We start from the raw sequence: 57,671 nt of genomic DNA, 5'->3' as shown, positions 1-57,671 counted from the left end.
TATCGGTATTATCGGCGATCTAGGAGTGATTTGGATCCTTGCTGTTCTTTATTTCATCAGCTCCATTTTAACCTATTTCATTACATTACCAGAAGAATCACATGAGGGAAGGGCAAACGCTTAAAAGTGAGAAAATTGTATCAGATGAAATCAAGGAAAACGGTCTATACTACCGTTTTCTTTTTTATTCAAAATGAGTTAAAATGAACATAAATAAGCAGGAGGCAGGGATGAATATGTTACCCGCTGAACGAAAGCAAGAAATATTAAAATTCGTACGCCAAAAAAAAGCAGCAACCATTAAAGACTTATCTACTTATTTTCATGTACATGAGGCAACAATACGGAGAGACTTAACAGAACTCGAAAATAGTAAACAACTAAAACGTACCCATGGTGGAGTCATTATTAATGAAGAAGAAATCCATTCGGAACCAGATTTTGATTTACGTGAAGAATCTTTTAGCGAAGAGAAAAAACGAATCGGTCAAAAAGCAGCACAATTTATCGAAGAAGGGGACACGGTCATTTTAGACTCGGGTACAACCACAACCCAAATTGCAGAAGCAATAAAAGATCGTAAAAACATAACAATTGTTACAAATGATATTCATATCGCTGCATTACTTAGACATTCAAAGATCAAAGTGATCGTCACAGGTGGAATATTATTTACTGAGAATTTCATCCTAAATGGAGAAATAACCAACTATGCATTACATCATTTAAACGTAAAAAAAGCATTTATCGCTACACCAGCACTACACCATGAAAAAGGACTCACACATTTTGATGAATCATTAATAGCAGCTAAAATGAATATGATTGACGCGGCAAAAGAAATATATGTCGTTACAGATCATAGTAAATTCAGCCGCATCTCTTTGCATACATTTGCGACGATGGATAAAATTGACTATATTATTACTGATTCGAAAATAAATGAGCATATGAAAGAAAAATTTGCATCGTTATGTGACGTAGTAGTGGTATAAGTGTGAATTGGTTTTCATATGGGTAGATTTTGGTTAACATTTACCATATGTCCGGATTCAAAAAAGTGGATAAAAGGATCGATTCGGCTAAGATCGCTGTCATCCTGGGACTGCGATTACTCGTCCCATCGAAAAGCCTAGGTACTCCGCTAAATGCTCGTCCTCTCGAAAAAAATTTGTGCCTACGATGACTCAGCACATTAAACATTGCCAACCATGTCGACACTTGCACGTCCTGCATCTGCGGTTACTCGATGCAATAATTGTGTGGTCGCAGTTCAAGGTGGCGTAGCTCCCGGGAACGGACTTTCACAGGATGTGATGGCTTTCGTGTTGCCTACAGGACGTGGGCGAATTTAACGAAAAGTTCCCCTATAGCATTTTTAATACGTATTTGGTCGCTTGCAAGCCATTATAGAGTAAGCTTTTTCAACCTATGCGAATTTTTTTGAAAAAGAAAAACCCTTGAAACGGAGAAAAATCAAGGGCTTCAGAGCCGTGTATCATATCATATCAAGTTTTGTAAGGGCAGTATAACTCCCCCGTTCCATTTTTTGGTGATTGCTTCAATATATCATATCTTCTCTCCAAGTATGATCCATTCTTACCGAAAGGTTTTGTGCAACAATCATGTATGATTCGTTCTCTAATGAAGCGCTTTAGAGGATAAAAAGAATGTTGAATCTATCCGCAAGAGGTAAAAAGCACATCGTATGAGAATATAACGTTTAGTTGATTTACAAGGTCAATTCACTGATATTTATCTTCAGTTTGGAGGGAAAACACGCTAAATTTCGTACCATTTCAATTAGGGATACTAATCATAAATCGATAAAGTATCCCTTTTTTATATAGGATAAATGAAAAGAAACAAAAGAATGGAGTGATTTTATCCTCATGAAGATACTCTGATCATATAAAATACATCTAAGAGAAAAGATCTCTATGTTATTCAATCATTTCCTCGTTATTTTTAATCATTCTCTGGACCACTTCCACTGGGTTAAAATCGTTGCCACGTAATAACTCCAAATAGAATTTATGAGTTTCTAATGTCCGTTCTATATTACTTTTACGTTTGAAATGAATCATGTTAGGCTTAATGATTTCATAAATAGTTCTTCCGATTTCTATAGCAAATGGATTATTCGTCGCTTCCAGTACAGCATAATGGAATTCTAAATCGATAGCGGCGAGTTCCTCTGGGCTCAATTCAGGATCCATTTTCTCTACTTGAGATTGATAAACTTCTTCGATTTTATTGAGATTCTTTTCCTCATTGGTGATAATCATATTCAGTAAGAGGATTTCGAAATGTTGCCGAAATTCGATAAGCCGTTTCATGTTGTTACTATGCATAATTAAACTAAATATCAACGGATTTAATGTAAATCGGGAAAGATTATTTGTAATGAACATTCCCTTACCACGTTTAATTTGTATGACACCAATTGCCTCTAAGATTTTTATCGCCTCCCTAACCGGGGTCCTGCTAACACCTAATTGTTCCATCAATTCTTTTTCAGTGGGTAATTTGTCACCTGGTTTTAATGAACCATTGAGAAGATTGTCTTTTATAATTAACACAATTTCTGAGGATATGGTGCGACTTAGGTTGATTTTTTCGACCGAAAGATTCATCTTCCGTCCCTCCCGTATAGCTAATTTTAAAACTAGGTTTTATTACATTCTTCCAATTATTCGAACAAAACAATTATTCAGTAAATTTATATTTACAAAAACACTTTACTTTGATAGAATGTGTACAACGTAGTACATCGTACGTAGTGAGTAGTTGCTTTAAATATACTACATATTTTGTTTTTTGTATAGAAGGAGATGATTTGCTGTTCTATGAACACCCGCTTTGAAAGCGTTAACAAGGATTACATCTACACTTGTTTTAGCCCTCATTAAGGTTTTGGGAAAAGGTGATCGTAAATTAGATATATTTCGGCATTATATCGTTAGTATTGCCTTTTTACAATTAAGATAAGTGTCCTTATGTGAGAGATTAAGGATAAAAGCACGCATATACAATATGTCCTCGGTCTGACCATCTTTAACATTCATCAATAGTTTCATTTCAAAGTGGACCGTATGTAGGACTCTGCTATACAAAAAGCTGAATAATCCAGAATGGAACAGGCAAGACCTTGTCAACGATCTGACAAATGGAAAAATGCATAGGAGTGTCAAAAAAATGAATAAGAATGAAAAGCTGGTATTGGATTGGATCGATCATAACAAATCAGAATTATTTAATGCTACGAAGCTTATTTGGGACTACGCGGAGCCTCCATTACAAGAAGAACAGTCATCTAAATTGTTAGTGGATATCCTAAAAAAAGAAGGGTTTAAGATTGAAATGGGATTGGCTGGTATGCCTACCGCTTTTGTTGCTACATGGGGAAGTGAAAAACCTGTAATTGGAATTTTAGGAGAGTATGACGCATTGCCAGGCCTTTCTCAAAAAACAGTTGGTAAAAAAGAACCGGTAGAAGAAAATGGATATGGCCATGGATGTGGACATAATCTTCTAGGGGTAGCAGGTGTAGGTGCTGTAGTAGCTGCAAAAAAAGCGATGGAAACTAGTAATCTAAAAGGTACCATCAAATTCTACGGATGTCCTGCTGAAGAAACAATGATCGGAAAGGTCTTTATGGTTCGTGATCAGGTTTTTAAAGATACGGATGTATGCTTAACATGGCACCCCGGTGCACATAATTCATTGTGGGGTAGCAGTACATTAGCTATGAATTCTGTAAAGTTCACTTTTTACGGCAAGTCATCACATGCCGCTACCAATCCGGAATCAGGACGAAGTGCACTTAAAGCAGTTCAACTTATGGAAACGGGTGTTCAGTATTTAAGAGAACATATTATTGATGCAGCGAAAATTCATTCCACCATTACACATGGCGGGGATGAGCCAAATGTTGTCCCTGAAAAAGCTCAAATTTGGTACTATATAAGGGCTCCATACAGAAAAGACGTGGAAGAAATATATGAGCGTGTCTTAAATGTTGCTAAAGGTGCTAATTTAATGACAGATACGGAGCATGAAGTTGATTTAATAACTGGATGTTATCATATGTTGCCTAATAAAGTGCTAGGTCAAGTGTTATTCAATAGTTTGAAGAAGGTTGGTCCACCAGCATTTGATACGAAAGATAAGAAATTTGCCGAGGAATTAGTTGATTCTTTCAAACCTGGGACAAGAGAAATGGTTGTCCGATTAACAGGGGCACCTGGAGAATTAGTCGATACAAATTTACATGATTCAATTTTAGAACCGTTCGATGAAGGTAGAATATTACAAGGGTCTACTGACGTGGCAGACGTCTCTTGGAACATCCCCACCGCCCAATTTAACACAGCATGCGTACCAACTGGAACACCAGTGCATACATGGCAATTTACTGCATCTGTAGGTTCTGGGATTGGACAGAAGGGAATGTTGGTCGCTGCCAAGACGTTAGGGCTTAGTATTATTGAACTGATGCAAAATCATTATCTTGTAGACTTGGCTAAGGAAGAATTAGATAAAGAAATATTAAATGCCGGACCTTATGAATCACCATTACATAATGTGACAAGCTCGCCTATTTCATAGAAAACTTTTTAATTAAATCAACTTCATTTAGCTATAAACAGCATCTCTATTAAAGAATGGGTAAAGAAAGGAGAGAATTTAGAAGATATAAAACTATATTGTGTGCAGGAAGATAAATCGTGTGATTGATGAAGCGAAAAGATGGATGAATATGATTTCATTATTTTATTTGCAACCATGAATAATATGTATAACTTTGTGTTTCTGAATATTTTAACAGTTTATATTGAGAATGTTTTAAAAACCAAACTTGTTTCCGAAAGGGGTATAAACGTTGAAGAAAAATGAAAAAAAACAGGAATGGCGTTTTGCGGTTGCTAATAAGGAAGCGTTAATTGGTTGTGTGTTAGTTGTCATAAATTTTGCTTGGTGGTATGGATTTGCATATGGGCTGGGTTCTAAACCGCCTGAGGAATATACGTACGTACTAGGTTTTCCTGCGTGGATTTTTTTCAGTTTGATTTTAGGCACGTTAGTTATGTTTTTTCTCGTTTTTCTCGTTGTTAAATTTTTACTGACAGATATTCCTCTTGAAGATGAAGAGGAAAGTAATGAGGAAGATGAGGTGATGAACTTATGAAATGGGGAGTAATAACACCCTTAATAATATTGTTGGTAGTTGTATTTGTGGTTGGTATGTGGTCGAGCCGGAAATTGAATAAATCAGAAGGATTTTTAAGTGATTACTTTCTCGGTAGCAGGGAATTTGGTGGATTACTTCTAGCAATGACCATGGTAGCAACGTATGCAAGTGCGTCGAGTTTCCTAGGTGGTCCAGGGGCAGCATACTCCATCGGATTTGGTTGGGTGTTACTAGCAATGACGCAGGTGGCTACTGGATATTTTGTCTTGCTAATTTTAGGTAAGAAATTTGCAATCATTGCAAGACGCTATAATGCTATTACCTTTATTGATTTTTTAAAAGAGAGATATCAAAGCACTGCGGTCGTTCTTATATCTGCAGTAAGTATTATTGTTTTTCTCTTCTCCGCTATGGCAGCCCAGTGGGTAGGTGGGGCTTATCTTATTCAATCTTTAACAGGGGTAAGTTATATAGGAGCTCTGTTTATCTTCACGATAGCTGTTTTAATCTATGTCATTGTCGGTGGTTTCCGTGCAGTTGTTGTTACCGATGCCGTCCAAGGAATTATTATGCTAGTTGGTACATTGTTACTGCTCGTTGGTGTCATTATCGCAGGTGGTGGGTTATCGAATCTTTTTGCTGATTTGACAGCAATTAATCCAAATTTGATCTCACCTTTTGGTGCGGATGGTAATCTAACGGCAGCCTATGTATCCTCTTACTGGATTCTTGTAGGGGTCGGCGTTGTGGCACTTCCACAAATTGCAGTAAGGGCAATGTCGTATAAAGATTCCAATTCGATGCATAGAGCGATCATCATCGGAACAGTTGTTGTAGGAACGATTATGCTTAGTATGCATTTGATTGGCGTGTTCGCAAGGCCGATTATGCCTGGAATTGAAGTGGCGGATCAAGTTATCCCCCTAATTGCTTTGGAGGTATTGCCACCTTGGCTTGCTGGAATCTTACTCTCTGCACCTTTGGCAGCAATCATGTCAACCGTAGATTCACTATTATTGATGGTCAGTTCATCTGTTGTAAAGGATGTCTATATTAATTATGTAAAACCGGATGCGTCAATCAAACAGGTAAAGAGTGTAAGTATGGGAGTAACTGCGATAGTAGGGATTGTGGCGTTTCTATTAGCAATTAGCCCACCTGATTTATTAATCTTCTTGAATTTGTTTGCAATTGGTGGTTTGGAATCTGCATTCATGTGGCCAATGATACTGGGTCTTTATTGGAAGTATGCTAATAAATCTGGTGCACTTGCGTCGATGGTTACCGGTTTAGGTTCTTATATTGCAATTCACTTTTATAATCAGGCATATGGAGATCTCTTGGGAGTGCACACCGTTACTGTACCAGTTTTTCTTTCCTTAATTGTATTTGTAGTTTTCAGTTTGCTATTTAAGGAAAAAGCATATGAATTTCCGACACAAAATATAAAAAAAGGGGCATAAGAAGATAAGAGTGAAATCGTTGGTGTTTGAATCTATTTCACGATTCATTTAGTAGAGCACCAACCTGAATGACTTTGGATTGCAAAAATACATCGATTTCCACTACAGGTGGTCGCTTTCACCACAGGCATAAGAGCGACATTATTTATGAAATTGATTCGTTTAAAAAAGCATTACACTAATATGCTTAACATCAGAATTGATTATTGTTAATGTGCATCAATCAAGAAGAATATGGTAAGTAATACAATTTTGAAGGAGTGACGCACTTTGAATTTAGTAATGAGCTGGAATGATTGGGCCGATCTTGATGGTACAGCACTAGCTTCTTTGGTGAAAAAGGGAGAAATTACTTCAAGAGAAATTGCAGAACAAGCTGTAAGGGGGATTGTTGCATTAAACCCTGAGCTCAGTGCTGTGGTTGAAGTCTTTGATGATGTAGTCGATGATCCGCTGAAAGATGGTATGAATCCTGATGGAGTATTTGCAGGGGTTCCTTTTCTAATGAAGGATTTAGGACCTACATTGAAAGGAAGGCTCCAAGAGATGGGGTCATTGCTAATGAAGGGTAACCAAGCAGAAACGGATAGCTTCTTAACGAAACAAATGCGCCAAGCTGGATTGAATATTATCGGAAGAACGACAACCCCAGAATTTGGTCTGTGCAGTTCTGCTGAGAATCCAGATGTTTACATTACACGCAATCCGTGGAATCTAAATTATACGACTTGTGGCTCTTCTGCTGGCACAGCAGCTTCTGTAGCAGCAGGTATCGTTCCAATAGCTCATGCGACAGATGGTGGGGGTTCCATTCGAATTCCAGCAGGAGTTAACGGGAACATTGGTCTCAAGCCTTCCCGTGGTGTTTTTTCACTTGCACCAAAAGGGTCGGATTTGATGACTGTAGTTTCCTTTCAAGGATGCCATTCACGGACCATTCGCGATACGGCTGCTTTTATAGATAATTGTCGAGGAGGTGCTCCAGGTGAGTTTATGCCATATTGGTCATCTCCTGAACCTTATACCAAACTGATAAAAAAGGATCCAAGAAAACTTAGAATCGCTGTTTCACACGAGTGGGGGGATTACTGTGCTACACCGCATACAGTTACTGAATTAGAGCGAGCGGCTGAATTTCTTGAGGAGCTTGGTCATCATGTTGAATGGGTACTTCCAGATGTTGATTTTTATGCTACTTACGAAGCACAAACGGCAGCTTACATGATGAATTTTGCACAAACAATTTCAGAACAGTTAGAGAAAAAGGGTTTGGAAGAACCGCCTGCTGATTTGGTTGAACCAATATGTATTAAAGTGTGGGAAGAAGGGCGTACCGCTTCTTATGCAGATCGTGCTAAAATGCAGACGTTATTTAATGAAACTTCCCGCAGAATGGGCGCTTTTTTTGAAAACTGGGATATCATTCTCACCCCAACCATGGCGAAGCCGACACCATTGTTAGGAACAAAAGAATACTTGACGACCAGTGATAATCCTTCTGTTTATGATTGGTTTGAAAATCTCTGGAGCATATTTGCTTATACGCCGATTGCCAATATCTGTGGCATTCCGGGAGTTTCACTACCGATGTCAGAAATGGAGAACGGGATGCCACTTGGAATGCATGCACTCGCACGCCAAGGAAATGACGGGCTATTGTTGCAATTGGGTGCACAAATGGAGCGCGCACTGGATGGAAATTGGAATCACGGACGAAAACCTGATGTTCATGTCACAAAGATTAATTCAGCACATGGACAGTGGATTTAATAGGTTAAGAGAAACCTTATACTGTGTAAGGACACAACTACTGGAAATTAGATTTAAACAGCTTGCGGATTTCCGCTGCAAGAAGGTAAGTCTACTCTTATTTATGATACTGGAGGCTCAACGACTTTTCTTGATTCTGGCTAAGTTTATGAGACTAGTTTGATATTTTATTCTATTAACTAAGATTTTTACCCTTTCTCGCCTCCAAAATGATTGTGTGAGATACCAATTGTAAAAAGGATGATATCAATGAAATTGTATAAAATTGCCGTTTTGCCTGGGGATGGGATTGGTCCTGAAGTAACGAAAGAAGCAGTGAAAGTACTGAATAAACTATCCGAAATAGACTCCAGATTCTACTTTGAAACAAAAGAATTCAACTGGAATAGCGAGTATTATCTTCAGCATAGAAGGATGATGCCTGAAAATGGGCTCGAACAGCTCAAGAAATTCGATGCCATATTATTTGGAGCAATCGGTGACCCCCGGGTACCAGATCCAGTTTCGATTTGGGAATTGATTTTGCCGATTCGTAAACAATTTCAGCAATATGTTAATCTTCGACCGATTAAGCTCTTAAGAGGATTGGAGAACCCTTTGAAACAAGAAGTTCCTGTTGATTTTGTCATTATCCGTGAGAACAGCGAAGGTGAATACATAAATTCGGGTGGTCTTATGTTCGAAGGAGAAAAAAGAGAAATGGCAGTGCATAATACGGTCATGACTAGACAGGGTATCAGGAATATCGCCGAATTTGCCTATGAATATGCACGTGAAAATGGTTTATCCAAACTGACGAATGCCACAAAATCAAATGTCATGAGTTATACGATGACATTTTGGGACCAGGTTGTGGAAGAGGTTGCAGCGCAAAATAAGAATATCGCCTATGAAAAGTATTACATTGATGCTTTAGCTGCCTATTTTGTTCAAAGGCCGGAATCTTTTCATATCGTATTAGCTTCCAATTTATTCGGGGATATATTATCAGATTTAGGCTCAGCAATCGTTGGAGGCCTTGGAATTGCCCCGTCGGGAAATATTAATCCTAAAGGGACATTCCCTTCCATGTTTGAGCCGGTGCATGGTTCTGCTCCCAATATCGCTGGAAAAGGCATAGCCAATCCAATGGCACAAATCTGGTCTGCAGCACTTATGCTCGATCATTTGGGTAGAAAAGATCTCCATGATGCTATTTTAAGATCGATAGAAGAAGTGTTAATGGAGAAAAAAGTATTAACACCAGATATTGGGGGCAATGCTTCAACTGTGGAAGTTGGAAATGCCATTATCAGTAAATTGAAAATGGAGTGATTAGATGACCATGCAAGATAAGACAATTATTGTCATAGGTGCTGGTGGAGGCATGGGGAGTGCTGTTGTGTCTTTATTGTTGGAAGAAGGAGCCAATGTTGTCGGTTGTGATGTAAATACAAAGCCGCTGACAAATTTTAAAACGAATGACAGATTTTTTGAATATGAAGGAAATATTTTGGAAGAAGAGCTAGTTCGGAAAGTTTTTAAAGAAACATTTAATCGATATGGATCTATCGAAGGACTTGCGAATGTACTGGGAATCGCCCAAGGTGCTACATCGATTGAAGATTGTACGTTAGAAGATTACCGAAAAATAATGGATATAAATATGACAACTGTTTTTTTAACATGCCGGGAAGCCGCAAGTTATATGAAGAAACAAAAACAAGGAAAAATTGTAAATGTTGGTTCTGTATCGACGACAAGACCGAGATCAGGGATTCAAAGTTACGTTGCTTCTAAAGGAGCGGTAGAGTCTTTTTCGAAAGCATTGGCACTGGAACTTGCACCATATTCCATTAATGTCAATGTGCTGCATCCTGGACCGACAGATACGAGTATGCTTGGACAGTTTTCAAAACGTGGGGCAAATATCGACACGACCAAAAAAGAAGTATTTGAAAAAAGTGTACCGCTTGGAAGGCTGCTAAAGCCAGTAGATATTGCTCAATCAGTTAAGTTTCTGCTATCGGAAGACACGGATATGGTGACGGGAGCCGTTCTGCATGTCGATGGCGGGAGAAATATATAGTCTGTCAGAAAGGAGAGATAGTGGTTGGAAACATTCTATATGTATATTAATGGAAAATGGGTACAAAGCACAAATACTAATGTCATAGATGTAATAAACCCATCAAATGGAGAGAAGATTGCTATCATTCCACGAGGAACACAGGAAGATGTAGATAGCGCTGTAAAAGCTGCTAAGTCTGCCTTTCATAAAGAGGATTGGCGAAAGGTGAAAGCATTTGAGCGGGGGGAAATATTATTTGCCATAGCTGATAAAATAAAGGCACATAGGGATGAATTAGCTGAACTTGAATCACTTGATGTGGGAAAGCCGCTCTCTCAGGCATACGCAGATGTAGACGCTGCAGTTCGTTATTTTCGTTTTTATGGAGGGGCTGCAGATAAGCTTATGGGGGACACGATTCCAATTGAAGATGGGGTGCTCGATTACGTAGTGCATGAGCCAGTTGGGGTAACTGCTCATATTATCCCGTGGAACTACCCCCTTCAAATCATTTCCCGTAGTGTAGCCGCAGCGCTTGCAACTGGTAATACTGTTGTCGTGAAGAGTGCAGAAGATACGCCGATGACAGCGATGCGGCTTACGGAATTTTTTGATGAACTTCGTCTGCCTGCAGGAGTGTTTAATCATGTTACAGGTTACGGTCACGAAGCGGGTGCAGCTTTAGCAAGCCATCCCTTGATTAACCATGTTACATTTACAGGATCGGTTAACACGGGGATTTCGGTCGGAGAGGCTGCGATGGCCAATGTCGTGCCATCAACGTTGGAACTTGGAGGAAAGTCACCAAATATTGTATTTGCAGATTGTGATGTAGAGAGTGCTTTGGAAGGGGTTATCCAGTCCATCATTCAAAATGCTGGGCAAACCTGTTCAGCAGGCTCAAGGCTATTGGTTGAGGAATCATTTAAACAAGTATTTGTAGAAAGAATAGTAAAACGGTTTAACAGTCTGACAATTGGACCGGGGATCCAAGATAAGGACATCGGACCGATTTTGAATGAAAAACAATTCCGACATATCATGAGAATGATTGAATTGGCGAAGGAAGAGGGAGATATTCTAACTGGTGGGAATCCGGTGACTGTAAAAGATTATGAAAGAGGATTTTATATGCATCCGACTGTTATAGATGGAATTGACAGGGACAGTAGATTGGCACAAGAGGAAATTTTTGGTCCCGTGTTAACCGTCTTCACATTTAAAGATATAGAAGAAGCACTGGAACTTGCAAATAGTACTGACTATGGATTAGTCACTGGTATTTGGACAAAGAATATAAATACAGCCCACTATTTGGCGAGCAGAATCGATTCAGGTCAAATATTTATCAATAATTATGGAGCTGGTGGCGGGGTGCAAATGCCTTTTGGAGGTTATAAAAAAAGCGGATTTGGCAGGGAAAAAGGTTGGGCAGCGCTATATAATTATACAGTGATGAAAAACGTAGCGGTGAAATATAGTTAATTTCATTCTAGCAAATTGTTTAGAAAGCGAATTTTGATTGCAACTTGCCAAAACTGGTTTGCTATTTTAGAATATAAAAGTTCTAATTCTTGGATGCCGTTAGTTAAACAACGATACACCTGATTGTGAAATCTTTTTGAAGATGAAAAAACCGGGCAAACATGTTTGAGTATGAGCATGGATCTGCATAATAATGTTGGCACTCTGCATGCACCCAAAGATAGTCTACATATTAATGATAAAAAAAGCAGATGGGGCGTTTTGATGTGCCCTACTTGCTTTTTACATTAATCGCTAATATTCTTTTCTTTTCACCAACTTTCACCGGTTTCTGCTGCCATGTAATCAGTTAATTTGTCTAATTTGCTATGACCGGGGAAATATTGAATACTCTTAATCATAAACGTCAGCAATCAGTTTTAATACATTGTTAGTAAAATGACTTTGTCCTTTTTTATTAAGTATAAGTCGCCTACCTTACGTGAATACACTCCTCGTTTAGTCAATAAAAACACTGTTTCCTTTAGAAATATAATACCGCTCTACATTATCTTCATGATGATAATGTAAGCAGTGAAGATGAACGATGACATTTGCAAAAAAAGATTTTTGACTCGTCTGTTTCTGTTTTATTATGCATGATTTATAACAAGATGGGATGATATATAAATTTTAAACTCTTAAAAAACCTTTTGGTTACTACGGCAATTAGAATATTAATGTATTTAATATCTTAGTCATTTACCCCGTGATAATACTCTTAAAATTTACCCTGGCATTCCGCTCAAATGTTCATGAATTAATAACCAGTCATTTCCCTCTTTGACAAAGACATTAGTAGCTCTCCCTCTTCCACTTGTATATTCGCCATTTACATATCCTTCATAAAAATACGTATACGTGCAAGTTGCGGAATGTTCCTTTTTAACGAGCCATTCAACACCGTGAGCTTCGTAATTCTCGTTTTTCACTAAATCCCAAGCATTTTCAAAATATGCCTGAATCTCCTCGATAGTTTGACACGTCTTATCACCAAAGAAGTATTTTGCATTCGGGTGAAGTACCTTTTTCACTTCTTCAAAACGATGGGTGTTTGTAGCTTTAATATAACTTTTAAGAATATCCATTTAGTCTTACTCCTTTATTTTTCAAAGAATTGCCTTGTTCTTACTGATCTTCTCACAAAAATGATAAAAAAGTGATTTATCTCCCAAAGACTTAAACCACTTACAAGATCGATCGTCTTTCCAAATTATCCGAAAAAACTTAAGATAGAATCTCGTCTTTCTTTTTCTCTTTCACAAAGAAAAATAAAAAACGAAGTTCAAATACTAAAAATGCAACAATAGCACTTCCCAAAATTGGGTATGGGGAACCGATCAATAGGAAAAGAATGAGCGATAAAGCAAAGAAAACGGTCGTAAAATTAACAATTGGTTTTACATGTTTTTTCATCATAATCATCCACCAATCTGTATTTATTACTATTTTAATCATACCATATTTATCCACAATTCATTAGGGAAAACCGCACTTTACAAATATTTTTCCGCTTTTTTTGTATTGGCAAAATGAACTTTTGCGATACTTGATAAGATGTCTCTTCCTTTTGTTTCGATAATCAGAGCAATTAATTGATCGACCTTTTGTGATGCACCTTTTAATAAAGTAAACCCTATCTCATTTGACAGCCGATCCATTTCTTTTAAAAAACTTGCTCGTGCAATAACGGAACCAGCTGCAACAGCGATGGAATAATTCTCTGCTTTCGTCATGAAATAAGATTTTTCTGGTAATGTTTTCCCTTCACTTCTAAGATGGTTTATATAAACTGGAGGATTACAAAATTGATCGACTAAAATTCCCTCGTAAGGAGCAGCGCCCATTTTTTTTAGTAAACTTTCAATTACACCGTGATGAATCATTGTTTTCATCTTTCCTTGAGACCAACCGCTTCTTTGAAGTTGATTATATTTTTCATTATGCAAATTCATTAAAGAATATGGGATTTTCATCTCCACTAGTTCTTTTGCTAAATGTTGAACTGTTTTATCTGAAATAGCTTTTGAATCTTGAATACCCATTCGCTGTAATTCGGTGATTTGCGTTTCCGTCACATATACTGCACAAGCTGTAACAGGTCCGAAATAGTCCCCTGTGCCAGATTCGTCTGACCCGATATGGCTACTTGTAAATAAACTGCTTGAAGGTTTATAGACACGATCATGTTGCGAGCTTGATTCTGTCCTTTTTTTTACTGGAATTTGATTTTTACGCTGATGACTCCATTTCTCCGCTTCTATTGCATTATTATCACCTTGAAACAATACTTTACCTGAACGATATGCTGTTATAACTACATTATTTATCCGGGCTCGAAAAATAGCTCCTGGTGGTGCTTTTTCCAAACTTTTATAATAATATGCTTTCATTTCTTTCATCACTTGTTCTGTAAATTCTTCAGTAATTTGTCCCATTTTTTCACTCCATTCTGTAAACCTTATAAAATAACATATACCGTTTCCTAAAAGTCATCTTTCATGTTAAAATTAATTGTACCACTTTATTGGCATGTGTGAGTGTTTTTAAATAGAACTCACGAAAGCCTTCGATCAGTTATAACATGAACGATCGAAAGCGGCGCAGCTAGTTTAGATGAAAGTCTAAGCAAAGTTTGCTTAATTGGGAGGAACGGTAGTGTGGCTGAAAATAAAGAACGTACAAAGATATCAGTTAAAATAAATAAAAGGACTTACACAATTGTTGGTACAGAATCAAAAGATCATGTTGAGCTTGTGGCGAAATTAGTCAATAATAAGATGGATGAAATTTACCAAGCAAATAAACATTTAGATACGACAAAACTTGCTGTACTCACTGCTATTAACACAATGAATGACTATTTAAAATTAAAAGAAGAATATGAAGAATTATTAACTTTACTAGAAGAGGAAAATTAAATGATTTCAATAATTATTTTACTTGTACTTATATTTGGATTTTTTATGGGATTAAAACGTGGATTTATTTTACAAATGATGCATTTGTTAGGATTTGTCATTTCTTTTATCGTGGCAACACTGTATTTTCGTAAACTCGCAAGTCATCTCTCTTTATGGATTCCATATCCCGAATTAGGCGATGATAAAATTTGGGCAGTATTTTTAAATTCAATGCCTCTTGAAAATGCGTTTTACAATGCAATTGCTTTTGCCATTATCTTTTTTGTAACGAAAATTGTGTTACAAATTATTGCGTCTATGCTTGACTTTCTAGCTAATTTACCTGTGCTTCGCCACCTAAATAAACTATTAGGAGCAATATTAGGATTTGTTGAAGTATACTTTATTATCTTTATTGTTCTATTTATTTTGGCGTTATTACCAGTTGAGACGGTGCAACTTAAAATACAAGGCTCCTTTGTTGCTAAAATCATCATTGAACATACACCGTTTCTATCAAAAGCTGTAGAGTCATTATGGTTTACAGAAGTGTTAAGCAAGGTCATATAGTTTTATAGGGTGGGAGACTGATTACATGCTAGGGAAGGTCATGAATCAGTCTTTTTACGTGATGATAAATGTATGGGGGAAGTTATGATGAAAAGAAACAAAAAAGATATTATTCAGTTACTTGAAACAATTGCTATTTATTTAGAACTTAAAGGAGAAAATCCGTTTCGTATTGCGGCGTATCGCAAGGCCGCTCAAGGGTTAGAACGTGATGTTCGTTCTTTAAATGAAATGGATGATTTCACAAAAGTTCCTGGAATCGGAAAAGGAACAAATGACCTTATTGTAGAATTTCTTGAAACAGGAACTTCTGAAACATTACAAACCTTAGAAAAAGAGGTTCCTGCTGGTTTAATTCCATTACTGCAATTACCAGGTTTAGGTGGCAAGCGTTTAGCAGTTTTGTATAAGGAATTAAATGTTGTGGATGCAACTACATTAAAAGCTGCATGTATGGACGGGAAAATTTCAAAAGTAAAAGGATTTGGTCAAAAGACGGTTGCCAATATATTGGAAGCTTTAGAAAATATGCATAAACGACCAGAAAGATTGCCAGTTGCTTCTATGTTACAAATAGCTAGTGATGTGGAAGCTCATTTGGAAACAATCCCGGAAATAAATAAGTTTAGTATTGCAGGAAGTTTACGACGTTTGCAAGAGACAATTAAAGATATCGATTTTATTATTGCGACAGAGAAAAAAGAAAAGGTACGTGATGCATTACTTCAAATGAATGGTGTTAAAGATATTATCGCAAGTGGGGATACGAAAGTGGCTGTTACCCTACATGGTCAATACGATGTCAATGTTGACTTTAGACTTGTCCATGATAAAGAATTTAGTACGACATTACATCATTTCACAGGCTCAAAAGATCATAATGTAAGAATGCGTCAGCTGGCGAAAAGTCGTGGGGAGAAGATCAATGAGTATGGGGTTGAAGTAGAAGAAACGAATGAGCTTCTGCACTTTGAATCAGAGGAAGCTTTTTTCCATCACTTTGGATTGCATTATATTCCACCAGAAATGCGTGAAAATACTGGAGAAGTTGAAAAGTTTACAAAAGAAATCAATGTTCTTGATCAGAGAGAGATCCGCGGCGATTTGCATATGCATACAACATGGAGTGATGGTGCTGAATCAGTAGAAGAAATGGTGAATTACGCTCGGAAACTTGGCTATTCGTATATAGCGATCACCGATCATTCAAAGTTTTTACGTGTAGCAAATGGGTTAAACGAAACGAGACTAAGAAAGCAACGGGAAGAAATAGCAGCATTAAATGAAAAGTATGATGACATCCATATTTTTGCCGGGGTAGAAATGGATATTTTGCCTAATGGCAATCTCGATTTTTCGGATGATTTTTTACAGGAGATGGATCTTGTTATTGCAGCCATTCACTCTAGTTTTGACCAAACGGAAGAACAAATCATGAAACGATTATATACAGCGCTTGAAAATCCATATGTTGATATCATTGCTCATCCAACAGGTCGACTTATTGGTAGGCGTAAAGGATATAGGGTCAATGTAGAGAAATTAATTGAAAAGGCAAGAGAAACGAATACGGTATTAGAGTTAAACGCGAATCCGATGCGTTTTGACCTTGCGACAGAATGGTTAATGAAAGCACAAGATGCACGCGTTACCATTGCGATTAACACGGATGCACACCGAACCGGAACGTTTCATCATATGGAATACGGAGTAAGAATGGGGAAAAAAGCGTGGTTGAAAAAAGAATCGGTACTAAATACGTGGGATCTAAAGAAATTGCAGGAATACTTAAATCGTAATAAGTAGGAGAATGATTTCATGAATGAACGAACATTAAAAGTATTAGAATTTGATAAAGTGATCCATCTGTTAGAGGAAGAAGCGGCAACATCTGTTGGGCGGGAAGCCGCTAGCAAAACAATGCCATTAACAGATATAAATAAAGTACAAGTGCTTCAAGATGAAACAGACGAAGCATTGCAAATCCTTCGACTAAATAAAACAGTGCCATTTTCTCATCTAGTCGATATTACGGAAAGTGTCAAAAGAAGTGCCATTGGTAGTACGTTAAGTACAGAGGAATGTTTGCAGGTTGCTCAGACACTTTATAGTGGGCGTCAACTTAAGAAGTTCATTGAGGAGATAGAAGAAGATATACCCCTTTTAAAAGAAATTGTGATCGATATTTCGCCGTTACACCATGTCGAAAAAGAAATTAAAATAAAAATTGACGATCAAGGAGACGTTGTCGATGATGCCTCGGCAAAGCTAAAGTCAATTAGACAATCGATCCGGTCATATGAATCGAGAATTAGAGAACGTCTACAACATCTAACTAGGACGAAAAGTAAAATGTTATCCGATACGATTGTCACCATTCGTAATAATCGCTATGTTCTACCTGTGAAACATGAATACCGTAGTGCTATTGGTGGAATTGTCCATGATCAATCTTCTTCGGGACAAACATTATTTATGGAACCAAAAGCGATTATTGAATTAAATAACCAGTTACAACAGGCGATTATGAAGGAAAAGCAAGAAATTGAAATTATTTTACAAAAGCTTACGAGTTTGATTGCAGAACATAAAGAGGAGTTAATTATTAATTTATCCGTGATCGCAAATATAGATGGTATTTTTGCTCGTGCTCGTCTTGCTGTTAAGATGAAGGCCGCAAAACCAACTCTAAATAGTAATGGCATTATTAACATGAAACAAGCACGTCACCCACTTATCCGACTTGATGAAGTAGTAGCGAGTGATGTTGCTATTGGTGATGATTATCACGCCATCGTTATTACAGGACCCAACACTGGGGGTAAAACGGTGACGCTTAAAACGATTGGTCTTTGTACGTTGATGGCTCAATCAGGCTTACAAATTCCGGCATTTGATGGGTGTACATTAGCTGTTTTTGATTATGTATTTGCAGATATTGGCGATGAGCAATCAATTGAACAAAATTTAAGTACATTTTCTTCTCATATGACGAATATAGTAAATATAATGGAACAAACAAATGAACGTACACTCGTCTTATTCGACGAACTTGGTGCTGGTACAGATCCGCAAGAAGGGGCAGCACTTGCCATGGCGATTTTAGATGAGGTTATTGACCGGGAAGCACGAGTTGTAGCGACGACGCATTATCCTGAATTAAAAGCATATGGATATAACCGTGAATCCGTCATGAACGCATCAGTTGAATTTGATGTGGAAACATTGCGTCCTACCTACCGCTTGCTAATGGGGGTTCCTGGAAGAAGTAATGCCTTTGAAATATCTGATCGGTTAGGATTACGTAAAGAAATAATAGAACACGCGAAAAGCTATGTTGGAATTGATTCTAAAAATGTAGAAAATATGATTACTGCACTGGAAAATACGAAAAAAGAAGCGGAAAAAGAATTGCGAAATGCCCACCAAATTTTAGAAGAAAGCGAACAACTTAGAGTTGACCTTCATAAAGAATGGGAGTCTTTTGAAGCCGAAAGAAAAAAAATGTATCAGAAAGCAGAAGAAAAAGCAGAAAAAGCATTAAAGAAAGCGCGAGAAGAAGCAGAAATAATTGTGCAAGAAGTCCGTCAAATGAAAGATAAGGCTTTATGGAAAGAACATGAATGGATTGAAGCACGAAAAATGCTTGATGAAGCACGTCCAGAGCTATTAAAAGAGACCGATAAAAAAGAAATGCAAGAAGATACGAAAGAACTTGAAATCGGTGATGAAATTAAACATAGAACATTGCAACAAACAGGTCAAATCATCGAAAAGAAAAATAATGATGAATTCGTTATCCAGGTCGGGGTCATGAAAATAACGGCAAAAAGAAAAGACCTTATTTTCGTGAAAAAAAAGCAGGAACAAAAAGAAATAGAAACTCGTCCAGTATCTCGGATAATGACAGCTGGTAGCACAGTGAAAACGGAATTAGATTTACGTGGCCAGCGGTATGAGGATGCAATGCTTCAACTTGAAAAATATGTAGACGATGCACTTGTACAAAGCTACCCAAGGGTAACAATCATACATGGAAAAGGTACTGGTGCACTTAGAAAAGGTGTTGAAAAGTTTATCAAAACGCATCCACATATTAAATCCCACCGTTTTGGCGCCCATAATGAGGGTGGGAGTGGTGTGACTATTATTGAACTTGGATGAACGTCCTGTGAAAAATGGATACTTGTTTAATTTGGCAATTTCGACAAAAATTGAACAAGTATTCATTATACAATTGAATTGCCATTCATTATATGGTAGAATTTGAGAAACTCACCTTTTGATAGGCTTTTTCTCATAATGGAGGAGAACAAAATGGTATTAGATAAACTAGCAAAAATTTTAATCTCTGTAGCAGTAGTATTTTTAATAGTAGGTGTCGCTTATTGGTTGTTAAATTAATTGGGCAATTTTTAGAGAAAAGGATAACTGCATGATATCTACCTACTCACACACTACCTTTATCTCACACAACTACATCTTTAGACCCTACAGCTTGTCAAATGTTAGAGTTTATATTTTAAATAAGTATGCTTATTTAAAATAGATATAAAACTTTATAAGGGGGATGTAAAATGGATAACAGGAGGCCTTGGCTACAACATTATCCGCCTGAGATACCGAAGTCAATTGATTATGACGAAAAACCACTTTACCGTTTTTTATTAGAGAGTGGGGACAGGTACAAAGAAAAGAAAGCGCTTCATTTTATGGGAAAAGAAATTTCTTTCGGTGAATTGTTAGTAGAGGCTAAGAAAATGGCACACTTTTTTCAGTCCAAAGGGTTGAAAAAAGGTGATCGTGTTGCAAGTATGCTACCCAACTGTCCGCAAACAGTTGTTACTTATTTTGGAGCAATGCTCGCTGGTGGTGTTGTTGTACAAGTAAACCCTTTATTTACAGAGAGGGAGCTAAAGTATCAACTGAAAGATTCAGGTGCTAAGTTTATTGTTTGTTTAGATATCCTTTTACCGAGGGTTTCCAATGTCCGAGATGAAACAGATCTTGAACATGCGATCGTGACAAAAGTGAGTGATTATTTACCTTTTCCGAAAAATATCATTTATCCTTTTATCCAGAAAAAGCAGTACAATATAGTCGTTAAAGTAGAGGAAACAGATGATACACATATTTGGAAAAATATTATTGAAAGCGGTTCCGAATATTTTACAGAAATCGACATTGATCCAAAAGAAGATTTAGCTTTACTCCAGTATACGGGTGGAACGACAGGAAAACCAAAGGGTGTAATGTTAACGCATTATAATTTAGTTTCGAATGTTCAAATGTGTACTGCTTGGATGTATAAGTTAGAAGAAAATAAAGAAATAGTCTTAGGCGTGCTTCCATTTTTCCATGTTTATGGGATGACGACAGTGATGAATCTATCCATTATGTTTGGCTCTAAAATGATTCTACTGCCGAAATTTGATCCTGAACAAGTGTTAAAAACAATTCAGAAGTTGAAACCAACGTTATTTCCTGGTGCGCCGACAATTTATATTGGGCTATTAAATCATCCCAATTTAAAAAAGTACGATTTATCCTCGGTCGAAGCTTGTATTAGTGGATCTGCGGCATTACCAATTGAGGTACAAGATCAATTTGAAAAAATAACTGGTGGAAGGTTAGTAGAAGGATATGGACTAACTGAAACCGCTCCCGTTACACATGCAAATTTTATTTGGGATAAGAGAATCAATGGAAGTATCGGAGTTCCTTGGCCAGATACGGATGCAATGATCGTCAAAGAAGGAACAACAGAAGAGCTTCCACTAGGTGAAGTGGGTGAGATTGCTGTAAAAGGCCCACAAGTAATGAAAGGCTATTGGAATCGAGAAGAAGATACGAATAAGTCTTTAAAAGATGGTTGGTTATTAACAGGTGATATGGGGCGCATGGATGAAGATGGTTATTTCTATGTTGTTGACCGGAAATCTGATATGATTATTGCAGGAGGATTTAATATTTATCCTCGTGAAGTAGAAGAAGTCCTATTTGAACATACTGAAATCCAAGAAGCAGCGGTAATTGGTGTACCTGATCCATATCGGGGTGAAACGGTGAAGGCGATCATCGTTCCGAAAAAAGGGCAAAAATTAGATGAGCAGCAATTAAACCGTTATTGTCGTAAAAATCTAGCTGCATATAAAGTCCCGCGTATTTATGAGTTTCGAGATGAACTACCGAAAACAATTGTCGGTAAAGTGTTGAAAAGACAATTAATAGAAGAGTCAGTTGCAGAATTAGAAAAAGATAAACAAGTAAATTAAAAAATTAGTACAGTCATTCCTTGAAAAAAAAGATGAGCATATTAGCAACATACCCAATGTTGTACAAATGACTTGTCATCTGGCAAGTTTTTCTTTTGGACTATTTCAATGAATGGATTGGTACAATTTTGCCTATACCTAACTGCTCATCAGTGCGGTAAGTTTTATTATTGACTTTGGGATATGAAAACGCTACAATTACTTATGAATGATTGATCATTCATAAGTAATTTTTTTCGAACAGGCTATTATGTTTCATAAGAATGAAGAAGCAATTAGGTAAGTTTTTGAATCGTAATATAATGTGGAAGAGCGCCATATCATCGCGGAGAATCACCATAAAATCATGGAGCAGCGCCATATTACCGTGAAGAAGCCCCATATTATCATGGGATGTGCCATATGAAAAGCGAGGGGAGTTTATTGAATAAGGATAGACCAAAATATAGACAAATTATCGAAGCAGCAGTAGAAGTGATCGCTGAAAACGGATACCATGCTTCCCAAGTTTCAAAAATAGCTAAAAAAGCGAATGTAGCGGATGGGACGATCTATTTATACTTTAAAAACAAAGAAGATATTTTAATATCCGTATTTAAAGAGAAAATGGGTCATTTCATCGATAAAACAGTGAAGGCAATTAGTGAAAAAGAAACTGCAAAAGAAAAATTGTTAACATTTATTCAAATGCATTACAAACAGCTTTCTGAATCGCCTTATTTAGCAATAGTAACGCAATTGGAATTAAGACAATCGAAGCCAGAGTTAAGAGCGGAAATAAATAAAGTGTTAAAATCATATTTAAATGTGATTGACTCGATTATAAAACAAGGTTTAGAAGAAAATGACATTCAAACAGATATTAATCCGCAATTAATTCGGCAAATGATTTTTGGAACATTAGATGAAACGGTAACAACATGGGTGATGAAATCGCAACGTTATCCATTAATTGATCAAGCGGAAGAAGTGCATCAATTGTTAACGAAAGGCTTTTTTAAATAGTTTGTATGTTCCATTTATATATATTTTTAGGATTACAAAACTAAAGGAGGAATACAGTGAGTACGTTATCTCTTCAAGTGCAGAATCATATTGCAACACTTTCCATTAGTAGTCCACCAGCCAATGCGTTATCAACTACCTTACTAAAGGATCTTGATCACCAGCTAACTATCATTGAGTCAAATGATAAGGTAAAAGCCATTATTTTAAAAGGGGAAGGAAGATTTTTTTCAGCAGGTGCTGATATAAAGGAATTTACTTCTTTACAAAAAGCATCCGATTACGAATCATTAGCGAGAAAAGGGCAAGCGTTATTTGATCGTATGGAAAATTTTCCAATTCCCATCATTGCGGCAATTCATGGCGCAGCACTTGGAGGTGGATTGGAGCTTGCAATGGCCTGTCATATCAGAATTGTCAGTGAGACTGCAAAATTGGGATTACCAGAATTAACGTTAGGAATCATTCCGGGCTTTGCGGGAACACAACGTTTACCGCAGCTTGTTGGAAATGCAAAATCATATGAATTAATTTTAACTGGGGATGCAATTAGCGGAGAAGAAGCGGCGGCAATCGGTTTAGCTAATCGGGTCGTAGGTGAGGATGAACTATTTTCTACTGCGGAACAATTAGCTACAAAAATAGTCGCAAAAAGTAAGCCGACGATTACGAAAATAATGGAGTTAATTCCTTACACGAAAAACTCCACATTTGCAGAAGGTGTCAAAGCGGAAGCGAGAGCATTTGGAGAAGTTTTTGGAAATGAAGATGCAACGGAAGGCATTCAAGCTTTTATTGAAAAAAGAAAAGCTAATTTTACAGATAAATGATGAGCCATATAATTTAGGTTAGGGAGGAATTAGCATGAATATTTACGTTTTACTTAAAAGAACTTTTGATACAGAAGATAAAATTGTTGTAACAGATGGCGAGATCGAGGATGATAGTGCGGAATTTATCATTAACCCATACGATGAATATGCAGTAGAAGAAGCGATTGTCCAACGTGATGAGCATGGTGGGGAAGTGACAGTTGTCACGATAGGGGATGAAGATTCAGAAAAACAACTACGAACGGCTCTCGCTATGGGTGCGGATAAAGCTGTACTAATTAATACAGAAGATGATTTAGAAGAGGGAGATCAGTTTACAACAGTTAAAATTTTGGAGAAGTTTTTTGAAGATAAAGAAGTAGATTTAATTTTAGCAGGAAATGTTGCAATTGATGAAGCAAGCGGGCAAGTAGGTCCCCGTTTAGCGGAAAGACTTGATATACCTTATGTGACAACAATTGTCGGTTTAGAGATTGAAGATGGTACAGCACATATTGAAAAAGACGTTGAAGGAGACGTTGAGAAAATTGACGCCGATTTACCTTTACTCGTTACGTGTCAGCAAGGACTAAATGATCCGAGATATCCATCTTTACCTGGTATTATGAAGGCGAAGAAAAAGCCATTAGATGAACTAGAAATTGATGATTTAGATTTAGATGAAGATGATTTAGAGCCGAAAACAGAAACAGTCGATATTTTCTTACCGCCTGAGAAACAAGCAGGTCGTGTGTTAGAGGGAGATATATCTGAACAGGTGAAAGAATTGGTTTCTTTATTAAAAAACGAAGCGAAAGTACTGTAATTTGGAGAACGAGAAAGGAGTAAAGACACATGAGCGATAAAATTTTAGTAATTGGTGAATCAAGAGATGGTGCTCTCAGGAATGTAAGTTTTGAAGCAATTGCTGCTGCAAGGAAAATAAAAGAAGATGCCGAAGTAATCGCACTTCTACTCAGTGATGGATCATTAGAAGACCAAGCACAGGAAATGATTTCTTACGGAGCCGATCGGGCGATTACAGTGACCCATGATCATTTGAAACATTATACATCAGAAGGATATGGTCAAGTTGTTTTACAAGTGATTGATGAGGAGTCACCTTATGGAATTGTGATGGGACATACAGCAATTGGGAAAGATTTAACTCCGAAAATTGCTAGTCGTTTAGAAATTGGACTTATCTCTGATGCGACAGATATTGATTTAGATGGGGATCAAGCCGTCTTTACAAGACCAATCTATTCAGGTAAAGCTTTTGAGAAAAAAGTGATAAAAGAGGGCATTGTGTTTGCGACAGTACGACCGAATAATATTGCGATGCTAGAAAAAGATGATTCACGTACTGGTGAGATCGAAGTGAAGGACATTGAAGTGAAAGATTTACGCACCATTATTAAAGAAGTATTACGTAAACAATCTGAAGGGGTTGACATGTCAGAAGCAAATGTCGTTATTGCTGGGGGACGTGGTGTGAAAAGTGCGGAAGGTTTTAACCCGTTATATGAGTTAGCAGAGCTACTTGGTGGTGCAGTAGGAGCTTCTCGAGGTGCGTGTGATGCAGAATACTGCGATTACTCGTTACAAATTGGGCAAACAGGGAAAGTTATTACACCGGATTTATATATCGCAGTTGGAATTTCAGGTGCGATCCAACATTTAGCAGGAATGTCCAACTCAAAAGTAATCGTCGCCATTAATAAAGACCCTGAAGCAAATATATTTAATATCGCTGATTATGGCATTGTTGGTGATTTATTTGAAGTTGTTCCACAATTAATTGAAGAAATCAAACAACAACAATCATGATAGGACCAAAAGAAAATCTGACCGTATATTTAGTCAGATTTTCTCCATATTATGAACATAAGTAGAAACTTGATTGGTTTAATGAGTATTCCCAAGCAAACTACTAGCAAGCAAAAACTAACGGTGTTATAATCGTAACAGAATTAACCAAGATTGAATGGAGGAATTGTAATGGCAATTGTAGATGTAACAGATCAAAATTTCGCACAAGAAACAGCTGAAGGTCTTGTCCTTGTTGACTTTTGGGCACCATGGTGTGGACCATGTAAAATGATTGCTCCTGTATTAGAAGAGCTTGATGGAGATCTAGGTGATACAGTTAAAATCGTTAAACTAAACGTTGATGATAATCAAGAAACTGCTGGTAAATACGGTGTAATGAGTATCCCAACTTTACTTTTAATTAAAGATGGAAACGTTGTTGACCAAGTTGTTGGTTTCCAACCGAAAGATGCATTAGCAGAATTAGTTAATAAGCATGCATAAGTAAACATAGAAATTAGTTTTACAACGAATCCCTTGACACTCATTAGGAGTCAAGGGATTATCTTTAGTTTAGACCTTTTCTATATGGGGGAGAAATACGATGGATGTTTCCATTCTAGAAAAATTAAAAGTATTACCGACAAAACCTGGCTGTTATTTGATGAAAGACAAACATGGTACTGTTATATATGTCGGCAAATCAAAAGCACTTCGTAACAGAGTACGATCTTATTTTAAAGGAAATAATGACCAAAAAACACAAAGACTTGTAATGGAAATTACCGATTTTGAATATATTGTCACCTCATCGGAAATTGATGCCCTTATTTTAGAAATGAATTTGATTAAAAAATATGATCCCAAATATAATGTCATGTTAAAAGATGACAAAAGCTACCCGTATTTAAAAATAACAAATGAGCGTCATCCTCAACTTTTAATTACGAGAAAAGTGAAAAAAGACGGTGGGAAATATTTTGGGCCGTATACAAATGTCATCGCGGCTCGAGAAACAAAAAAGTTATTAGATCGAATGTATCCGCTTCGAAAGTGTAATAATCCACCTGGCCGTTTTTGTCTATATTATCATATGGATCAATGTTTGGCATGTAGTGAAATACCAGTTCCGAAAGAAACCTATGATACGATCGTGCAAGAAGTAACTAGTTTTTTACACGGTGGATACAAAGTGATAAAAAAAGATTTACAAGAGAAGATGTTAGCTGCAAGCGATGAATTAAATTTTGAACGGGCGCAAGAACTGCGTGATCAAATAACACATATTGAAGCTGTCATGGAGCAGCAAAAAGTGACATTAAATGAAAATATTAATATTGATATTTTCGGATATAGTTACAATAAAGGCTGGATGTGTATTCAAGTATTCTATGTAAGACAAGGAAAGCTGCTGGAGAGGGATGTATCGATTTTTCCATTTTTCAATGAGGCAAAAGATGCGTTTATTACTTATATTGGTCAATTTTACTTACACCAACGAAATTTAAAACCAAAACAAGTGCTTGTTCCAATTGGGACAGATGCAAAATTAATACAGGGTCTATTAGAAATCGATGTTCATACCCCATTTAGAGGACGTAAAAAGGAATTAGTCGAACTTGCCGAGAAAAATGCTAGAATCGCTTTAGAAGAACGATTTTCGCTTATTGAACTTGATGAAGAAAGAACGATTAAATCAGTAGAGCGATTAGGTGAAATCCTTTATATTGATACACCATTTCGAATTGAAGCGTTTGATAATTCTAATATTCAAGGCGCTGATCCAGTTTCAGCAATGGTCGTATTTATTGACGGGCGGGCAAATAAAAATGAATATCGAAAATATAAAATTAGGCAAGTGGAAGGGCCTGATGATTATGAAACGATGCGTGAAGTAGTTCGGAGACGCTATAAGCGAGTACTTACTGAAAAGTTGCCACTTCCAGATTTAATCATAGTTGACGGCGGGAAAGGACAAATGTCGGCAGCTAGGGATGTATTGGAAAATGAATTAGGGTTATCTGTCCCGTTATGTGGATTAGTTAAAGATGACAAACATAAAACTGGTGAACTATTATATGGTGATCCTCCAGCAATCGTACCACTTGAAAGACGTTCAAATGAATTTTACTTAGTACAAAGAATTCAGGAAGAGGTACACCGATTTGCCATTACTTTCCATCGACAATTGCGTGGCAAAGGACTAATTCAGTCTGAACTAGATAAAATACCAGGTGTCGGGGCTAAAAGAAGGAAGTTATTGTTATCCCATTTTAAATCGATAGAAGAGATAAAAAATGCGGAAATGGAAGATATTACAACGTTAGGTATTCCGAAAAATGTTGCTGAACAAGTATTGTTAACGTTAAATGAAGAGAAGAGCGAAGAAGAATAATCTCCCTAGTACGATTCATCATAGGGAGATTTTTGCTTACCTCTATTAATGGTGAATGGTCAGTGATTCTTTTTGGGCTGGGATACATTGGAGCCAATTTTTCAATCTGTAAAAAATACTTTAAACGAAATACGGTACAGACGTTCATTGATTGTTTCTGTACACTCACATGGTCTTCCTTTTATTGCTTGAATTGATTCAGCAATGAAGCCCGCTTCTAAGCGAAAATCAGTATCAATTGGAGTTTCAAGACGATGAACAACATCATCGGACATTAAGTGAAAGGTAATATTATTCTTTTTTTCTTTAATCAATTCAAGGTTACCCCACCGAAATTTTCCAAACAGATAAAAAATATCATCGATTGTTTCAATATGTATACTTCGGGCAAGGTTCCGTCCAATAAAATATAATAAAGTATCTTTTTCATGCCCTAAAAATTGGGGTAAACTTACATATCTGATTATGTCTTGTCCGATTGTTTCCGATGAGAATTCATCAATCGTTGCGAGGGAAATTAACTTATTTTCCATCAGAGTCATCCTTTACAATATAATTATCCCTTGTATTATATCATAGTTTACTAGAGAAAATATTATGACCGTTAAATTAATCTCACTTAAAGATTGATATATCAATGTTTTGGAATGACACTTGATGGTTAGCCCCAAAATTAGCCTCAGTCACCTTACTGTATATTGTTATTTGGTAAACAAAAGCCGTACTTTTAAATTCAACAACGTGTTAGCGGTCGTTCCAGCGATGGAAAAGATGGGATAGGTAAGCACACATGTTTACAAAGTTGAATAGCTTATTGGTAAAAGCCTTTCAACTAAGGAGGAATCGTTATCGGGTATTTTGTTAATGTAGAGTCAGGCGTCAATCTATATGTTGAAGATCTTAACCCAGAGGGTAACAAAACCATCGTATTTTTACATGGCTGGCCGTTGAGCCATAAACAGTTCGAATATCAGTTTGATGTTCTTCCAGCAATGGGTTACCGCTGTATTGGTATAGACTGGAGGGGATTTGGCAATTCGGATAAACCGTTCAGTGGCTACACCTTAGATAGACTGGCTGATGATATCCGTACTGTTGTTGGTACACTTCAATTAGAAAATTTTGCGCTTGTGGGTCACTCAACGGGTGGATCAATTGCGATTCGGTATATGTCTAGATACAGCGGCTACGGAGTATCTCAGCTTGTCCTTGTTGCTGCTGCAGCTCCTACAGGCTTTTCAACAGAAACAGCAAATAGATATCTTATGCAAGCTTTAAATGATCGCCCTAAGATGATGCAGGAAGTAATAGATGGTTTTTTCTTCCAATATATAACTGGCCCATTTTCGGATTGGTTTTTTCAAATGGGAATGCAGGCTGCAGGCTGGTCGACCGCAGAGATCATTGTTTTATTAAGAGATGAAAACCTGTATGAAGATCTTCCCAAAATAGTTGCCCCCACTTTAATTATTCACGGTATTCATGACAAAGTTATTCCATTTTCACAAGCGGAGGAACTAAATCAGATAATACCAAATTCACGGCTAGAACCGTTTAAATATAGTGGTCATGGCACTTTCTGGGAAGAACGCGATAAGTTTAACCGGTTATTGACACAATTTATTCATTGAAGATTTTACTAATCAAGATACTAAAATAAGTTTAGCACTTAATTATTCGAAGTTATTATTTGATGACCCGTGCAGGGTTATTTTTTATGAAGAAAAAAGACTGCTGCAAAAGCGATCTGATGATTTGTTTTAACTGTTTTACACCAACAAGTATTTTTCAGTCCCAATTTAGCCCCTAATCCGTTCTTTTTGGCACATGGACGCAAGACCCATAAAAAAGCATTTATCTACAATGATTGATATGTTGTAATTCTATAAAATGTAAGTTCCAGTCTTCGTTCGATTTTAGTTTACTAGAGAAAATATTATGTTAAAAAACTGGAGCGAAACGTCGTTAATATGTTTTCTCCGTACGAAAACTTTAAGTTAAAATGAATTTTTACATTGTCCTTTTCTTGACGCTTTTTATAGTTAGAAGTACAATAAAGTAGATAGGTTCACAGAATTTTCACGAGTCAATTTGTATAATGTGAACAATTGATGATTCATACAGATTGTAAGATGTTTGAAATAGATTTTTTATCTATGATAATACGGTATATTGCTTTCATTTTTTGATGTTATATAAAACAATAATATGAGAACAATAACTAACGTGTAAAAACTGATGATGTTTTTATCTGAACTTGTTGTGCAATTTTTTAAAATTTATATAAAAATTAGTTAAGGAGGGAGTAACACATGGTGGATCATCGTGAATATTTTTACCGAAGATTGCATTCACTTTTAGGTGTTGTTCCAATTGGTATTTTTGTTGTACAACACTTGATTGTGAACCATTTTGTTGTTTATGGGGAAGAGAGCTTTAATAAAGCTGCTAACTTTATGGGTTCACTTCCATTTGTACTTGCTTTAGAAACATTTGTTATTTATTTACCGATTTTGTTCCATGCCATTTTAGGGGTGTATCTTGTTTTAAATACTCGAAATAATCCGAGACGATACGGTTTTTTCCGTAACTGGATGTTCCTTTTACAACGTGTAACTGGTATTATTACACTTATTTTTATCGCATGGCATGTTTGGCAAACAAGAGTTCAAGTTGCATTAGGAAATACGGAAGTAAACTTTCAGTTAATGGAGGGTATTTTAACTCAACCATTCTACTTCTGGTTCTATCTTATTTCCATTATTGCTGTAGTATTCCATTTAGCTAATGGATTATGGAGCTTCTGTGTATCATGGGGAATTGCACAATCTCCACGTTCACAACAGATCGTTACATATGCTACTATTATTGTATTTCTCGTTGTTAGTTATATCGGAATTAGAACGATTATCGAATTCGTATAAGTGCTTAAGAAAAGCGAATTAGGGGAGGGAGTATAAATAATGAGTAACCGTAAAATCGCAATAGTAGGTGGCGGACTTGCTGGTTTAATGGCAACGATCAAAGCTGCTGAAGCTGGCGTTCAAGTAGATTTATTTTCTATCGTACCAGTTAAACGCTCTCACTCTGTTTGTGCCCAAGGTGGTATTAATGGTGCGGTAAATACGAAAGGAGAAGGGGATTCTCCTGACATTCACTTTGATGATACTGTTTACGGTGGGGATTTCTTAGCAAATCAACCACCGGTAAAAGCGATGTGTGATGCAGCACCGAGTATTATCCATATGCTAGATCGTATGGGTGTTATGTTTAACCGTACTCCAGAAGGACTACTAGATTTTAGACGTTTTGGAGGTACACAGCACCACAGAACTGCATATGCGGGGGCAACAACAGGTCAGCAATTATTATATGCTTTAGATGAACAAGTTCGTCGATATGAAGTAGAAGGATTAGTTACTAAGTATGAAGGGTGGGAATTCCTCGGCGCCATCATCGATGAAGAAGGTGTAGGTAGAGGAATTGTCGCACAAAGTATTAAAAATCATGAAATTAAATCATTCCCTTCTGATGCAACGATTTTAGCAACTGGTGGACCGGGAATTATCTTCGGAAAATCAACGAACTCTGTCATTAATACAGGTTCTGCTGCGAGTGTCTTGTATCAGCAAGGTGCAAAATATGCAAACGGAGAATTTATCCAAATTCACCCAACGGCAATTCCAGGAGACGATAAATTACGTCTAATGAGTGAATCAGCTCGTGGTGAAGGTGGGCGTGTTTGGACTTATAAAGATGGTGAACCTTGGTATTTCCTAGAGGAAAAATATCCAGCATATGGTAACCTCGTTCCTAGGGATATTGCAACACGTGAAATTTTTGATGTATGTGTCAATCAAAAATTAGGAATCAATGGGGAAAACATGGTTTATCTTGATCTTTCACATAAAGATCCGAAAGAATTAGATATTAAACTTGGTGGAATCATCGAAATTTATGAAAAATTCGTTGGAGAAGATCCACGTAAAGTACCGATGAAAATTTTCCCAGCAGTTCACTATTCAATGGGTGGCTTATGGGTAGATTATGATCAAATGACGAATATTCCAGGTGTTTTTGCATGTGGTGAATGTGATTATTCACAACATGGTGGAAACAGACTAGGAGCTAACTCATTGTTATCCGCTATTTTCGGTGGTATGGTAGCTGGACCAAAAGCAATTGAGTATATTGATGGGCTAGATAAACATGTGACGGACATGGGACCTGAATTATTCGATCAATATGAAAAAGATGAACAAGAAAAATTCGAAGCATTAATGAGCATGAATGGAACGGAGAACGCCTACCAAATTCACCAAGAACTTGGTGAGTGGATGACAGATAACGTGACTGTAGTTCGTGAAAATGATCGTCTCTTAAAAACAGATGAGAAGATTAAAGAATTACTCGAGCGTTGGGAGAACATTAATATTACGGATACATCTCGTTGGAGCAACCAGGCTGTCATGTTTACTCGTCAGTTGAAAAATATGCTTCATTTAGCACGTGTGATTACAATCGGTGCATATAAACGTGATGAAAGTCGTGGTGCACATTATAAACCAGAATTCCCAGAGCGTGATGATGAAAAATTCTTAAAAACGACAATCGCTGAATTTGATGCTGAAAAAGGCGACCCAATTTTATCTTATGAAGAAGTGGATGTATCGTTAATTCCACCTAGAAAACGTGATTATTCTAAAAAAAGTGAAGGGAGTAAAAAGTAATGGCTGAACAAAAAACAGTTACCTTTATCATAACTCGACAAGACAGCCCAGACTCCGCTCCTTATGAAGAAACGTTTCATGTACCATATCGTAAAAACATGAACGTTATTTCTGGACTAATGGAAATTCAAAAAAATCCAGTCAATGCAAAAGGGGAAAAAACAACACCAGTAAAGTGGGATATGAACTGTTTGGAAGAAGTTTGTGGTGCTTGTTCAATGGTTATAAACGGTACAGCTCGCCAATCATGTGCAGCTTTAGTTGACCATTTAGAACACCCAATTCGCTTGGCTCCAATGGACACTTTTCCAGTTGTTCGTGATTTAGTTATTGACCGAGAGCGTATGTTTGATGCATTAAAACAAATCAAAGCTTGGATTCCGATTGATGGAACTTATGATCTTGGACCTGGTCCTCGTATGCCTGAGAAAAAACGTCAATGGGCGTATGAATTATCTAAATGTATGACATGTGGAGTATGTTTAGAAGCTTGTCCTAACGTAAATGACAAAAATGACTTTTTCGGACCAGCAGCGATCTCACAAGCACGTTTATTCAATGCACACCCAACAGGTGAAATGAATAAGAGTGAAAGACTAGAAGGATTAATGGAAAAAGGTGGACTCGTTGGATGTGGAAACGCACAAAACTGTGTGCAAGTATGTCCAAAAGGTATTCCATTAACAACTTCTATCGCAGCAATGAACCGTGCAACAGTTGTTCAATCATTTAAAAACTTCTTTGGTAGTGACAACGCACATTAATTAACAATGTGGAAGTAATGAAAGAAAGGATAGAGGAAGCTTCTGTTTCCTTCTATCCTTTTCATTTTGAACTGCTTGAATAGTTTGTGGAAATTCAAAGTAATAGAAGCAAGAAAGTGCAATGTAATAGGATAAAAAATTTATTCTTGGATCAGTGGATTTTTATCTGTAAATGGCCTCCACTTAATCGGACGACTAGAAATAAAGATAGTCTATTTTACATTAGGAGTGAATTGGGATGAAAAATAAGAAAATGAATGAAGATAGCACCTCATTGAAAATTGTATCTTATTGGTTTTCTATCCCACGAATTTGGCGCAGAGGCCTTTTCTGGTTGATCATATTTATGATGGCGATAGCTGGTTGGGTGAAGTTACTAAAGAATTATTTCTAAGAGAATCGTCCAGTCGAAAAAAAGAATATGGAGTGTTTCTACAATCCCTACTTAAGCTTGTTCTATTAGATAGTGTAAAAGAGGGGATTGCAAGCGTCAACTGGAAACTGAAGAATAACGAAAAGAGGGTCTATCATACAACATCCACCCCCTGTATCAAAGCTAATTTAACTGTAAACTTTTCTTTGCCCCCATCAAAGCATCGATCACATAGTCAGCCGTTATCACATCTGCTCCACTAATAAGACTTTCTTCCTTTACACCATTATGTTCCATACAAGCTTTACATACTTTTAATGTACCGCCATTTTCCAAAAATGTTTGTAATGCTTCATTGATCGGTGAAAACGGCGGGCCAATATCAATTTTATCTGCATATCCTTTTTCACCTAAGTGTACCGCATTTGATAACAATAGCATTTCTGTTTTGTGCCCTTTTTCCAACGCCTTAATCCCCATTGTAAAAGCAATAGTCACGTTGTTTTCATCACTTTCATGAGCTGTTAATGTAATTAATAAATCTGTATTCGAATGGCTCAAATCATTCTCCTCCTTCACATTGTAAACCTATTCTACGTACAATATAACTTTGTGGCAATAGGAAGTCAAATAAACACTTATAATATTAGGAAATGATGATCAATCTAGGTTGCGCTTTCATTTTTAACCGAAACATATTATAATGGGTGAATAGTCATTCATTAAAAGGGGGATTTAAAAAAATGGATATAGATAGAATGCCTTTAAATGAAATTTGGCAAGAAATTGATCGAAAGGCAAATGAACAACCTATATTATTAAAAGATATGAATGCAACATACTCCTTTACTATTACAGGAAATGATGAGGGTACATATGGATTAACTTTTTCGGATGGAATAGCGACTGTAATTGATGGAGGTATAAATGATGCAGATTGTTCACTTACAATGAGTGTGGATAACTTTAGAAAATTATTGCAAGGAAATTTAAATTCTGCGACTGCTTTTATGACTGGAAGACTTAAAGTAAAAGGAAACATCGGACTAGCATTAAAATTAGAAAATTTATTAAAGAAATATTCATTATAAAGTTGGGGGGGGAAATGTCTTTGCGTAAAATTGCTTATATTGAAGATTTTCCAACTTGGAAAGAAGAATTTACCTTTTCAATCGAAGTGAAAATTCGTTTTTCGGAAACAGATATGTTTGGACATATGAACAATGTTTCTCCTTTTATTTATTTTGAAGAAGCACGAATTGAATTTTTTAAAAGTGTGGGACTATTTAATGAACTTACGAATCAACAGTCTGTTCCGATCGTTGCAGATATACAATGTGATTATCATGAACAAGTGTTTTTTGGAGAAATAATTAGATTGTATGTGAAAGTAAATTCGATTGGAAACAGTTCAATGGATGTTCATTATATGGCGACAAAAAATGCCGATGGAAAGGTCTGTTTAACTGGCCGAGGAAATATGGTGAATATGAATAAAAATACTGGCAAAGCCCAACCATTAACGGACGAAGAGAAAGCGAAATTATTGCCGAAAAATAAGTAAAAAAAACTGACTGTCTTCGTCAGTTTTTTTACATGAGTTGGGTGTAGAGGACCGCTAAAGAAATTTGTTTTGTAAGGTATTTAGATATGATTTTTCTGGTAGAATCAACTATAATAAAATACGTCGTAAGAAATGTAGTAAATGGGGTGGGAGCAATGTTAGAGCAAGAATTGACACAAATAGCGAAAGAGTTTCTTAAAGAAAATTATGGGTTACAGCTTACCATTCCAATTAAACGAAACAATCGTTTACGCTCTACACATGGCAGATTCATCATTAGACATGATCAAACACCGCTTCAGATTGAAATAGCAGGTAAAACAATTGACTACGGTACAACAGATGCTATTATAGGTGTTTTAAAACATGAATGTATTCATTTTGCTTTACATATGCAAGGAAAGCCTAGTAGGGATGGACACCCTTATTTCGAAGCAGAGCTCCATAAACATGGTGCACCGAGCACAAATACGATGAAAATAGGAAAGCATTACATATTTACATGTAATAAATGCGGAATGGAATACGAATCAAGAAGGAAACAATTAGTGAACACACCTTCTAAATATCGGACAAAATGTTGTAAAGCAAAGCTAACAGTGATAGGGGAAAGGATCTATGATGGGACATAACTAGATGTATGAGTGCTTAATATAAAAAACTGGCAATCATCGCATTTGCCAGTTTCATAGATGCATATTTAGTTTGTACACATAAACGCAAGGATTTTTTGAATATCGTAAATGCTATCATTTTTCTTAAATTGTTTTTGAATAATCGGTTCTTGTGCTCCACCGATCCAAATTTTAAGTTCAGAATCCAGATCAAAATTACCTGCAGTTTCAACGCTAAAGTGACTAATATTCCTATATGGAATCGAATGATATTCTACCTTTTTTCCAGTTAACCCTTGTTTATCAACTAAAAGTAATCTTTTATCGGTAAAAATAATAAGATCTCTGATTAATTTAAAAGCGCCTTCAACTTCTTCATCTTGAATAAGTAAATCTCCCACTTCTTTTTGTGCATCTTCTTGATCAAAGTTTGATGCATTTCCTAAAAATCCATGTAGTAAACTCAAACGAAACATCTCCTTTTTGAAAGGTACTAGATTTTTTTTTCCTGCGTGCATTTCTGAGGAAAGAATTGAAAAATTGTAAATGAGGACGAGAATTTGTGGTTTGAATTTTTATATGTTTGTATGGGAAAGTTCTGTTACATAGGGTGCACGTCCGATTTTTCTGGAAAGTGGGTCTAGTAGTATATACTCGTTTTCAAGATGGAAGAATATTCATAAGAACAAAAGGAACGAAAAAAATGTTTATTGACCAGTTATTTGTTGGATGTTAGATTCTATCTTGAAGAGACGGTTGTTTAAAACTACGATGTCTGCGTTGTTATCATGTGTTTATTCACCATCGTTTTTAAAATGGTCACAATATCCTTATTTACTGCATGGTCAATACGTTCAATATTACCTTTAATTCCAGTTACATCACTTTGAATATGATCTGTTTTTGTTTCTAAGTTTTCAATACGGCTATTCATTGAGATCAACTCATTATTCATCGATTTCATTTCATCTTTCAATGACATCGTTTCATTATTCATAGACTTCATTACATCTTTCATTAATACTGTTTCACTTTTCATAGATTTCATTTCATATTCCAACGATTGTAGCTTATTTAAAATTATGTCTAATTTTTGATCACTCATTTTTTCACCACCCTTTGATATGCTATTATTTTTAATCAGTAATCCAGGCAATTTAAAAGTCAGCAACCCTACTTTTGATTATCTGCCAGAGTTTATTCGTATTTACTTATTCTTATGTTCACTACTTGTCCTACCGCTAGTTCTCCCTTAAAACGGTCAATCAATCATAATCAAATAGTCCTACAAATAGTATACACATAAAGCTTAAAAGTCATTTTATTTTTTAAGTGGCATATATTATTAAACATTTATTACTACTTAATTCTTTTAAGTTCGGCTTCCTGATCAATCGAACGCCTAGAGAGTAGATCAATTGTTTTTTCTTGTCGATCTTGAACGTTTTTAATATGCTTTGTATCCTCTAATATGGCTGTAATGTTTTCGGCATTTTCTGCTACTTGTTCATGAACACCGTCGATTTTTCGCTCTATCGTTTTAAATTTATCATTAAATTCTTGCCTTATTACTTGTTGTTCTTCTTTTATTGACTGCAGCTCTTCTAAGATTAAATCTAACTTTTTATCACTCATTTTTAATCACCCTTTTTATTTTAATATTATATTATAATTTTATTGGTAACTATAAAAGGATATTTAAAGTTCTAATCATTGCTCCTGTTGTCCCTATAATTATTAGCTTAAAATTTAATTTAACTGATCAATGTTTCTCCTACTATTGGAGTAATTAATAACTAAGACAGCAGTATAACATTATATTACTATTAGATTTATTTTTTATATTTTTTCGGTGTGAACTTTTGTTTTGCTAATCACTTTGCAAGCCGCATGGAATTTTCAAGACAGGCAATAAGTAACTCTCTATCTTCTTTATCCACTTCATCGATGGATCTATCATCTTATTTCTCAAGACGATAGACAGTTGCAGTTCGAATAATCAAATAGTTCTACAAATAGTATACACTATCTTCCGTTAAAGCTTAAGCATTCAGAAAAGAAAAACCGGCTCCTTTTATCGGTAGCCAGTTTTTCTTTTTGCTGTATGGAGTACGTGAAGTGTTGAATAAATTAGTGTATGTTTAGAGGCAATGTATCTTTTATAACTTTAACTCTCCCATCCGAATAAGTTCAATTACTGCCTGTGATCTACCTTTGACACCTAGTTTCTGGATTGCGTTTGAGATGTGATTCCGGACTGTTTTTTCGGAAATGAATAGTTGTTCGGCAATTTCTTTTGTCGTTTTATCTTGGACTAGAATTTCAAATACTTCTTTTTCCCTCTTCGTTAATATCTTGTTTTGCTTGTATTCGTTTGAGTTGTTCAAATGGTACCCCTCCTTGCTGTCATTTGAGATGCAAATCGAAGGGAATTATTTAGTCATTATAGCTTATGAAAACATCTCACAATCAGTGCGTATAAATGCTTGCTACAATCAACTATTTTCTAATAAATGATACAATATGGTAAAATATAATCTCCAAACAATGTTTAAAATGGGGTGGAATATTGGAGCGAGCGATAGGAGTTATTGATTCAGGAGTAGGTGGACTAACAGTTGCCTATGAACTGATGCGACAATTACCGAATGAGAAATTAATTTATGTAGGCGATACATTACGATGCCCTTATGGTCCAAGACCGAAACACGAAGTAAAACAATTTACATTAGAAATGGTTGAATTTTTACTGGAAAAAGAGATAAAAATGATCGTCATTGCTTGTAACACAGCAACAGCTTTTGCATTGGAAGAATTAAAGAAAAAGCTGCCGATTCCAGTTATCGGTGTGGTTCAACCGGGTGCACGTGCTGCAATTAAAATGACTAAAAATAATCATGTTGGAATAATCGGTACAGAGGGAACGATTCAAAGTGGTGCATATCCAGCAGCACTTAAACAAATCAATAGCGAGTTAAAAGTAACAACTCTAGCTTGTCCATTATTTGTACCAATGGTTGAGAAAGGGATTTTAACCGGAGAGCAAGCGAAAAAAGTAGTGGAAGAAACATTATTGCCTTTAAAAAATACGACAGATATAGATACATTAGTTTTAGGTTGTACACATTATCCATTACTGGAAAAAACGATTCAAGCGGTAATGGGAGATGAGATACAAATAATTTCTTCCAGTGAGGAAACTGCAAGGGAAACGAGTACTATCCTAGAAGTGCATAGTCTTTTATCGAACGAATCTGGAAATTCAAAACATCATTTTTTTACGACAGGTGATTTACATATTTTTACTAAAATATCTTTATCCATTTTTAATGAACATATTACGGATTTGCAAAAAGTATCAATGGAAAAAGTAGTCATTTAAACCTGTCTTTTAAATTTTTATCCATTTTCCCTTCCGATAATACTTGGTCTATTTTTGAAAAAATGCACGTATATATAGTAGTACAACCATCTTGGGAGGGTATAAAATGCTAGATAAAAGGTTACTACTATTTCTGTTAACCATTGTTTTTAGTTTAATATTAGGAGGATGTCTAAAAGGGGAGCAGACGTTAGAAGAAATTGACGTGCCGGAAGAAGTAACAGTTGTAGATGATGATGAAAGTAGCCAAGAGAATGAAAACAACTTGGAAGATGAAAACAACTCAGAAAATGAGAACGAACCTGGTGAAGGAAATGAAGAGGAAGAAGAAGCGGAAGTAGCTGAAAGTGATGAAACAGTGCCACGTGAGCTTTACTTGATCGATGCTAGTGGAATGGTTGTTCCGCAAACATTAGAATTGCCAAAAACGAAGTCAGCTGCCATGCAAGCGCTTGAATACTTAGTGAAAGATGGTCCTGTCACGGAGCTTTTACCAAATGGATTTCAAGCGATTTTGCCTACTGGAACAGAAATTATTGGTTTAAATTTACAAGAAGATGGTACATTAATTGTAGATGTTTCGGAAGAATTTAAAAATTATGAAGCAGATGAAGAGTTAAAGATACTACAAGCGATGACACATACATTAACACAGTTTGATAGTGTAGAGCGGATAAAGTTATGGATTAATGGGGAAGAACAAACGGAAATGCCCGTAAATGGAACCCAAATATCAAAAGGATTTTCTAAAAAGCATGGGATCAATATTTATGCAAAAGATCGACCAAGTTTAAAACATAGTAAAGTTGTGACAATGTTTTATCCGAAGCAACACAATGAAAATTTTTATTTCGTTCCAGTAACTCAATATATTAATGATACTGATACGGATATTTTCACATCGATTGTCGAAGCATTAATGGAAGGACCAGCACATGATGTACAAGCGCTTCACGTATTTAATGACCATACAACATTAGTAAATAAGCCTTTTTTACAAAATGGTGTGTTACAATTAGTATTTAGTGATGATATTTTAAAAGATGAAGATAAAGCAATCATTGCAGATGATGTAATGGAAACATTAGTGAGGTCATTAACAGAACAAGAAGCGGTAGATGCAATTGAAGTTAAGGTTGAAGATATCGGAACAATCATGAATGAAAGTGGGACGACTTATGACAAGCCGGTCCAAAAAAGCGACTTTGTCAAGTCAGAAAAAATGTAAGGAATAACTGTAATAAATGTAGGAGTGTAAACATGGAACTTAAAATTAGGCCAATTAATATCATACCAAACTATATCACACATCCTGAAGGTTCAGTTTTAATTGAACTAGGAAATACGAAAGTAATTTGTAATGCAAGCATTGAAGATCGGGTTCCTCCATTTATGAGAGGACAAAATAAAGGCTGGATTACAGCTGAATATGCAATGTTACCTAGAGCGACAGAACAACGAAATATAAGAGAATCATCTCGCGGAAAAGTGGGCGGGCGGACGATGGAAATCCAACGTTTAATCGGACGTGCACTGCGTTCTGTCGTTAATTTAGAATTGATTGGAGAACGAACGATTTGGATCGATTGTGATGTCATTCAAGCTGACGGTGGTACAAGAACCGCTTCAATTACCGGAGCATTCGTTGCCCTCGTTCTAGCATGTGGAAAATTAGTAGAGGAAGAAAAAGTGAGCCAGCTACCGATCACAGATTTTCTTGCAGCCATTTCAGTCGGGGTGTCACCAGATGGAGAGGTTGTCCTCGATTTGGACTATGAGCAGGATTCTTCTGCAGATGTCGATATGAATGTCGTAATGACAGGTGCAGGTGAATTCGTGGAAATTCAAGGTACTGGGGAAGAAGCAACTTTTTCATATGATCAACTTCAAAAAATGTTACAAGCAGCACAAGCAGGAATTGAACAACTTTTTACAGTACAATTGGAAGTATTAGGAGATTTAGCTGATCAAATAGGTGTTCAAGTTGCTAAAGAAACAGAGGAAGAAAAATGAACGAAATTATTATCGCGACAAAGAATAGAGGAAAAGCAAAAGAATATAACCAATTATTTAATGAGTATGGGATTACGGTAAAGTCACTGTTAGATTTAAGTGAAGAGATTCCTGATGTAGAGGAAACGGGCGATACATTTAAGGAAAATGCTCGTCTGAAAGCAGAGCAAATTTCTCGATTATTAGAGATACCTGTTTTAGCAGATGATTCAGGTCTCGTCATTGATGCTTTAGACGGACGACCAGGCGTTTATTCTGCAAGATACGCCGGGGAACCGACTGATGATAAGAAAAATTATGAAAAAGTGTTAAACGAACTTACTGAAGTACCAAGTCAATCAAGAACAGCCCGATTTGTTTGTGTACTTGCTTTAGCGATTCCGCAAGGGGAAACAGTTTTTAAAGAAGGTTTTTGTGAAGGAATCATTGCTGAGAGTCCAGTCGGGGGAAACGGATTTGGGTATGATCCAATTTTTATTCCTGAAGGATTCGAAAAAACAATGGCCCAATTAGAAGATGAAGAAAAAAATAAAATAAGTCATCGATACCATGCATTAATGAAAATGAAAACGTGGCTAAATGTGAAACTTGGTAAAGGTGAAAGTAATGAATAAAGTATTAATTTTAAGTGATAGCCATGGTTTAACAGAAGAATTAACGATCATAAAAGAACGTCATCATGCTGATTATTACATACATTGTGGGGACTCTGAATTAATGAAGAGCACCCCTCCTTTGAATGGATTTACGACAGTAAAAGGTAATTGTGATTGGAAAGGGGATTTTCCACTCGAAAAAATAGTGGAAATTGGGGAGTTACGCTTTTTTATTACGCATGGACATTTATTTGATGTTAAAATGTCTTTACTCCATTTACAATATCGTGCACAAGAAGTGGAGGCAGATATCGTCTGTTTCGGCCACTCCCATATTGCTTATGCCGAGAAAAATGGAGAGCAATTATTTATTAATCCCGGAAGCATTCGTTTGCCGAAACGTTTCAAGGAGCCGAGTTATGTTTTACTTAAATGGACTAGTGCAAATGAAGTGAATGTCACTTTTTATCATGTAAATGGGAAGGAAATTACTCATTTTCCGTACGAAAACCAATTTAATTTAAAATAAGTAGCATATTCTATTGACAAACAAATCTAGAAATCATATAATAATCCTTGGCTGCAAAATTTAGAGTCAAATTTGCGGGTGTAGTTTAGTGGTAAAACTCCAGCCTTCCAAGCTGATGTCGAGGGTTCGATTCCCTCTACCCGCTCCAATTTTTGGCCCAGTAGCTCAGCTGGATAGAGCAACGGCCTTCTAAGCCGTCGGTCGGGCGTTCGAATCGCTCCTGGGTCGTAACTGAGAAAGTCGCTATAATCCTTGTAGATAAAGGGTAACAGCGATTTTTCTGTTTTTAAATAAAAATTAATAATTTTATTGAATAATGCCGATTGGCGTTAGATCATTAATCTATGCTATTTTAAGTTGTTTTTCCAAACATTTCTTCTGTGTACACAATAGCCTCTTGATCTTCTTCTGGAAGGGCATGGCCATAAATATCGAATGTAGTTCCCATTTTTGCATGGCCAGCTCTTTCTTGAACTGCTTTCAATCTTAATCCTTTACTACTTAAGTAAGTGATGAGTGCCTTAAATCATGAAACCTAATTTACTTTAAACCGAGTGTTTTAAATTGATTACTTTGTGTAAAGCGTAACTACCATTGACTAATATTATCTGGTCTAATTGGTTGCCAAACTCATTTGCAAACAAAAATAGATGATCACTCCAAACTCTTTTATCATCTGCTTTAAATATCTCTTGTTGCCGTATATGGATTAATTTTTTTATCATTTCCATTACAATAGGGGGAGGAGAAATAAATCGTTTGCTTTTATTTTTAACTTCTTTTAAAGAACACCTACACCTTTTTCAATTAGTTAGTGACTGTCTAATATGAATACCTCCTTTTTTGAAATCACAGTGCTTTTCCTCAAGTTCACCAATTTCACTCTGTCTAGCAGAAGAGGATAACGCTATTGCTACTAATACCCTTTTATCCAAATTCACACCCAGTCTATCCATTCCGTTTACTAGTATAGAAACCTCTTTCGGACCGTAAATTTCAGTCTCTTGATTGTGAACGGAAGATGTTTTTATGTTGTCAGCAGAATTTTCTGCATTCAGGTCATTTCCTTTCCGAATTCTAATACACTATTAAAAGCCTTATAGGCATAACTGATTGCTGAAGATGATAATTTTCCGGGTTTTCCATCAAGTCTTGCACCATCTTTTTTCGAATCTTTTACATAGTTAAGTATATGTATTGGCTTGATCTCTGCAATGTTCATATGCCCATACTTTGGTAGAACTCTTTTTAACATTACATTTTTATAATCTCCTTTGGTTCTGGGCGACAATTCAACCTTTTGATCCCATTCAACATATAAAGCCCTTAACGTCATTTTTTCTGGCTTAACATACTCTCCAGTTAATATTTTAGCTTCAAATATAGATAATAACTTTTCTGCTTCGGTTTTTATTTTTCGCCCTCACAGTTTCTCTTTCTCTAATCGGAGTTCCGTCTTCTTTGTAGCCGATTGTTACAACTAATCTCCAACTGGTTTTCCATCTTTTTTCTACATGAGCCAATTTTATTACACCCATTTGCCATAATTAAAATACTTAATAGATTTCAAATACTGTATGATTCGTTCACATTTTATAGGTTGTCTTATTTTCGGCGCACATTACAACTCCTTATGAAACGTCAACCCAAATAATTGTTTTTCATAATGTTCTAAGCGCTTTAATGCAATTTCATTTGTTATATCAAATATTTCAGCGACTACACCAGCTGCCGAGTATCGATATTTTGGTAACTTTATTTTTTTTAACATAAAAGTCGGTACGCAAAAGTGTAGCATTGTCAGCTTTGAACTCTTGATATTGCCTGTAAAGCTTGTACATATCAAGTTGATTTCCGACATGATAAAGACAATGACAGACCTCATGCGAAAATACTTCTTTCGTTTTTTCTTTTGATAAGTTTGAATCTAGGCAGATAATATTATCTATCCTAAAAGTTTTTATCATAAAATAATTCGATTCTCAACCCATTGAACAATGATGCCAATAGAGCTTATTTTGTTAAAGCAGAGGCATTAATTTCACATTTCCAATTTAAATAGTTTTTACGATACTGAGGAATTTAATATCAAGTTGCAATTTTGCTTTGTTAAAAAAGAAGATCGGGACATTATGCTGAAAGTTGTCGGAAATATTCAAGAGGATAACGTTAAAAATGTTGAGGATGATGGTATTTCACAGGCAGTTGTTGCGAAAATTGGGGTTGCTTCTGTAGGCAATGTTGAAGTACCGAACCCTGTTTCACATGTACCATTTAGAACATTTGTTGAGGTAAATCAGCCAGTAAGTATATTCAGAATGAAAAACGGACCAAATTGTGTATTGTTTTAAGCTGTTGAAGGAGCTTGAAAACTAGAAGTAATAAGCAACATTAGACGTACCTAACTCTTAATCTAACGGAAGAAATTGAAAAAGGAAAAATTACGATAATTGCATAATAATGAGCTCGCCTTTGCGGGCTTGTAAATAAAATTTGGAGAGATAAATATGAGTCCAATACAGGAGATTAATAAATTAGCAAATCAGTTGCCGCTAGTAATATTAAGATATAAACAAACTCATTACCGATTGGCTGGCTACTGAAGGAAATACAGAAGATCCATACATCGAGCAGAAACTTAAATTTGCAAAAAAATATTTATAAGTTCGAAAGGAAAACAATGCTCCACCAAACAATGAATGATAAGAAATATTTAAAATCCAACTGAATCTTTTCCAAGAAATAAAGTCGACAACTTTGCTGGAGGAGGCGGAGCAAGTACAGGAATGGTTGGTAAATTGAGAGGACACAAAATGTGCAACAAAAAACAGGGGATGGCCCTGTTTCGGAATGAATAACAACTTTATGGTTTCCTAGGTCTTCTTACAAGTTCTCCTCCGCAATTTGGGCAAATACTGAACATTTCATCATTGCAAGGAGAACAAAATGTACATTCATGAACACAGATATAGGCAAGAGATTTGTCATCAATTGAAGAATTGCAACGTTCACATGTTTTTCTCATTTCTAATGCCAAAGTATTGGATACTCCTTTCAGATTCATTTATAGGAGAATTATAACATTTTTACATGTATGACGCATTACGAATTTTATGTAAAGGAGGGGAAACATTGAAAAAAATTAAATGGTGATCCAGTGCAGGCTGTTCGGTAAATATAGGGTTTGCTATTAAACAGGAAAATGTCTAGTTTGCGGAAAAGAAAATAAAAAGACCAGGATTCCTCCCGGCCCAAACATCAAATTAATTATACCATATACGGTAGATAGTCTACTATGGCTATACAAGATATAGGTATAAACAAGACTAATAGACTAGAAATTGATACAATGGAAATACCATCCAGTTGTGTAATAGTGATCTGTGATGGGAAAGCGAAAATTAGAGAACTCCCACCGTTTGGAGAGTAGAATCGTTACAGATCAAGGGAAGGTCAAGCGGATGCGGAGGGAAGAGGGGGAAGAGTTTTGAAGATATCCTGGATAGATGTACTAAATTCGAATTTTCTCGGAGCACTAGCAGGTGCCATTGTCACAGGGTTAGTTGCAATATACGTCTTACGAAAAGATATAAAGTTTCAACTGGCTAGTAAAAAGGAAGAACTTGAGAATAATTATAAAAAAGCTTTTATATTAATAGAAATGTGGTCAAATTCTTTTTTAGAAACTTATTCTAATCTAAATGAACTTCTTAATTATGAAAAAGCCGAGAAAAAACAACAAATAAATATGCAATTGGAAGCTGTAAGAGAGTCTAAATATCGACTCGATAATGTAAACGATGATTATATTCCACAAGAAGTCTATCAAGATTTTATTGATTTAAAGGTGTATATAGACCTGATTTTCCATGAATATAGTGCATACACTGACAGCATTCAATTAATAGCTGCTGATAATTCATTTATATTAGCGCGAGAAAATGAAGCTATAAAATCAATATTAATAAATTCATATGAAGAAATTTATGATGCATTTAAACTTAAACTTAATAGATTAGCTAAATTTAGAGAATCTTTATAAATATCAGTTATACAAGCCATCTGAAGGACACTCATTGATGAAAAATTGAACTAATTTAAATGGATCTGGAAGGAAGAGGGGGGAAGAGCTTTGAATGAGTTGTTTTTATTTATCTTAGAGAACTATAAAGAATTTTATAAAAAGAGTAATAATAATGTAGCCCTCGATAGTGAAATGAAGAAAGTAATAACAAAAACGTTACCTGATAAAATTTTTAAGAAAGACATGTCAGGTTTTTATTTGTCACTTAATCAAGAGACTTCCTATCTTCAGAAAAAAATTAAGGGAAAAAACCAAGAATTAAAATGGAAGAAATAAGTCAGGTTTTAAGAGAAGATTTGAATTTTCTTGAAAGTGAATCACTATTAACAGAGATTAATTTATTGTCAAACACAAATAATGCAAAAAACTATATGGCTGCAAACATTTATGCTAAGGAATATGCAATCTATGGATTTAATGAGGAAATGTTAATTACTGATATACAAACCTCCCTAAAAAATTTAAATAAAATAGTTGAGTATATTGGTCAAAAAGAGATTGATGTTTTTGTTGATGATTTACTTTTCAGAGAGTTTGTTGAGGATATTAAGTTCCAAGAAGATATTTTGTTGGTTCAAGCCTCAAATACAATTGTCCAACCTCATCCGAGACCTGACTCCCTAATTACAGCTGGAAAAAAGAAGGAATGGAAAAGGGATTCAAGCATTGCAAAAGAATCGTTATTAAACTCAGATTATAAATGTGAAATTGATAATACTCATGTTACATTTATATCTTTAGTAACAAACCAAAATTATGTTGAAGCACATCATTTAATACCAATTAATAGACAAGATGATTTCGAGTATAGTATTGATGTTCCAGGAAATATTATCTCTTTGTGTCCAAATTGCCATAGAGAGGTACATCATGCAATCACAAAAAATAAAAAAGAAATAATAACTAGTTTATATCATAAAAGAAGTCCATTATTAGAGGATTTTGGATTATTATGACGTTAAATAAACGAGGTAAAAGGGAAGAAAGTTTCAATCGGTAAGAAATTTAAGTTATGAAAAAGGACTGTGAAGCGCTTTATATATTTCAATTCCTCCATCACAATAACTTTAAAGGAATTTCCAAATATTAGTTCTACCAACCATCTGGAAGATGCTGAATATACGTGGATGCGGAAGGAAGAGGGGGAGGAGTTTTGAAAGGAAAACTTATCGAGAAGTTTATACTTATTCTGATAGTGAATTTAAGCTTTATTTCCTATAATAAGATTATTATTAAAGTGGAAATTGAATGGAATATATATATTTTCTTCATTTGTATTTCTACACTTGCTATTCTACTTCTAAATAAAGAATATATTGATAGAAACGTCTATTTGTTTGGCGCGATTTTTGGATTGCTAATACACGGTACTATCTCAGTGTTTCTAGCAATTTTGTTGCTCGATTTATTAGAAAAGTATTTGATGGTAGGACAAAGCTTGTACACTATTTTATACGCTACTTCAAATGCTGATAAAGATTATGCAAGTATAAATACTATTATCTTTTTAAGCCTGTTGACAATAGGGGTATCATTAGCAATATTTAGCTTATTCATATTCTTATTTAAAGGGTCTATCGAATTCTTGAATTATAGAATAAGAAAAATCCTATTGGAATTTGTCAACTACTACAAAAATAATACGAAGATTATTTCAATGTGTATAGGATTATTATTAGTTATCTTTGGTTTTTTGCCACTAATTTTGGATGTATTAGATTTAGGGAGTAGGGATTTAGAAGGTGTTGAAGAGGAATTCAAGAAGAGTATATTTATTTGGATATTAGTATGGTTAGTTCCGTATGCCTATTTTTTAATGAAGGATTCAAAGATAAGTAATTATTATTCACAGATAAATTTGGATAAATCATTAGATAAAGTTGGAAAGAGCACAGAAAAAAGAGGGGGAAGAGTTTTGATTGGAAATAATAAAAGATATAGACTAATTCGAGGTAAGTCAACTGAATCTATTGTCAAGAATAGAAATAGCTGGACTTTTACCATTGCTGCTCTTTTCGTTGTGTGTACAATTTGTATTCTTTTATTAACTGGGAAGGTAAAAGTCGATAGCGCTACTTTATTATCTTTAATATTAGCTTTCTTTTCAATATATTTATCTGCAACATTTTATTTTAAAGCCACTGAACAAAGTAATAATTTTTACAATCGCTCTTATAATCATACAAAAGATATAGTTGAATCTCTAAGTAATATGAGGGGAGAATTTGGGAAGTCATTAAATTTTCTAGAAAAAAATAGTGATGCTATGAATCAAAGGTTTGATAGAATCCCCTGGAAAGAAATGTCGGAAAAAAAGAAAAAAATAGAGAAAGTAGAAAAGGAAAAAGAAGATTCTATTAAGAAGATGTTAGAGGAAGCTGGAGTTGAACAGAGTATAAATGATACTCTAACAATGTACAAAAACGATTGGATAAGAATGTACAAGATTTGATTGGTGTTGCATAATATTTCCGAGGTGAATATTATGCATATGCAAATTGATATTAATACAGAGATTGAAATTAATACGCTGGAGGACTTACCAAAATTAAATTTATTAATGGAGAGTTGTAATATGAAAGTGAATAAAAGTCAGCTAGCTCAGGATTTAAATGTCGATCGTCGAACGATTGATAAATATTTGAAAGGATATGAAAGTTTAAAAACACGCAAAAGGAAATCAAAAATAGATGAATATTACGAAGTAATTAAATTACTGCCCTCAGACAAAACACCACAAAAGTTTTACTATAAACGGGTGCTTTGGCAATATTTAAAAGATAACCACGGTCTAGTGTGTTCAGATGTTACTTTCAGAGCTTATATATCGAGAAAACCAGAATTTCAAGTATACTTTGATAAACGAAAAGGACGTACCTCGAACAAAGAAACTGTTCGATTTGAAACAGCTCCTGCCGAGCAGGCGCAGTTAGATTGAAAGGAAGATATCAAATACATCACAAAGGATGGTGAAATACTACATGTGAATGTGTTCGTATTCCTATTAGGTTATTCGAGATTTCGAACGTATTCATTGTCTATATCAAAATCGCAGTCTATTTTAATGTCTTTCCTAGCGGAAAGTTTTGAAGCAATTGGAGGTGTACCGAAAACAATATTAGTAGACAACATGAAGACCGTGATGGACGAATCTAGAACAGCCTACAAGCCTGGAAAAGTAAATGAACGATTTTATCAATTTTCAAAAGACTTTGGATTTGATGTGCAGCCATGCATTGCATACAGACCACGAACAAAAGGAAAAGTAGAAGCACCGATGAAAATTCTCGATGAAATCCATGCTTATCAAGGGAAATTCAATTACGAGGAATTACATCAATTTATTCAAGAATTATGTGATCGTGTAAACCACGAATATCATAAAGGTACTGGGAAAATACCAGTTCTCCATTTAAAACAAGAAAGAGATCTCTTATCCCCACTACCCAATAGGAACATACGAGATCTCTACAAAATTGATCATACACTTGTGAAAGTGAACACATCAAATATGTTTTCTTTCAAATCCAATATGTATTCTGTCCCACCAGGATACATCGGAAAAACCGTAGGTTTACAAGTATATGATAACCAAATTCATGTTTATTATAACACGGATTTGATTGCGGTACATCCTATTAGTGGGCAAAAGATGAATTTCAAACACGAACATTATGTTGAAACATTATCTAATCATCTACCATATAAAGATGATATTGATGAACTTGCTTTAAAGAATTTATCCGCAATTAATGAGGTGTATAAAAATGAATAGTAGTTATTCTAAGTTAATTGAAAATCTAGAATATCTAAAGTTAACGCAAATGGTTCTCCACCTAGATGAAACTATCGATTTTATGAATCTGAATGAATTATCTTTTACAGACGCATTAATTAAATTAACAGATTATGAAATTGATATGAAAGAAATTAATATGGTGATAGCGATGGTGAAAGTCGCAGCATTTCCACATTTAAAGGAAATAAAGGATTTTGACTTTTCTTTTCAACCATCAATTAATAAAGAAAAAATATTGGATTTTGAGACTTTACGTTTTATTGAGCAGAAGGAAAACATCGTTTTCTTAGGTTCAAGTGGTGTTGGAAAAACACATTTAGCTACTTCTATCGGTATAGCAGCAGCGAAGAAAAGGACAAGTACATATTTCATAAAGTGTAACGATTTGATACTAAATTTAAAGAAAGCACAACTTGAAAACAGATTAGAAACGAGACTGAAACATTATTCAAAATATAAACTACTCATCATCGATGAGATAGGATATTTACCAATAGATGAAGATGATGCAAAGTTGTTCTTTCAACTCATTGATATGAGGTATGAGAAAAAAAGCACGATATTTACGACAAACTCCAATTTTAAATCATGGGGTGAAATATTTCAGGATCCTAAAATAGCTAACGCTATTTTAGATAGAGTATTACACCACGCTTCAGTAGTAAATATCGTGGGAGATTCCTATCGATTAAAGAATCATATTCAAAAAGATGACAAGGCGGAGGTCCAACCATCGATTTAATTAGTAAAGATTAATTTCAACCAACTAAGCCAAACTGTACATTCTTAAACAATCGAAACTGTACATATTTATCTTGACATTTATAAACAGAGTAAACAAGTTGAATATATAGAAAAGATTAGTGAAAAAGAAAAACATATTTATAACTTAAACAAGGAACTAAACCAATTAAAGCATACAAATAGCGTGAAAGAATATATTACTAATTGTTTACTAGAATACATTTACGAGGTTGGTCCATTTGAACTCATTGAAGCTGAACCAAATTACATAATTAAAATGTTTCATAGGTTCAGAAGGAAGCTACCAACAGAATTAATAATGTTGCTAAGTGATGAAAAAATCATAGATCCATCGGGTAATCTTACCAAAAAGGGAATTAAGATTATTAAAAGTATAGCAATTGGAATATTTAATAGCATTTGAAATAGCGAATTGATATAGTAATACCAGCTATCTGGAGGATACTGAATGACGAAAAAACAGTATAATAAAAAATGGATTAAGTTAACCACTTAATAAACAAAAGCTTAAAAATCGTGATCGTAGGGTTAAGATACTCGGATTCGACAGGAAGGATATAAAAAAACCAATATGAGCTAAAGTAAAGTATCTTGATACTAATCGAAATGGGTTTGTTGATATAGATGATTTAGATACTTTGGAATAATGTTTTAGGTAATTTGGTTATTGAATCTGTATTAAGGGGAAAAGAGGAAGAGTTTTGAGTAGTCTTATAAAATGTATTTTTTGTTTAGAAGATAGAAAAGGAAGCAAAGAACACATCTTTCCTGATTCTATAGGAGGACTATTAGTTTTTTACAATGTTTGTAAGGAATGTAATAACAAATTGGGAAGAAAAGTGGATACCCATCTTGTAAATCATACTTTAATAGAGTTTGTAAGGTTAACTAAAAAGATAAAAGGAAAGTCAGGAAAAATTCCTAACCCCTTAGGAAAAGGTGTTTTAGATGGCGAAGACAGTTCAAAAGTACACTATAGATTTAATAGTGAAGGGGAGCCTGAATCTCTTTATATCGTACCAAGTCAAACGGTATCCGAAGATGGAAAAAGTATTCGATTTTCTGTCGATGCTACTGATGAAGATAAGTTAGCTAGTATGGTAAATAAAACATTAAAAAGAAAGGGTTTGCCAACTTTGTCGCTTGAAGAGATTGAAGAACAAATACAACGTGAAAAAACCGAAAAACCAAAAATGCACATAAAATTAAAGGTAGATTTAAATTCTTATAGAAAGGCAATACTTAAAATAATCTATGAATTTACGTCCTTTATATTAGGTGAAGAATATTTAGATGATCCCTTGTCTGAAAAAATTAGAGAATATATTAAAAGTGATTCTTTAGAAATTGGAGGTCTTATAGGCAACGTTGATTTAGTAAATAAAGAAACGCCGAGATTAGAAGTTCTAAGTATGTTAGCAATTGAATCTGGCCATATTGCATGTTTAATTCAAGAGAGGGACAATCTTGTTTGTTATGTAAATATATTCAATCAATTTGAAGGCTATTTGGTAGTAAGTGAAAATGCTTCAAGATACCCAAAGTTTGAAGGGGTTTTTTATGAAAATAACGTAGAAAATAAAACTCTCCGAAATAGTCTGTTTGTAAATGAAATTTCCGAGAGATTTAGTTAGCCTCTTACGCGGGCTATGAAGGGAAGAGGGGAAGGAGTTTTGAAAGAAGAAAGAGAAAACAAAATAGTATTGTCTAAGGACAAAGAAAAGCGGGATGTGTATTACGGGTTGTTTTTATCGGCTGTAATAATAATAGTAACATTGTTATATTATAATCCATTTGTTGGTGATAATGCCGAACTTCATTTACAAATCACGTTAATTGTAATTGGTGGTATTACATTTATAATCTTAGGATTTTTGATAAAGATTATATCTAGAATGGAAATCGCACAAAAGAAAAATAAAGGTATTTCATCTATATTATTGGGTGTATTTTGATTATTACAGCTATTTTAATGAAAGTTTTACCTGATCTAATTAATGAAAATATCATTGCTATTTTTAGCATATTAGTTTTATTTTTGGGACTGTATATATTAACCGATGGCTTTCTTATTTTTATAAAATATGCATTCGGAAAGGTGAAAAGTAAAAAGGAATTTGTGGAATTTTTTATTAAAATATCACCCTTGTTATTAAGTCTGATTGTAGCAATTTTAAAGTTATTTTAAACAAAAGAATAAAGTCCTACCATCTTAATGGCGGACACTGAATGACGCAATAGCGTTGTTTGGTGTCCTTTTTATTTTTAGATGATTTCTGCAACTAAACGGTGGGGGAACTATGGTTTATAATGGCGATATCATGGAAACAACTTCTGGTGCACGAAGTAAAGTAAATTCCCATGCAAACTTAACCAATAATCCTAACAACGTAACTAAATCGCAAGTTGGATTGGGTAATGTTCAAAACTATGCAATGGCAGAGGTCACAGATATAGGTACAACCACTAATGTAGCTAATAAGTATATGAATCCCCTAAGAACTAGAACCCTTGCAAATAATCTAATTCTTGCAAAGATTGCAATCCCTAAACTGTCTTTTGAGACTAATGCTTATGTGAGAGGAGGTCGGGGAATTTCTGTAGGCTCTTATTCTGAAAACAATGGATTAGAATCCGTCCTTATTAGAGACTATTCTCTTGCTAGGAGTGATGTTGGCGTAGCATTAGGTACGCGTGCTAGTTCATTAAATGATAATCTAGGGGTTTTGGGAGGAACAGCATCTAATGCTACTAATAGATGGAGTGTACCAGGTGTACTCACAGTAAGTGGGATAAAAAACTTTGAAATGCCACATCCTCATCCCGATAAAAAAATACGCATCGTTTACGCCATTCAGCGGTTGAAAGTTCGACGGCTGGAGATACATTATATCGCTACACGATAGAAGCCGTCAAAGACAACGAAACGGTCAAGATGTTACTGCCTGTTTACTTCCAATATCTAAATAAAGACGTGGATGTATGGGTAAACGGATATATGCATTTCGGCAGAGCATTCGGGGTTGTAGAAGACGGTGAATTGAAAGTAACATGTGAATCCGCAGGCGAATACAAGGCCTAGTTATTGGGACTCGTAATGATGATCATCAGTCGGTACTGGATTGGGACATTAAGGGTGTTGAGCGAGAAATCGGTGAAAGCTGGACAGGGGAAACATATGTGTTTGAAGACGATAAAATTATTTCGGATCAGGAAATCGTAGCGGGATATAAAATGGCAAACAATATTATTATCGAAAGAACATCTATTCAATGGAAGAGTCCAGTACTAGGAACACCTACTAGACGGGCACCTGAGCATTATTTTGGACGAACAATTCATGCTCTAGTACATGGTGAAGATAAAATTTATCGATTGAAGCCAGATGAAATTCCACTTGAAGCAACGGAAGAAGATTGATCAATGTTGTTCAGACGAGAGTTGATGAGGAAAAGAAGTAAAAGAAATTGAAAACGCTGAATAGGCGTTATTTTGTATTAAAGAGGAATTCTCCCTCCTTTTATCGAAATAAGCAGGTAAAAGGAAGATGTTAATAAATGATTAAGTTTATCGAAACTACAATTAAATCAACTGCAGTTATGTCAGATAATAATTTGTACAGATATCAATTAACTAGAACCTGGGCTTCTGAAAAATTAAAAGTTACAGTTATTATGCTTAATCCAAGTACGGCAAATATATTGAAGACAGATAGGACAGTCATGAATGTGGATAACTTTTTAATTGATAAGAATAAATTTGGTTCAATGACTATAGTAAATCTGTTCGCTTACATGACAACTAATCCCGCATTACTTAGCCAGAGAGATGAAGCATATGAGTCTTTAAACAATAAGTATTTAATAAATGCTTTCGATGAGTCAGATATCATAATAATTGCTTGGACCAGGAATAATTTTATAAAAGAAAAAGAGAAGTGGGTAGATTATTGATTATAGAGATAAACTTATGCGTTTTTAAGATTCAACAGGAAGGAAACCAAGGCATCCAAGAGATTTAGGAGATAATTGGATATTAACTGACTATGAATTTGATACATGAGAAAATTTAACCACCCGTTACTTTTTGTGGGAAAATTTCTCTCTTTGTCGTATGATTGAGGACAAGGAGGGGATAATGTGGTTTTAGATGATTATTATTCGTATTTATCAAGAAACTTAAAACAAAAATCCGATCATGTAAGAACAGCTTTTAGGACTCACAATCCATCTGTTGGTGAAAATAGAGAAGTTATCGTTCAAGAATTTCTGAAAGAACATTTGCCGTTTGCATTTGGAGTAGATACGGGTTTGATACTTTCAGAAGATGGTGAGTTTTCGAATCAGGCAGACTTGGTTGTTTACGATCAATTATATAACTCTGCACTATATCCAACAATGCTAAATAAGTTATTTTTAGTTGAGTCTGTTTATGCAATGATTGAGGTTAAAACGCATATCAACAGAGAAACTATAAAAGATGCGATAGAGAAATGCGTTCGTTTTAAAAAACTGAAACGTAGTTTTTCAGGTGTGCCATCCTATCCAAAAATTAATGATTCTTTATTTATACTGTGGGGATTCGAAGGTACTAGTAATGAGTCAATAAAGAAAAATATATTAGAAGAAGTAGATAAATTATCGATAGAAATTCAGCCAGATTTTATTATTATTCCAGACAGGATTTTGATTTCAATGGGATCTTATAGAAAACTTTCGAAGTACGGAATGGAAGGTTCTCCTCATAGGGAAGCAATAAATCAACAATTTCCTGATAAGAAATATGAGGAATTATTTTCTCCATATTTATTTAGCGATTTAGGGCAAAACTCCTTATTAAATTTTATTGTTTGGCTTTCTTCATGGCTACATGGTGCTGGAACACGTTCTGTACCTTTACAATCATATTTAGAGATAGATAAAGAATATGGTTATCAGTTTTAATATCAATATTGATTTATACTTTGGCATTTATTTATAAGGTGCTTTTTTTAACGCTCACATGAGCGTTTTTCTTATGACTAAAATTGGGAGGTAATGATGGAAACATTATTTAAATCATTTGTCACTGTCGTTGGGGCAATCGTCACATTTTTATTAGGAGTTTGGTGCCTTTGCTTCAAGTATAGTATTATTTATAGTATTCGTTTATATTTTAGAAGTTTTAGTTGCGGCAAGTTATGGGCAATTAAATAGCAAGATTAGATTTAGAGGTATTGCAAAAAAAGTGATGATTTTAGCATAAGTAGCTGTGGGATATTCAATTGACAAAATTATGGGAGATGGCACATTCATACGTGATGCGGTCATCTTTTTTAATTTGGCCAATGAGTTATTAAGGATTTTGGAGAAGGTTGGAAAAACAAATTTACCAGTACCAGATGTACTTAAAAAAGCAGTTGAAACACTAATAGTAAATCGAAGAGTAGCGAATAAATCGTTGTTCTTTTTAATTTAGAAAGGGTATATTACCATGAGTTATGCATTTCAAAAGTTACCAAGACTTGTTGATCATCGAAAATCGATTCCTAAAAAGGGATCCTATTCATGACGTACACAAAAAATCACGCACCGTGTTTGGCACCATTCTTTAACTAAGAAATCGTTAGGTGGGTGATATAAATCAACGCACTTATCATGTCGGTAACAGCAATCAATTTTCACTAGGGATCAGTATTGCTGGTGATTATCGAAGTGATAAAGCCGATGCAACAAAAGCATCCATTGCGGAATTACATACGACATTAGTTGCTGATCAGATTGGTAATCAAGACAAATCCTATCAAAAGATGCTAGGATATAGCTGGAAAGTTTGCTGTGTTTACAATTATAAAGCAGCATTTATGTTTTTGAATGTTAGTAAACCAACGGCAAAAACACCTGCAACTTATAAAATTCAAGAAGGTGACACATTCCGAGGAATCGCTCATAGCTTGGATGGTATTACCATAGAAGATTTAATCACTGCTAACCCGAAAGTAGATCCTAAAAAGTTGGTCAGACAATCAACTTGGGTAAAGTAAAAATACATTTACTCGTAAACCTAGTCACCAAAGAAACCACAGTCATCTTATAAGTACCCATTACCAAGCGAAATTTTAAGAAGTGGTTCAGTTTGTAATAGTGTTAAACAATTACAACGCGCCCTTAATGCTATTTATTTTAAATGTGGTGCCGTTGATGGAATACTAGGTTCTAAAACAGTAGATGCAATAAGACGATTCCAGATGGTTTATTTACCGTATGAGGTTGATGGAGTACATGGTCCGAATACACGTAAGAAATTACAAGCGGTGCTTAAATCTAAAGGGTCTTAACTTAGTGAAGTAAAATGTTTGTTTGAACCCAAAAGTTTGTCTACTCGAAAACATAATAAATTCATATGTTATTAGTATTAAGGTCGGCCGGCTTTAATAATGTTTTGGAGGTTTAAATCAATGTGTTTTGGTAGACGAAGCAGAAGATGTTGTCGATGTCGTCGTTGTGGTTTTTTCTTCCCCTGCAGATGTAGGGAATGGTAAAAAAACTAAAATAGCCACTAGCCGTGAATGAACTGCCCCCTGTCAAGTAGACAGGTAAAAAAACAAATTTTTTTGTGCCATGTATGATTTTCAAGCATGGCTTTTCTTATGCTGGAATTCTTAATCCCATCTTCAACGTCACGCGCTTTGTATTATAGAATTCAA

Annotated in this window: 63 protein-coding genes, 2 tRNA genes and 4 pseudogenes (1 of these 69 running past the window's edge); 53 read left to right on the top strand and 16 right to left on the bottom strand. The window is 35.4% G+C overall.

Annotation, left to right across the window (positions count from 1 at the left end):
* Both DFR56_RS20130 and DFR56_RS20125 read left to right on the top strand, forming a co-directional pair.
* Window positions 1–124, top strand: the end of a protein-coding gene (locus tag DFR56_RS20130; RefSeq protein ID WP_110397250.1) for an MFS transporter. Its footprint begins 1,124 nt before the window's first position; only the last 124 of its 1,248 coding nucleotides appear in the window; its start codon lies off the left edge, out of view; it ends in the stop codon at window positions 122–124.
* Window positions 125–236: 112 nt separating this feature from the next.
* Complete coding sequence (locus DFR56_RS20125; RefSeq protein ID WP_110397274.1) at window positions 237–995, top strand: DeoR family transcriptional regulator; 759 nt, start codon at window positions 237–239, stop codon at window positions 993–995.
* A 948-nt stretch (window positions 996–1,943) separates the two neighbouring features.
* Here the strand turns inward: DFR56_RS20125 and DFR56_RS20120 are convergent.
* Entirely contained in the window at window positions 1,944–2,636 is a 693-nt protein-coding gene (locus DFR56_RS20120; protein ID WP_110397249.1) for a FadR/GntR family transcriptional regulator, read from the bottom strand.
* 562 nt (window positions 2,637–3,198) lie between these two features.
* Here DFR56_RS20120 and DFR56_RS20115 point away from each other — a divergent pair.
* From DFR56_RS20115 to DFR56_RS20085, 7 genes are all read left to right on the top strand, one after another.
* Window positions 3,199–4,611 (top strand): amidohydrolase, encoded by a 1,413-nt coding sequence (locus tag DFR56_RS20115; RefSeq protein WP_158525739.1) that lies wholly within the window; start codon window positions 3,199–3,201, stop codon window positions 4,609–4,611.
* 274 nt (window positions 4,612–4,885) lie between these two features.
* Window positions 4,886–5,191 carry a YhdT family protein gene (locus tag DFR56_RS20110; RefSeq protein WP_110397247.1) on the top strand — a complete coding sequence of 102 codons (306 nt, stop codon included), beginning with the start codon at window positions 4,886–4,888 and terminating at the stop codon, window positions 5,189–5,191.
* Complete coding sequence (gene panF, locus DFR56_RS20105) at window positions 5,188–6,657, top strand: sodium/pantothenate symporter (protein ID WP_110397246.1); 1,470 nt, start codon at window positions 5,188–5,190, stop codon at window positions 6,655–6,657. Before DFR56_RS20110 ends, panF begins: the two co-directional genes overlap by 4 nt.
* Window positions 6,658–6,927: 270 nt before the next feature.
* Entirely contained in the window at window positions 6,928–8,427 is a 1,500-nt protein-coding gene (locus tag DFR56_RS20100) for an amidase (protein WP_110397245.1), read from the top strand.
* Between the two features lie 249 nt (window positions 8,428–8,676).
* Window positions 8,677–9,741: a tartrate dehydrogenase gene (locus DFR56_RS20095; RefSeq protein ID WP_110397244.1), complete on the top strand. Its 1,065-nt coding sequence runs from the start codon at window positions 8,677–8,679 to the stop codon at window positions 9,739–9,741.
* Window positions 9,742–9,745: 4 nt separating this feature from the next.
* Entirely contained in the window at window positions 9,746–10,495 is a 750-nt protein-coding gene (locus tag DFR56_RS20090; RefSeq protein WP_110397243.1) for an SDR family NAD(P)-dependent oxidoreductase, read from the top strand.
* 24 nt (window positions 10,496–10,519) lie between these two features.
* Entirely contained in the window at window positions 10,520–11,962 is a 1,443-nt protein-coding gene (locus tag DFR56_RS20085) for an aldehyde dehydrogenase family protein (RefSeq protein WP_242694617.1), read from the top strand.
* A 767-nt stretch (window positions 11,963–12,729) separates the two neighbouring features.
* On the opposite strand, the gene DFR56_RS20080 is transcribed toward DFR56_RS20085, so the two are convergent.
* The 3 genes from DFR56_RS20080 to rnhC all read right to left on the bottom strand — a co-directional run bounded on the left by DFR56_RS20080 (window position 12,730) and on the right by rnhC (window position 14,439).
* Window positions 12,730–13,089 carry a YybH family protein gene (locus DFR56_RS20080; protein WP_110397242.1) on the bottom strand — a complete coding sequence of 120 codons (360 nt, stop codon included), beginning with the start codon at window positions 13,087–13,089 and terminating at the stop codon, window positions 12,730–12,732.
* Window positions 13,090–13,228: 139 nt separating this feature from the next.
* Window positions 13,229–13,459 carry a hypothetical protein gene (locus DFR56_RS20075; RefSeq protein WP_146214337.1) on the bottom strand — a complete coding sequence of 77 codons (231 nt, stop codon included), beginning with the start codon at window positions 13,457–13,459 and terminating at the stop codon, window positions 13,229–13,231.
* Window positions 13,460–13,497: 38 nt separating this feature from the next.
* A complete protein-coding gene (gene rnhC / locus DFR56_RS20070; RefSeq protein WP_110397240.1) occupies window positions 13,498–14,439 on the bottom strand; it encodes a ribonuclease HIII in 942 nt (313 codons plus the stop codon).
* A 222-nt stretch (window positions 14,440–14,661) separates the two neighbouring features.
* Here rnhC and zapA point away from each other — a divergent pair, with 222 nt between their 5' ends.
* From zapA to uvrC, 11 genes are all read left to right on the top strand, one after another.
* A complete protein-coding gene (gene zapA / locus DFR56_RS20065; RefSeq protein WP_110397239.1) occupies window positions 14,662–14,922 on the top strand; it encodes a cell division protein ZapA in 261 nt (86 codons plus the stop codon).
* The gene (locus DFR56_RS20060; RefSeq protein ID WP_110397238.1) at window positions 14,923–15,474 is read left to right on the top strand and encodes a CvpA family protein; all 552 of its coding nucleotides are present in this window, start codon (window positions 14,923–14,925) and stop codon (window positions 15,472–15,474) included.
* Between the two features lie 87 nt (window positions 15,475–15,561).
* Window positions 15,562–17,280, top strand: a complete 1,719-nt coding sequence (gene polX, locus DFR56_RS20055; RefSeq protein ID WP_110397237.1) for a DNA polymerase/3'-5' exonuclease PolX — start codon at window positions 15,562–15,564, stop codon at window positions 17,278–17,280.
* Window positions 17,281–17,292: 12 nt separating this feature from the next.
* The gene (locus DFR56_RS20050) at window positions 17,293–19,638 is read left to right on the top strand and encodes an endonuclease MutS2 (protein WP_110397236.1); all 2,346 of its coding nucleotides are present in this window, start codon (window positions 17,293–17,295) and stop codon (window positions 19,636–19,638) included.
* Window positions 19,639–20,051: 413 nt separating this feature from the next.
* On the top strand, window positions 20,052–21,749 hold the full coding sequence (locus tag DFR56_RS20045) for a long-chain-fatty-acid--CoA ligase (RefSeq protein ID WP_110397235.1): 1,698 nt from the start codon (window positions 20,052–20,054) through the stop codon (window positions 21,747–21,749).
* A 423-nt stretch (window positions 21,750–22,172) separates the two neighbouring features.
* Entirely contained in the window at window positions 22,173–22,754 is a 582-nt protein-coding gene (locus tag DFR56_RS20040; protein ID WP_110397272.1) for a fatty acid metabolism transcriptional regulator FadR, read from the top strand.
* A gap of 56 nt (window positions 22,755–22,810) precedes the next feature.
* Window positions 22,811–23,584, top strand: coding sequence for an enoyl-CoA hydratase (locus DFR56_RS20035; protein ID WP_110397234.1), 774 nt, complete (start codon window positions 22,811–22,813; stop codon window positions 23,582–23,584).
* Window positions 23,585–23,618: 34 nt separating this feature from the next.
* Window positions 23,619–24,392: an electron transfer flavoprotein subunit beta/FixA family protein gene (locus DFR56_RS20030; protein WP_110397233.1), complete on the top strand. Its 774-nt coding sequence runs from the start codon at window positions 23,619–23,621 to the stop codon at window positions 24,390–24,392.
* A 29-nt stretch (window positions 24,393–24,421) separates the two neighbouring features.
* Window positions 24,422–25,396, top strand: coding sequence for an electron transfer flavoprotein subunit alpha/FixB family protein (locus DFR56_RS20025; RefSeq protein ID WP_110397232.1), 975 nt, complete (start codon window positions 24,422–24,424; stop codon window positions 25,394–25,396).
* A gap of 171 nt (window positions 25,397–25,567) precedes the next feature.
* Window positions 25,568–25,882: a thioredoxin gene (gene trxA / locus DFR56_RS20020; RefSeq protein WP_110397231.1), complete on the top strand. Its 315-nt coding sequence runs from the start codon at window positions 25,568–25,570 to the stop codon at window positions 25,880–25,882.
* A 100-nt stretch (window positions 25,883–25,982) separates the two neighbouring features.
* Window positions 25,983–27,773 carry an excinuclease ABC subunit UvrC gene (uvrC, locus tag DFR56_RS20015; RefSeq protein ID WP_110397230.1) on the top strand — a complete coding sequence of 597 codons (1,791 nt, stop codon included), beginning with the start codon at window positions 25,983–25,985 and terminating at the stop codon, window positions 27,771–27,773.
* A 101-nt stretch (window positions 27,774–27,874) separates the two neighbouring features.
* Here uvrC and DFR56_RS20010 read toward each other — a convergent pair whose 3' ends face one another.
* Entirely contained in the window at window positions 27,875–28,306 is a 432-nt protein-coding gene (locus DFR56_RS20010) for a DUF2507 domain-containing protein (protein ID WP_158525738.1), read from the bottom strand.
* A gap of 315 nt (window positions 28,307–28,621) precedes the next feature.
* On the opposite strand from DFR56_RS20010, the gene DFR56_RS20005 reads away from it, so the two are divergent.
* From DFR56_RS20005 to sdhB, 4 genes are all read left to right on the top strand, one after another.
* Entirely contained in the window at window positions 28,622–29,404 is a 783-nt protein-coding gene (locus DFR56_RS20005; RefSeq protein WP_110397228.1) for an alpha/beta fold hydrolase, read from the top strand.
* Window positions 29,405–30,085: 681 nt separating this feature from the next.
* Entirely contained in the window at window positions 30,086–30,697 is a 612-nt protein-coding gene (locus tag DFR56_RS20000; RefSeq protein WP_110397227.1) for a succinate dehydrogenase cytochrome b558 subunit, read from the top strand.
* 39 nt (window positions 30,698–30,736) lie between these two features.
* Window positions 30,737–32,503: a succinate dehydrogenase flavoprotein subunit gene (sdhA, locus tag DFR56_RS19995; protein WP_110397226.1), complete on the top strand. Its 1,767-nt coding sequence runs from the start codon at window positions 30,737–30,739 to the stop codon at window positions 32,501–32,503.
* Entirely contained in the window at window positions 32,503–33,267 is a 765-nt protein-coding gene (gene sdhB / locus DFR56_RS19990; protein ID WP_110397225.1) for a succinate dehydrogenase iron-sulfur subunit, read from the top strand. The genes sdhA and sdhB overlap by 1 nt, the downstream gene beginning before the upstream one ends.
* Before the next feature lie 556 nt (window positions 33,268–33,823).
* On the opposite strand, the gene DFR56_RS19985 is transcribed toward sdhB, so the two are convergent.
* Window positions 33,824–34,201 carry a DsrE family protein gene (locus tag DFR56_RS19985; RefSeq protein ID WP_207519453.1) on the bottom strand — a complete coding sequence of 126 codons (378 nt, stop codon included), beginning with the start codon at window positions 34,199–34,201 and terminating at the stop codon, window positions 33,824–33,826.
* Window positions 34,202–34,383: 182 nt separating this feature from the next.
* Here DFR56_RS19985 and DFR56_RS19980 point away from each other — a divergent pair, with 182 nt between their 5' ends.
* From DFR56_RS19980 to DFR56_RS19970, 3 genes are all read left to right on the top strand, one after another.
* Window positions 34,384–34,731, top strand: coding sequence for an SCP2 sterol-binding domain-containing protein (locus DFR56_RS19980; RefSeq protein WP_110397224.1), 348 nt, complete (start codon window positions 34,384–34,386; stop codon window positions 34,729–34,731).
* 20 nt (window positions 34,732–34,751) lie between these two features.
* The gene (locus DFR56_RS19975; protein WP_110397223.1) at window positions 34,752–35,204 is read left to right on the top strand and encodes an acyl-CoA thioesterase; all 453 of its coding nucleotides are present in this window, start codon (window positions 34,752–34,754) and stop codon (window positions 35,202–35,204) included.
* Between the two features lie 155 nt (window positions 35,205–35,359).
* The gene (locus DFR56_RS19970; protein ID WP_158525736.1) at window positions 35,360–35,836 is read left to right on the top strand and encodes a SprT-like domain-containing protein; all 477 of its coding nucleotides are present in this window, start codon (window positions 35,360–35,362) and stop codon (window positions 35,834–35,836) included.
* A gap of 68 nt (window positions 35,837–35,904) precedes the next feature.
* Here DFR56_RS19970 and DFR56_RS19965 read toward each other — a convergent pair whose 3' ends face one another.
* The 5 genes and pseudogenes from DFR56_RS19965 to DFR56_RS19945 all read right to left on the bottom strand — a co-directional run bounded on the left by DFR56_RS19965 (window position 35,905) and on the right by DFR56_RS19945 (window position 38,172).
* Window positions 35,905–36,285 (bottom strand): PH domain-containing protein, encoded by a 381-nt coding sequence (locus DFR56_RS19965; protein ID WP_242694615.1) that lies wholly within the window; start codon window positions 36,283–36,285, stop codon window positions 35,905–35,907.
* Window positions 36,286–36,584: 299 nt separating this feature from the next.
* The gene (locus DFR56_RS19960; RefSeq protein WP_110397220.1) at window positions 36,585–36,923 is read right to left on the bottom strand and encodes a hypothetical protein; all 339 of its coding nucleotides are present in this window, start codon (window positions 36,921–36,923) and stop codon (window positions 36,585–36,587) included.
* 254 nt (window positions 36,924–37,177) lie between these two features.
* Window positions 37,178–37,453: a hypothetical protein gene (locus DFR56_RS19955; RefSeq protein ID WP_110397219.1), complete on the bottom strand. Its 276-nt coding sequence runs from the start codon at window positions 37,451–37,453 to the stop codon at window positions 37,178–37,180.
* Window positions 37,454–37,692: 239 nt separating this feature from the next.
* A pseudogene (locus tag DFR56_RS23590) lies at window positions 37,693–37,767 on the bottom strand (XRE family transcriptional regulator); the annotation flags it as partial.
* 210 nt (window positions 37,768–37,977) lie between these two features.
* Window positions 37,978–38,172, bottom strand: a complete 195-nt coding sequence (locus tag DFR56_RS19945) for a helix-turn-helix domain-containing protein (RefSeq protein WP_110397270.1) — start codon at window positions 38,170–38,172, stop codon at window positions 37,978–37,980.
* Between the two features lie 215 nt (window positions 38,173–38,387).
* Between DFR56_RS19945 and racE the strand changes: the two genes are divergently transcribed.
* From racE to DFR56_RS19910, 7 genes are all read left to right on the top strand, one after another.
* Window positions 38,388–39,200 (top strand): glutamate racemase, encoded by an 813-nt coding sequence (gene racE, locus DFR56_RS19940; RefSeq protein WP_110397218.1) that lies wholly within the window; start codon window positions 38,388–38,390, stop codon window positions 39,198–39,200.
* Window positions 39,201–39,306: 106 nt separating this feature from the next.
* Complete coding sequence (locus DFR56_RS19935; protein ID WP_110397217.1) at window positions 39,307–40,428, top strand: GerMN domain-containing protein; 1,122 nt, start codon at window positions 39,307–39,309, stop codon at window positions 40,426–40,428.
* Window positions 40,429–40,460: 32 nt separating this feature from the next.
* On the top strand, window positions 40,461–41,213 hold the full coding sequence (gene rph / locus DFR56_RS19930; protein ID WP_110397216.1) for a ribonuclease PH: 753 nt from the start codon (window positions 40,461–40,463) through the stop codon (window positions 41,211–41,213).
* A complete protein-coding gene (locus DFR56_RS19925; RefSeq protein WP_110397215.1) occupies window positions 41,210–41,827 on the top strand; it encodes an XTP/dITP diphosphatase in 618 nt (205 codons plus the stop codon). Before rph ends, DFR56_RS19925 begins: the two co-directional genes overlap by 4 nt.
* Window positions 41,820–42,338, top strand: a complete 519-nt coding sequence (locus DFR56_RS19920; RefSeq protein WP_110397214.1) for a metallophosphoesterase family protein — start codon at window positions 41,820–41,822, stop codon at window positions 42,336–42,338. The genes DFR56_RS19925 and DFR56_RS19920 overlap by 8 nt, the downstream gene beginning before the upstream one ends.
* A gap of 74 nt (window positions 42,339–42,412) precedes the next feature.
* Window positions 42,413–42,486, top strand: a tRNA-Gly gene (locus DFR56_RS19915).
* A gap of 6 nt (window positions 42,487–42,492) precedes the next feature.
* A tRNA-Arg gene (locus DFR56_RS19910) sits at window positions 42,493–42,566 on the top strand.
* A 124-nt stretch (window positions 42,567–42,690) separates the two neighbouring features.
* On the opposite strand, the gene DFR56_RS23790 is transcribed toward DFR56_RS19910, so the two are convergent.
* From DFR56_RS23790 to DFR56_RS24075, 4 genes are all read right to left on the bottom strand, one after another.
* Complete coding sequence (locus DFR56_RS23790) at window positions 42,691–42,822, bottom strand: hypothetical protein (protein WP_280523481.1); 132 nt, start codon at window positions 42,820–42,822, stop codon at window positions 42,691–42,693.
* Window positions 42,823–43,392: 570 nt separating this feature from the next.
* Window positions 43,393–43,674 carry a tyrosine-type recombinase/integrase gene (locus DFR56_RS19905; protein WP_110397213.1) on the bottom strand — a complete coding sequence of 94 codons (282 nt, stop codon included), beginning with the start codon at window positions 43,672–43,674 and terminating at the stop codon, window positions 43,393–43,395.
* A gap of 285 nt (window positions 43,675–43,959) precedes the next feature.
* Complete coding sequence (locus DFR56_RS23135) at window positions 43,960–44,136, bottom strand: hypothetical protein (RefSeq protein ID WP_158525735.1); 177 nt, start codon at window positions 44,134–44,136, stop codon at window positions 43,960–43,962.
* Entirely contained in the window at window positions 44,051–44,305 is a 255-nt protein-coding gene (locus DFR56_RS24075) for an ImmA/IrrE family metallo-endopeptidase (protein ID WP_377725468.1), read from the bottom strand. Before DFR56_RS24075 ends, DFR56_RS23135 begins: the two co-directional genes overlap by 86 nt.
* A 126-nt stretch (window positions 44,306–44,431) precedes the next feature.
* Between DFR56_RS24075 and DFR56_RS19900 the strand changes: the two genes are divergently transcribed.
* A complete protein-coding gene (locus DFR56_RS19900; protein WP_110397212.1) occupies window positions 44,432–44,689 on the top strand; it encodes a hypothetical protein in 258 nt (85 codons plus the stop codon).
* A 217-nt stretch (window positions 44,690–44,906) separates the two neighbouring features.
* Entirely contained in the window at window positions 44,907–45,002 is a 96-nt protein-coding gene (locus DFR56_RS23870) for a DUF6877 family protein (protein ID WP_342353178.1), read from the top strand.
* A 199-nt stretch (window positions 45,003–45,201) separates the two neighbouring features.
* On the opposite strand, the gene DFR56_RS19895 is transcribed toward DFR56_RS23870, so the two are convergent.
* The gene (locus DFR56_RS19895; protein WP_110397211.1) at window positions 45,202–45,375 is read right to left on the bottom strand and encodes a DUF1272 domain-containing protein; all 174 of its coding nucleotides are present in this window, start codon (window positions 45,373–45,375) and stop codon (window positions 45,202–45,204) included.
* 258 nt (window positions 45,376–45,633) lie between these two features.
* Here DFR56_RS19895 and DFR56_RS19890 point away from each other — a divergent pair.
* The 17 genes and pseudogenes from DFR56_RS19890 (at window position 45,634) to DFR56_RS24070 (ending at window position 57,302) form a co-directional block, all read left to right on the top strand.
* Window positions 45,634–45,829, top strand: a pseudogene (locus tag DFR56_RS19890) (XtrA/YqaO family protein).
* Window positions 45,826–46,380, top strand: coding sequence for a hypothetical protein (locus DFR56_RS19885; RefSeq protein WP_110397210.1), 555 nt, complete (start codon window positions 45,826–45,828; stop codon window positions 46,378–46,380). The pseudogene DFR56_RS19890 and the gene DFR56_RS19885 overlap by 4 nt, the downstream one beginning before the upstream one ends.
* Before the next feature lie 90 nt (window positions 46,381–46,470).
* Complete coding sequence (locus tag DFR56_RS19880) at window positions 46,471–46,698, top strand: hypothetical protein (RefSeq protein ID WP_110397209.1); 228 nt, start codon at window positions 46,471–46,473, stop codon at window positions 46,696–46,698.
* A complete protein-coding gene (locus tag DFR56_RS19875; RefSeq protein WP_110397208.1) occupies window positions 46,686–47,378 on the top strand; it encodes an MrcB family domain-containing protein in 693 nt (230 codons plus the stop codon). The genes DFR56_RS19880 and DFR56_RS19875 overlap by 13 nt, the downstream gene beginning before the upstream one ends.
* 197 nt (window positions 47,379–47,575) lie before the next feature.
* Window positions 47,576–48,874, top strand: coding sequence for a hypothetical protein (locus DFR56_RS19870; RefSeq protein WP_110397207.1), 1,299 nt, complete (start codon window positions 47,576–47,578; stop codon window positions 48,872–48,874).
* Window positions 48,875–48,907: 33 nt separating this feature from the next.
* A pseudogene (gene istA, locus DFR56_RS19865) lies at window positions 48,908–50,197 on the top strand (IS21 family transposase).
* On the top strand, window positions 50,190–50,963 hold the full coding sequence (istB, locus tag DFR56_RS19860; RefSeq protein WP_110397206.1) for an IS21-like element helper ATPase IstB: 774 nt from the start codon (window positions 50,190–50,192) through the stop codon (window positions 50,961–50,963). The pseudogene istA and the gene istB overlap by 8 nt, the downstream one beginning before the upstream one ends.
* 724 nt (window positions 50,964–51,687) lie before the next feature.
* A complete protein-coding gene (locus DFR56_RS19850) occupies window positions 51,688–52,620 on the top strand; it encodes an HNH endonuclease (RefSeq protein WP_158525734.1) in 933 nt (310 codons plus the stop codon).
* A gap of 39 nt (window positions 52,621–52,659) precedes the next feature.
* Window positions 52,660–52,941 carry a hypothetical protein gene (locus tag DFR56_RS19845; RefSeq protein ID WP_110397203.1) on the top strand — a complete coding sequence of 94 codons (282 nt, stop codon included), beginning with the start codon at window positions 52,660–52,662 and terminating at the stop codon, window positions 52,939–52,941.
* A gap of 345 nt (window positions 52,942–53,286) precedes the next feature.
* The gene (locus DFR56_RS19835; RefSeq protein WP_110397201.1) at window positions 53,287–53,892 is read left to right on the top strand and encodes a hypothetical protein; all 606 of its coding nucleotides are present in this window, start codon (window positions 53,287–53,289) and stop codon (window positions 53,890–53,892) included.
* 274 nt (window positions 53,893–54,166) lie between these two features.
* Window positions 54,167–54,406, top strand: coding sequence for a hypothetical protein (locus DFR56_RS19830; protein WP_110397200.1), 240 nt, complete (start codon window positions 54,167–54,169; stop codon window positions 54,404–54,406).
* A gap of 137 nt (window positions 54,407–54,543) precedes the next feature.
* The gene (locus DFR56_RS19825) at window positions 54,544–54,939 is read left to right on the top strand and encodes a DUF1643 domain-containing protein (protein ID WP_110397199.1); all 396 of its coding nucleotides are present in this window, start codon (window positions 54,544–54,546) and stop codon (window positions 54,937–54,939) included.
* A 186-nt stretch (window positions 54,940–55,125) separates the two neighbouring features.
* Window positions 55,126–55,929 carry a DUF6602 domain-containing protein gene (locus DFR56_RS19820; RefSeq protein WP_110397198.1) on the top strand — a complete coding sequence of 268 codons (804 nt, stop codon included), beginning with the start codon at window positions 55,126–55,128 and terminating at the stop codon, window positions 55,927–55,929.
* A gap of 96 nt (window positions 55,930–56,025) precedes the next feature.
* Entirely contained in the window at window positions 56,026–56,181 is a 156-nt protein-coding gene (locus DFR56_RS23585) for a hypothetical protein (protein ID WP_244916596.1), read from the top strand.
* Window positions 56,111–56,443 (top strand): annotated as a pseudogene (locus DFR56_RS19810) (phage holin family protein). The gene DFR56_RS23585 and the pseudogene DFR56_RS19810 overlap by 71 nt, the downstream one beginning before the upstream one ends.
* Window positions 56,444–56,594: 151 nt before the next feature.
* On the top strand, window positions 56,595–57,008 hold the full coding sequence (locus DFR56_RS19805; protein ID WP_110397196.1) for a LysM peptidoglycan-binding domain-containing protein: 414 nt from the start codon (window positions 56,595–56,597) through the stop codon (window positions 57,006–57,008).
* A gap of 72 nt (window positions 57,009–57,080) precedes the next feature.
* The gene (locus DFR56_RS24070) at window positions 57,081–57,302 is read left to right on the top strand and encodes a peptidoglycan-binding domain-containing protein (RefSeq protein ID WP_110397195.1); all 222 of its coding nucleotides are present in this window, start codon (window positions 57,081–57,083) and stop codon (window positions 57,300–57,302) included.
* Window positions 57,303–57,671: the final 369 nt, after the last annotated feature.

Origin of the sequence: Pseudogracilibacillus auburnensis (genome assembly GCF_003201975.1) — a bacterium.
Classification (GTDB): Bacteria; Bacillota; Bacilli; order Bacillales; family Amphibacillaceae; genus Pseudogracilibacillus; species Pseudogracilibacillus auburnensis.
This window is presented reverse-complemented; position numbering and strand designations above follow the sequence as displayed.

What these genes read in the sequence shown, in the direction of transcription:
- DFR56_RS20125 (WP_110397274.1), top strand. Translation starts at nt 237, where the DNA reads ATGTTACCCGCTGAACGAAAGCAAGAAATATTAAAATTCGTACGCCAA.
- DFR56_RS20120 (WP_110397249.1), bottom strand. Translation starts at nt 2,636, where the DNA reads ATGAATCTTTCGGTCGAAAAAATCAACCTAAGTCGCACCATATCCTCA.
- DFR56_RS20115 (WP_158525739.1), top strand. Translation starts at nt 3,199, where the DNA reads ATGAATAAGAATGAAAAGCTGGTATTGGATTGGATCGATCATAACAAA.
- panF (WP_110397246.1), top strand. Translation starts at nt 5,188, where the DNA reads ATGAAATGGGGAGTAATAACACCCTTAATAATATTGTTGGTAGTTGTA.
- DFR56_RS20095 (WP_110397244.1), top strand. Translation starts at nt 8,677, where the DNA reads ATGAAATTGTATAAAATTGCCGTTTTGCCTGGGGATGGGATTGGTCCT.
- DFR56_RS20090 (WP_110397243.1), top strand. Translation starts at nt 9,746, where the DNA reads ATGACCATGCAAGATAAGACAATTATTGTCATAGGTGCTGGTGGAGGC.
- DFR56_RS20080 (WP_110397242.1), bottom strand. Translation starts at nt 13,089, where the DNA reads ATGGATATTCTTAAAAGTTATATTAAAGCTACAAACACCCATCGTTTT.
- DFR56_RS20075 (WP_146214337.1), bottom strand. Translation starts at nt 13,459, where the DNA reads ATGATTAAAATAGTAATAAATACAGATTGGTGGATGATTATGATGAAA.
- rnhC (WP_110397240.1), bottom strand. Translation starts at nt 14,439, where the DNA reads ATGGGACAAATTACTGAAGAATTTACAGAACAAGTGATGAAAGAAATG.
- DFR56_RS20060 (WP_110397238.1), top strand. Translation starts at nt 14,923, where the DNA reads ATGATTTCAATAATTATTTTACTTGTACTTATATTTGGATTTTTTATG.
- polX (WP_110397237.1), top strand. Translation starts at nt 15,562, where the DNA reads ATGAAAAGAAACAAAAAAGATATTATTCAGTTACTTGAAACAATTGCT.
- DFR56_RS20050 (WP_110397236.1), top strand. Translation starts at nt 17,293, where the DNA reads ATGAATGAACGAACATTAAAAGTATTAGAATTTGATAAAGTGATCCAT.
- DFR56_RS20045 (WP_110397235.1), top strand. Translation starts at nt 20,052, where the DNA reads ATGGATAACAGGAGGCCTTGGCTACAACATTATCCGCCTGAGATACCG.
- DFR56_RS20030 (WP_110397233.1), top strand. Translation starts at nt 23,619, where the DNA reads ATGAATATTTACGTTTTACTTAAAAGAACTTTTGATACAGAAGATAAA.
- DFR56_RS20025 (WP_110397232.1), top strand. Translation starts at nt 24,422, where the DNA reads ATGAGCGATAAAATTTTAGTAATTGGTGAATCAAGAGATGGTGCTCTC.
- trxA (WP_110397231.1), top strand. Translation starts at nt 25,568, where the DNA reads ATGGCAATTGTAGATGTAACAGATCAAAATTTCGCACAAGAAACAGCT.
- uvrC (WP_110397230.1), top strand. Translation starts at nt 25,983, where the DNA reads ATGGATGTTTCCATTCTAGAAAAATTAAAAGTATTACCGACAAAACCT.
- DFR56_RS20010 (WP_158525738.1), bottom strand. Translation starts at nt 28,306, where the DNA reads ATGGAAAATAAGTTAATTTCCCTCGCAACGATTGATGAATTCTCATCG.
- DFR56_RS20000 (WP_110397227.1), top strand. Translation starts at nt 30,086, where the DNA reads ATGGTGGATCATCGTGAATATTTTTACCGAAGATTGCATTCACTTTTA.
- sdhA (WP_110397226.1), top strand. Translation starts at nt 30,737, where the DNA reads ATGAGTAACCGTAAAATCGCAATAGTAGGTGGCGGACTTGCTGGTTTA.
- sdhB (WP_110397225.1), top strand. Translation starts at nt 32,503, where the DNA reads ATGGCTGAACAAAAAACAGTTACCTTTATCATAACTCGACAAGACAGC.
- DFR56_RS19980 (WP_110397224.1), top strand. Translation starts at nt 34,384, where the DNA reads ATGGATATAGATAGAATGCCTTTAAATGAAATTTGGCAAGAAATTGAT.
- DFR56_RS19970 (WP_158525736.1), top strand. Translation starts at nt 35,360, where the DNA reads ATGTTAGAGCAAGAATTGACACAAATAGCGAAAGAGTTTCTTAAAGAA.
- DFR56_RS19960 (WP_110397220.1), bottom strand. Translation starts at nt 36,923, where the DNA reads ATGAGTGATCAAAAATTAGACATAATTTTAAATAAGCTACAATCGTTG.
- DFR56_RS19955 (WP_110397219.1), bottom strand. Translation starts at nt 37,453, where the DNA reads ATGAGTGATAAAAAGTTAGATTTAATCTTAGAAGAGCTGCAGTCAATA.
- DFR56_RS19935 (WP_110397217.1), top strand. Translation starts at nt 39,307, where the DNA reads ATGCTAGATAAAAGGTTACTACTATTTCTGTTAACCATTGTTTTTAGT.
- rph (WP_110397216.1), top strand. Translation starts at nt 40,461, where the DNA reads ATGGAACTTAAAATTAGGCCAATTAATATCATACCAAACTATATCACA.
- DFR56_RS19925 (WP_110397215.1), top strand. Translation starts at nt 41,210, where the DNA reads ATGAACGAAATTATTATCGCGACAAAGAATAGAGGAAAAGCAAAAGAA.
- DFR56_RS19920 (WP_110397214.1), top strand. Translation starts at nt 41,820, where the DNA reads ATGAATAAAGTATTAATTTTAAGTGATAGCCATGGTTTAACAGAAGAA.
- DFR56_RS19905 (WP_110397213.1), bottom strand. Translation starts at nt 43,674, where the DNA reads ATGACGTTAAGGGCTTTATATGTTGAATGGGATCAAAAGGTTGAATTG.
- DFR56_RS23135 (WP_158525735.1), bottom strand. Translation starts at nt 44,136, where the DNA reads ATGCTACACTTTTGCGTACCGACTTTTATGTTAAAAAAAATAAAGTTA.
- DFR56_RS24075 (WP_377725468.1), bottom strand. Translation starts at nt 44,305, where the DNA reads ATGATAAAAACTTTTAGGATAGATAATATTATCTGCCTAGATTCAAAC.
- DFR56_RS19875 (WP_110397208.1), top strand. Translation starts at nt 46,686, where the DNA reads ATGGAAGAAATAAGTCAGGTTTTAAGAGAAGATTTGAATTTTCTTGAA.
- istB (WP_110397206.1), top strand. Translation starts at nt 50,190, where the DNA reads ATGAATAGTAGTTATTCTAAGTTAATTGAAAATCTAGAATATCTAAAG.
- DFR56_RS19835 (WP_110397201.1), top strand. Translation starts at nt 53,287, where the DNA reads ATGGTTTATAATGGCGATATCATGGAAACAACTTCTGGTGCACGAAGT.
- DFR56_RS19825 (WP_110397199.1), top strand. Translation starts at nt 54,544, where the DNA reads ATGATTAAGTTTATCGAAACTACAATTAAATCAACTGCAGTTATGTCA.
- DFR56_RS23585 (WP_244916596.1), top strand. Translation starts at nt 56,026, where the DNA reads ATGGAAACATTATTTAAATCATTTGTCACTGTCGTTGGGGCAATCGTC.